We start from the raw sequence: 57671 nt of genomic DNA on the forward strand, positions 1-57671 counted from the left end.
GACTTACATGCTGCGCAAATCCAAGGTTTCTTCGAAGTGCCAGTAGACCACCTATACGGTGCGCCATTACTAGCAGAATACTTCTTAACCAATGACCGTTATACCGATTCAGACATCGTTGTTGTTTCACCTGACCATGGTGGGGTAACACGTGCACGTAAACTCGCTGAATTCTTAAAAGCACCGATTGCCATTATCGATAAACGTCGTCCAAAAGCAAACGTGGCAGAAGTCATGAATATTGTTGGGGACGTTGCCAACCGTCACGCCATCATCATCGATGACATGATTGACACAGCGGGTACCATTACCCTAGCTGCATCAGCAATCAAAGACGCGGGCGCATTATCTGTTGTGGCTTGCTGCACACATCCAGTATTATCTGGCCCAGCAATCCAACGTTTAGAAGACTCAGACTTAGACGAAGTGGTCGTTTCTGACTCAATCTACTTACCAGATGAAAAACGTATCGATAAAATTAAACAAGTAACTGTATCTGAATTAATCGCGGAAGCTATTGTACGTATCCACGAAAACCGTTCAGTATCACCGTTATTTAATGAAAAATTCGAAGGTATGCACCACGTAATTGAATAAGCTTGTTGATGAGTGAGTGATAGATAAATTGAAAAGGGCGGTCCTACCATTGCTGGCGGGACTGCTCTTTTATTGTCTTAGCAATTCCAACGTGTAAAAATCTTGGAGCGGTATGCTACAATGGGTTTATTGTAAATTATTCAGGTGCGGGAAAAGTGGCAGTCCCTTGGTAAGCACGCCGAGCGTTTGTCAAAAACATTTTATATTGGAGGAAATTTATGTTTGGTAACTTTATGATCGGGTTTAATGCAGTCATGCCGATGTTAATCTATATGCTTTTTGGACAATTTTTTGCTCAAGCGGGGATGATTAAACAAGAATCCTTTCAAGATTTTAACAACGCCTTATTTAAAATTTTGCTACCAATTAACTTATTCACCAATATTTATAAGTCTGATTTCAAGCAATCATTCAACGGCTATGCCTTGACCTATATCCTTGTCATCGCTTTGACCCTATACTTTATGCTAGCCTTTATTATTCCAAAGGTATCCGATGACCGGACCCGTTACGGGGTGATGCTACAGGGCTCAGTTAGAGCTAACGCCATCCTATTTGGTTTACCCTTGGGGACATCTCTATTAGGTGAAGAAAATATGGGGATGGTGACTATTACCTTAGCCATCATCGTGCCGTTCTGGAATATCATGTCGGTCGTCGGTTTTTCTTTATATTCAGAAGATAAGGTATCTTTTAAACAGATGGGTAGAAGTATTATCACGAACCCAATGGTGATTGCCACGTTCATTGGTTTGATTGTTGTCTTACTGGGTCTACAATTTCCAGAAGCCATCAATACTTCTTTAACCAACATTAACCGAATGGTATCGCCGCTTGCCTTGATGGTCATGGGTGGGACTTTCTCTTTTAAATTGGAAGATGTCGATTTTGCCTTAATCTTTACGGTAGCCAATAAATTGATTATTATTCCTTTAATCGGAATCACCCTCGGTGCTATTCTAGGTTTTAGAGGGGATGCAATCGTTTCTATCCTGATTGCATTCGCTGGGCCAACGGCTGTGTCGTCTTATGCTCAAGCCATTGCAGCGGACGGAGACGGGGACTTAGCCAACCAAACAGTGGTGTTTACGACCACCTTTTCTATGATTACCTTGGTATTCTTGATTACCTTGATGAAAACATTTGGTTTATTCTAATAAAACAGTAAGTAAAACCCCCCTAAGTCGCGGAACTTAGGGGGTTTTATGTATTAATGAGCGTCTTGTAGTAGGATGAGTTGGGCAATTAGAAGTCTAATTTTGCCCAAGCTGTTTCTAAGGTGTCGCGTAATTTAGTTGCTGACAATTCCATTTGTTGTTGCTCGTGGTCGTTTAAGTCAGCTTCGATGATACCACGAATACCTTCACGGTTGATGATAGCTGGAGCACCAATATAAACATCATTTTGGTTGTATTCGCCATCTAGGTAAACAGATACAGGTAAGATAGCATTTTCGTCATTTAAGATAGCTTTTAAGATACGGACTAAAGATACACCGATACCGTAGTAAGTTGCGCCTTTTTTCTCGATAATCTTATAAGCCTTATCACGTACGTGGTAGAACAAGTTTACTAAAGCTTCTTCGTCGATTGCTGAAGTTTGAGACACCCAGTCGTAAATTGATTGGCCACCAATGTTTGCGTGTGACCATACGGGGAACTCAGTGTCACCGTGTTCACCCATAATGTAGGCATGAACGTTACGCGCATCAACATCTAATGTAGTGGCTAATTCTTGACGGAATCGAGCTGAGTCTAGTGAAGTACCAGAACCGATTACACGGTTGGCAGGTAGGCCAGAGAATTTCCAAGTAGCATAAGTTAAGATGTCTACTGGGTTAGTAGCTACTAGAAAGATCCCATCGAAGCCTGAAGCCATTACTTGGTCTACCATGCTCTTGAAGATACGTAAGTTTTTATCTACTAAATCTAAACGTGTTTCACCAGGTTTTTGTGCAGCACCAGCAGTAATCACTACAACATCTGCGTCACCACAATCATCATATGTAGCTTTGTAGATTTTCTTAGGAGATGTATAAGCTAGGGCGTCGATAAGGTCTAATACATCACCTTCAACGCGGTCTTCATCTAAATCGATAATTCCTAATTCTCTACCAACACCTTGAATAACGGAAGCATACGCAAATGCAGATCCTACAGCACCATCACCAATTAAAATAACTTTTTGACCATTTTTTGACATAATAGACTCTCCTTAACTTTTTGTCTCTTATAGTATACAAAGCAAACCATATGGTAAATGTTCCATTAACCCGTGCAAAGCTAGTGAACAATCGGTTTAAAACTTAGCTTGTTGATTAGTTAGTGAAATATTTAACATAATCATACCATCCTGTTTTAAAAAATCAATAGGTTTTTATCATTATTTTTCAAGTATTTTAGTATAATTGGAACTTTGGACCTCTTGTAAACGGATACAAAAGCTTGCTATCAAGTGTTTTTAAAAAATATAAAAAACTGTTACATATGTAGTTTGAATCTGTACTAATAAAAATGAGAAACTTTGTGATAACTTTGTGAAAAGTTGCGTAAAGCGTTCGTAAATGAAACAATATTGTTTCGAACTTTAGTCAATTTCTTGTAAAAAGGGGACGGTGATGATGGTGGGTGACCACTTTTAAATGGGCCTCCACCCCTATTATGGCAAAAATGTATCCGCTTTCCAAGTAAGACCTCCTAAAGTCGCAAAAATTGGCCACTATAACACGTGAACAAAATGAACTAGCGTTCAATGTGCACAAGGACCAGGCTTTTATCTTTCAAGCCGAGGGGCTCATTGTGGTATAATAAACCTATCGAATATATAGGCGCTGTATGGGCTAACTCGCTAGGGGCGAGTGAATGCCTGTGCAGGTTTTTGTGTGTTAACAAGGATTTGTGCTACGGATTTAGAGTCTATTATCGAGATGACGATTGGCAAATAAAGGGCAATTCACTATTATAGATGAATTTGAGTTTGACTTACCGATAACTAGAAAATACCTATACAAAATGACAACAAGTATTTAAACGAATATTAGAAGCGAAAACAAGGAGCTATCAAGAATGAAATTAATCGTCGGATTGGGTAATCCAGGTAAAAAATATGAGGGCACACGACACAACATTGGCTTTATCGCTTTAGATGAATGGGCCTACCAACATAATGAGACTTTCAACAAAACAGGCTTTAAAGGGGAATACTTTGAAACTTTTGTTAACGGGGAGAAAGTGATTTTCCTAAAACCAACTACCTTTATGAACAATTCAGGAGAAGCGGTTGGCGCTATGGCCAACTATTATTCAATTCCAGTAGAAGATATTTTAGTGGTTTATGATGATTTAGATATGGATCCAGGCCGGATTCGTTTACGTCAAAAGGGGTCTGCTGGTGGACATAACGGGGTGAAATCACTGATTGCCCACCTTGGTACCGACAAAATTCGCCGCATTAAACTAGGAATCGGCCATCCGGGTAAAGAAGGGACCGTTGTCAACCACGTCCTATCAAGATTTCCAAAAGAAGACCATACCCCAATGCTTGCGGCTACGCGTGCAGCTGTTGAAGCCATTGACTACTGGTTAGCGGGTCATTCTTTTGAGGAAACCATGACCAACTACAACAACTAGCCAAGAAAAGGAGGGAGACCGCTTGGATTTACAAACGTTTTTCTTGCAAGAATCTCAAAATGAATCATTTAAACAACAAGCCAAATCAGGCCAATCAGTCCTATATCTAGGCCTTCAAGGGGCCAGTCGGGCTTATATGGCTAAAACCCTACTGAATTTGGCCAGCGAGCAAAAAGTAGTCATTGTAACCAACAATCTACTGCAAGCCGACCACTTTTATAATGACCTACAAAGTGACTTTTCTGATGAACAATTGCATCTCTTTAATGTGCCAGAATCTGTGGCTGCTGACTGGGCGATTGCCAGTCCAGAAGCCTTAGCCGACCGGTTGAATGTTTTAAATTGGGCGCGTGACCCTAAAGCGACTGGTGTCCTAATCACGCCTATGTTTGGTTTGAAACGCCTATTAACCCCAACTGAAATTTGGGACAACACTCGTTTGCTAGTCAAATTAGGGGACGAATTAGAACCAGCTACCCTAGTTCAACGTCTGTTAAATCAAGGTTACCAACGGGCTGAAATTGTCATGACCCCAGGTGAAATGAGTCAACGCGGGGACATCGTAGACTTTTATCCTATAAATGCCGAATATCCAGTCCGAGTATCTGTGGGCTTTGACGAGGTAGAACGGATTTCAACTTTTGATCCCAACACCCAAAAATCCCTGCAAGACCAACCAAGTATCAACATCCAACCGTCGCAAGAATTCATTGTCTTGCCGCAACAATTACAAGCCCAAGCTGATGCCTTCCAAAAACTGATGGCCAAGTCGTTGGCTAAGATAAAGGACGACGTGGTTAAAGATTTAGCGACTGCCGTTGTTAACGATGAAGTCCTTGCATGGAAAAACGGTGAAACCACGGAAAACTCTAAATATTTCCACCGGTATATGTACCCAGAAACCACGAACATCCTTGACTATATTGGCGACCAAGCTTTCTTGATTTTGGACGACTATGCGCGTCTAATCCAAGAAGAGGCTACTTGGACCAGCAATACCGAAATGTACTTACAAACCATGGTTGAAATGGGGCAATTACCGGCTCAAGTCCAAGTTTATGCTGACTTTAAGGAAGGTATTCAAGCTTTTAAAGGTCGTAAATTTTACTTTTCAGTATGGCAGCAAGGGCTAGGATCACTGAAATTCGATGGGCTGTACCAGTATCAAACGCGAATGATTACACGGTTTTATGACCAAATGGATGCCCTGAAAATTGAACTAGATGCTTGGATTCGTACAGGTCGAACAGTGGTTATCATGTTAAAAGACAAGGACAGGGTGAAAGAAGTCCAAGCCATTTTGCGAGAAATAGATGTAGCGGCTGAAGCGACGGACGAAGGGAATATCTTCGCCAACAAGGTTAACCTAATTGCGGGCGGCTTATCAGGATCGATTGAATTCGTCCAAGAACGTTTAGTCCTACTGGCTGAAGCGGATATCTTCCATACCCAGAAGAAACGACGCAAGGCTAAGAAACCGCTGATTTCAAATGCGGAACGGATCAAAAACTACCAACAATTAGAAGTTGGGGACTATGTGGTTCATGTTAACCACGGGATTGGGCGGTATACTGGTATTGAAACTATCGAGTTTGCCGGCACCCACCAAGACTACTTGACCATTGTCTTCGCCGACCAAGCAGCTATTCATGTGCCGATTGACCAAATCGATTTGGTTCAAAAATATGTGTCTGCTGAGGGGCGTGAGCCTAAATTAAATAAAATGGGCGGTAGCGAATGGGCGAAAACCAAACAGAAGGTGTCCAGCAAGATTGAAGATATTGCGGATGAACTGATTGAATTATACGCCTCTCGTGAAGCACAGAAAGGTTTCGCTTTTAGTCCAGATACTGCTGAACAGGCCGAATTTGAAAATGCCTTCCCGTATTCAGAAACCGATGACCAAGTCCGGTCGATAGCTGAAATTAAGAAGGATATGGAAGTAGAGAAACCGATGGATCGATTACTCGTTGGAGATGTCGGTTTTGGAAAAACGGAAGTCGCTATGCGAGCTGTCTTTAAAGCTTTAATGGAGGGTAAACAAGTAGCTTTCTTAGTGCCCACGACTGTTTTAGCCCAACAACATTACGAAACCTTCACTGAACGGTTTGCAGACTGGCCTTTTGAAATTGGCTTATTATCTAGATTTAGAAGCAAGGCCCAACAAAATGAAACCATTGCGGGCTTGAAAAAAGGGCAAGTGGATATTGTGATTGGTACTCACCGCGTCCTATCTAAAGATGTTGAATTCCTTGATTTAGGGCTATTAGTGGTTGATGAGGAACAACGGTTTGGGGTGAAGGCCAAGGAAAAATTGAAGGCCTTAAAAGCGAATGTAGATGTGTTGACCCTGACGGCGACACCGATTCCTCGTACCTTAAACATGTCTATGCTAGGGGTTCGGGACTTATCCGTTATTGAAACACCGCCAGCCAACCGGTATCCCGTCCAGACTTTTGTAATGGAGCAAAATTACGGGGCAGTCAAAGATGCCATTGAACGAGAAATTGCTCGAGATGGTCAAGTTTTCTATCTCTTTAATAATGTGGCCCAAATCGAAGAGAAGGCGGCCTTTATCAATGAGTTGGTCCCTGAAGCGAGGGTGGCCATTGCCCATGGTCAAATGACTGTTGCCCAACTGGAAAATGTCATGATGGACTTTGTACTTGGTGAGTTTGATGTTTTAGTGACGACAACCATTATTGAGACAGGGGTCGACATTCCTAATGCCAACACCTTACTGGTTGAAGGAGCCGACCGGATGGGGCTATCTACCCTCTACCAATTACGGGGCCGGGTTGGACGGTCAACTCGAATTGCCTATGCCTATTTCATGTACCGTCCGGACAAGATGTTGTCTGAGGTATCTGAAAAACGCTTGATGGCCTTACGTGATTTCACGGAACTAGGGTCTGGTTTTAAGATTGCCATGCGTGACTTGTCCATTCGTGGGGCAGGTAACTTGCTCGGGAAACAGCAACACGGCTTTGTTAACTCAGTCGGTTTCGACCTCTATTCACAAATGTTACGTGAAGCAGTCCAACGTAAACGGGGCATTTTACCGGCTAAGAAAACTGAGCCAGTGGAAATATCACTATCTATTGATGCTTATATTCCGCAGAGCTATATCCGGGATGAGCGACAAAAAGTGGAGATTTATAAACGGGTGCAGGCCATGACCAGCGTAGATGAAATGTGGGACTTGGATGATGAGTTGATGGATCGATACGGTGAACCGCCAATTGAAACGCAACTGTTACTGCAAGTGGGTGCTATTAAAGCGGCGGCCGATAAGATCGGTGTGACAAGCATTAAACGCATTACTGCTAGCAACACCATAGAAGTCCTTTTCCACGAAAATCTTGAACAAAAAATCATGACACCAGCTATCTTCAAGGCACTAGAGGACAATCCTTTACGCTTGGCGATTAAGCAAGTTGGGGCTGCCTTAATGATCAGCCTAGGTTTAAACAAGTTGTCTACTGAAGAATGGTTGGACTACTTACTGCAATTTACAACCAAGTTAGCTGATGACGAAAATGTAGTCCAAATGAAGGCGGACCAATTGGCTAAGGAAAAAGCTGACTACGAGAAAGCACAAGCCTTAAAAGCTGAACAAGAAGAGGTGGCGAGTAAAGCTGCTGTAGACGCACAAGTGAAGGCAGCTGAAAATGAAGCTAATCAAACTGGTTTAGATGCAGAAAATGATCAAGCAGGTGACTAGATGGTGAAAAATGACGATTCAAAGGCAAGGTCAACGGGCCAAGTGGCCATGCAAGGGGCTGCCGTTCTAACGCTCGCAGCCTTAGTGGCTAAAGTATTGTCTGCTATCTACCGGGTCCCTTTACAAAATATGGTCGGTAACGAAGGTTTTTATGTCTACCAACAGGTTTACCCAATATACGGAATAGGGATGACCTTCGCTTTAAATGGTTTGCCATCTTTTATTGGTAAACAGGTCGCCCTACAAAATAACAACAGGAAAAGTAAATCTTTGTTGAAGAGATACGCAGTCATTGTATCGGTCTTTGCACTCGCTTGTTTTGCCCTGGTTTATTTTGGGGCTGATTGGATTGCAACTATGATGGGGGATGGTTTACTGGCGCCTGTTATCAAAAGCGTGTCTTTTATGTTCCTCTTGATGCCAGGTTTACTCCTGTCCAGAGGTTTTATGCAGGGGCGTAATCTTATGACCCCAACCGCTATTTCGCAAGTTGCCGAGCAATTCGTTCGGGTGGCAGTCATTTTAACTGTCGCCTTCATCTTTAGCAGGATGCAGCTGAATGGCGCGAATCCAGATGTCTACCAGATGGGATTTTGGACCATGCAGTCAGCTTGGGTTGCCGCCACAGCCGCTTCAATCGTCATGGCTTATTACCTGTTAAATTACCGCGACAAGGCTATGTATCAAGACTTTTTAGCCGGCCATTACGGGTTAGGTCAAGCGAGTGAGACTGATGATGCTACAGGATTATCTTGGACTAAATTAACCAAAAACTTTGTCACAGAAGGCTTTGTTATTTGTTTCTTCTCAGCACTATTGGTCTTTTATCAGCTGATTGACGCCTTTACCGTTTACGACCAATTGGTAGATAATGGAATTGCGACGGCGGTAGCCAAGGATATGAAGGGGATTTACGACCGTGGCCAGCCCATCGTCCAACTAGGCATGGTTGTGGCCACATCACTTGCCACTTCATTCTTACCCGCCCTTGCTTTAATGAAAAAGGATGACCGCAAGCAAGCTGGCGAATTTGAAATTGTCAGCAGACAATACCTGCGGGTGACCCTCTTTCTCGCCACTATCATTACGGGCGGATTGATATCGATCATGCCTCAATTAAACCATTTCCTATTTGCTAGTTCTGCTGGCTCTGAGGTCTTAATGGTTTATGTGATGATGGTTATCTTCGCCAGTCTCGTATTAGGGCAAAATAATATTCTCCAAGCCCAAGGGCAGTGGTATAAAGCAGGTATTGCCTTTATGGTCGGCATGCTGGTTAAAGGGATATTTACAGCGAGTTTAGTTGATTTTCTAGATACGGCAGGCGCCGCCTGGGCGACCAATTTAGGTTTAGCAGCTATGATCATTTACCTAAATTGGACCTTGCCTAAGGAAGTACGTCTGGTTAAATGGGGGCGAGTAGCCTTTAAAGCAGGATTACTAGCTGTTTTAATGGTTGCGGTGAACTTTACTTTAGCTTACTTATGGCACCAAGTTTTAGGGATAGCGCCGGAACGGTTGATGGACACCTTGTTGATGGGGATTCAAATCTTTGTAGGCGTTATGTTGACGATGGTTTACTTACGGAAAGACCCGATATTAAGCCAAGTCGATTGGGAAACCTTGCCAAAAGGCGAGTTGATATGGCGGCTATTGCAGGGATAAAGCGTAGTGAATTAGTGCACGTTCCCGAAATGGGAAAGGCGTCCCCTATATGGAAATGTTGTTTCCAATAGGGGTATAGTCATTTTGCCTAGAGAATCATTAAAGCTTGTAATGGGATAAAACCCCGGAAAAGCTAGCAAATTCCTAGCTTATTGGTTAAGGACTAGGCGCAAACCGTGGTATACTAGATTTAAGATAAGTATGGAAATGGTTTTTGTGGATTAATTTAGAGAAGATTAAAAGAAACTAGCCGAATTTTCAAAAAATACGTATATAATAAAGGAGCAAGATTTTTGCGATTAGATAAATTTTTAAAAGTATCCAGAATTATTAAAAGACGAAGTGTTGCTAAAGAAGTTGCGGACAAGGGTCGGATTACCATTAATGGTCGTCCAGCTAAGTCAGGTACAGATGTTAAAATCGGTGACGAACTGGTGATTACATTTGGGAATAAAGACCTGACTGTTCGCGTTGAAAACCTGAAAGAAACAACACGAAAAGATGAAGCGGAAAATATGTTTACCATAGTTGGCGAAAGTTACCACGAGGATCAGGAAAAAGGTAGTCTTTAGTCTTGATTTATGATGGCGCTAACTTTGAATTATTGTTATACTATTTAAGTATATGATTGACGGATTCAAAGCAACCACAGAAAGGGGTTTTTGCTATGCGGCCAGAAGATCGTCCCGACCGTGAAAGCAAAAAAGTGACATCATTAGCAGAACACCGTAAAGCAAAAACCAAGAAGTGGTCACGAAAACCAAGGACCACAGCTGATTGGATTACAAGGCTTATCGTTGGTATCTTCGCTGTTGTGACCTTGGGTTGTGTGTCGACTGCTTATGCAGCGCACAAGGACCAACAAGGCGTTGAAGAACAAATTGCTTTAACTGAGGATGAAATTGCCGGTGAACAAAAGGCGATTGACACCTTAAGTCAACAAGCATCCTTACTCAAAGATGATGAATACGTGGCTAAATTAGCGCGGTCACGTTATTACTTAAGTAAAGATGGGGAAGTTATCTTCAGTGTACCTGAAGATAACGCTTCTAAACAAGCTGAAATCTTAAATAAGGCTTATTTACAAAATCAAGAAAATAATGATGAATAAATTGCGATAACAAGGTAAACTAGAAATAGCTTTACTCGTCCGGATAAAAATCCATTTACCGGATGCAAGAATTTCAAGGAGGATATTTGGGATACATGGCAATTGAAGTAGGAAATAAAGTTACTGGAAAAGTTACAGGGATTACAAAATTTGGTGCATTTGTTGATTTAGGAGAAGGCAAAAATGGTTTAGTCCACATCTCTGAAGTAGCTGAAGGCTACGTGAAAGATATCAACGATGTCTTATCGGTTGGAGATGAAGTAACTGTTTTAGTGACCAATGTAGCTGATGACGGTAAGATTGCATTGTCAATCCGTCGTTTAAACGCAGATGGCGCAAGCAAACCAGCGTCTTCTAATCGTGGAAACAACGATGGTGGCGGTCGCGACCGTGGCAACCAAAACTTCCGTAAAGATGACAACCGCGACAACCGTGGTGGTGGCTATCAAGGTAAACCAAAATCAAACAACCATTCAGGTGGTCGATCAAACTTTGGTGGCGGGAATTCATTCAAGTCTAACGCTGGTAATAAAGCGGGTACAAATGATTTCGATAGCTTGATGTCATCATTCTTAAAAGATTCTGATGACCGTTTAACTTCTTTAAAACGTAATACAGAAGGTAAACGCGGTGGTCGAGGCGGCCGTCGTTCTTAATAAGATATAGTGGGTTGTAACTAAGGTTACAGGCCCAAAACTAAGTGTAGACACTTATTGAGAGGGGTCTGTGGCAATTTGTCGCAGACCTCTTTGATGTTTAACCGTGTCTAGGATAGATAGGGATACCTAGAGAATATTCGGGAAAGAAAAAACTTAGGAAAGGAGCGGTATGTAATGGGTGAAAATGTACTAAAGATAGTGGAAGACTGGCTACTAGCTACGAAAGACCGGTTGAAGTCGCAACTACCGGCTAACTATGTGCCAATTGATGGGCAGATCCCCTTTCTATTGGCTGTATCTGGTGGCGTCGATTCTATGGTTTTGTTGGATTTGTTTCACCGCTTAAGTCAAAAATCATTAGTGACTTTTTCAGTAATCCATATTAACCACCAGCTCCGTCCTGAATCAACGGCTGAGCAAGATATGGTCATCAAGTTTTGCGAGGACCGAGACATTCCTATCCAAGTAGTGGCTTGGGACCACGATGACCCGCAGAATCCAAATCGGTCGGAATTGGCGGCACGCGAATTCCGATATGCGGTCTTTGAGCGGATGATGGTCTTGACCAAGTCCCCTTTCCTAGTGACTGCCCACCATCAAAATGACCAGGCGGAAACAGTCTTGATGCGGTTGGTTCATGGCGGCCGCTTGAAGAGTATTGCCGGCATTCATCCCTACCGGCCAATTCACTTGGACCAGGGCTTGCAGACGGGCTATGTGCTCCGCCCCTTGTTAAGTGTGGATAAGGCTGATTTATATGACTATGCAACGGCGTGGCAGGTCCCTTTTAGTGAGGACGCGTCTAATCTTGACCTGTCTTATACCAGAAACAGGTTTAGACAGCAGTATTTGCCGGAATTGGAGTCGGAAGATGGCGCTCTTATTGACCATCTGGGCGACTTCGCCTTGGCTGCTCAAGCGACTAGCCGGTTTGCGGAGGCTTATATGGACCAAGTTTTAAGAGATGTCTTGACGAAGAAAGATGACACTTGGCAAGTCGATTTGGTTGCCATAGCGGACTATGACTTGCCTGAACAGGTCTTGTTGTGGCAGCGATTGTTCGACCGAACGAGGGTTGCCGCCTTGGCTGCCTTTACGCAAGACGGCTTTAAGCGGATGGTGGCTTTTTTACAAAGCGAGAATGGGCAAGCTGAGTGGCAGTTGCCTGGAGGCTACCGCCTGGTCAAGGTGTATGATACGGCCTATATTCTGCCCGGAGGCCGGTCTGATTTCTTAGCAAGTGTTGGTGCCACCGGTAAAATGACTGAGCAAGTTTTAAGCTGGCAGGACTGGGTGGCAGTAAGCGACCAGGTCAAATTTGGTTGGTTTGACGAGGACCAAGCGGATGTTTATTTGCACCAGGGATCTGTTTTGTTGGCTGAGGTGGGTGCTGACGTTAGCTTGAGTGTGCGCAATCGCCGTCCCGGAGATTTTATCCGCCTCTCAAACGGTCATCGACAAAAGCTAAATCGCTTTTTAATCAACGAAAAAGTCCCATCTGGTATCCGAGATGATATTTTTGTGTTAGCGGATTGCCAGCAAGAGGTATGGGGCCTCTTTTTCAATGGGGAAGTCTTATATGTAAACCGGAGTGGTGCGGGGGCTAAAGTATTGGTAAATTTTTAGGTGTTTTTGACGTATTTGTTGGCGTTTAATGGTAAGATTGATATAATACTTTTCGCTTATTGAAAGTTTTTTAGGGTGGTTTTTCTGCGCTAAAGGGGCTAGATTTGGATGAGTAGTCTTAATTAATTGCTATTAAATTGGGTTGTTTGCTAAAATAACCTAGAATTATGTGAAATGAAATGTGGAGGATTATAGGCATGCATAAAGATGTAGAGGAAATTTTATTTTCTACTGAGGAAATTGCGGAACGTATTCAGGTGTTAGGTGAGGAATTATCGGCGAATTATCAAGATAAGAAGCCGATTGTAGTTGGTATTTTGAAGGGTTCTGTCCCATTCATGTCTGACTTGATTCGTGCAATGGATATTAAATTACAAATTGACTTTATGGATATTTCAAGTTACGGCGGTGGGGTTGAGTCATCAGGTCAGGTGAAAATTTTGAAGGACTTAGATGCAGACGTATCTGGTCGTCACGTGATTATTGTTGAGGATATCGTGGATACTGGTAATACGCTAGCGAAAATTCATGATTTGTTCCAACACCGTAATGCAGCAAGTGTGAAGGTGGTAACTTTACTTAATAAACCTGAACGCCGTACTGCAGATGTTTCAGTGGATTATATTGGTTTTGAAATCCCTGATAAGTTTGTAATTGGTTATGGTATGGATTTTGACGAAGAATATCGCCAGCTACCTTATATCGGTATTTTGAAGCCTAGTGTTTACGCACATTTATTCCATAATTAGTGAGTTTTTTATATTTATAACTATTCGATGGCTACTTTAAGAACAACAATTAGAATGGGGAAAATGAATGCAACAAAAGAGACCTAACAGACCAAATAGAAACACCTTCATCAGAAGTGGTTTGCTGTGGCTGATTATGTTCTTTGCTTTGATGGCATTAGTTAGATCATTAACGAGTGATTCTACTGGTGGTACCACTGAAGAGTTAACACAATCAGAATTCATTCAAACACTTTCTGATGGAGATGTAGAGAGTTTCTCTATCCAATCCAACGCCGGGGCTTACCAAATCCGCGGTGCTTACAAGGGTTCGGGTGAGGAATCAAGTGAATCATCATCAACTAGTGATGGGATTCCAATTTTCCAAGATTTACAACAAAGCTCAGCTTCTGAGTTTGTGGTAAACGTATTACCCAATGACAACACGATTGCAACGATTACGGACACAGCGAATGCGACCGGTACTGAAATGACGGCCTTAGAAGAAGACCAGTCTGGTATGTGGTTGAGCTTATTATTCACTGCTGTACCGATTATTTTCTTCGTTGTGATTATGTATATGATGTTCAGTCAAAGCCAAGGTGGCGGTCGAAACAACCCAATGTCTATGGGTAAATCGAAGGCTGTTGATCAATCGAAGAAAGAAGTAAAAGTACGATTCTCTGATGTCGCTGGTGCGGATGAAGAGAAACAAGAGTTGGTTGAAGTGGTGGACTTCTTGAAAGATCCACGTAAATTCCAAGCTTTAGGAGCCCGTATTCCAAAAGGTGTGCTTTTAGAGGGTCCTCCAGGTACTGGTAAGACATTGCTTGCTAAAGCAGTTGCCGGTGAAGCTGGCGTGCCATTCTACTCAATCTCAGGTTCTGAGTTTGTGGAAATGTTCGTTGGTGTCGGAGCTTCTCGTGTACGTGATTTATTCGAAAATGCTAAGAAGAGTGCCCCATCTATCATCTTTATTGATGAGATTGATGCTGTTGGTCGTCGTCGTGGTGCTGGTCCAGGATCAGGTCATGATGAACGTGAGCAAACATTAAACCAATTGTTGGTTGAGATGGATGGTTTCTCTGAAAAAGATAATGTTATCGTGATTGCAGCAACTAACCGTTCTGACGTATTGGACCCAGCTTTACTACGTCCAGGCCGTTTTGATAGACAGGTATTAGTTGGTCGTCCAGATGTTAAAGGACGTGAAGCAATCCTGAAAGTACATGCCCGTAACAAGCCGTTCGGCCCAGGTGTGGACTTGAAGGTATTAGCACAACAAACGCCTGGATTTACTGGTGCTGAACTTGAAAACTTATTAAATGAGGCGGCTTTAGTGGCAGCTCGTGTAGATAAGAAACAAATTGATATGATTGATATTGATGAAGCGCAAGACCGCGTGATTGCTGGTCCAGCTAAGAAAGACCGTGTTATTTCTAAGACAGAACGTCGTATGGTTGCTTACCACGAGGCTGGTCATACCATTGCTGGTTTAGTCCTAAGCGACGCCCGTGTAGTCCACAAGGTAACAATTGTACCGCGTGGTAAAGCTGGCGGTTATGCGATTATGCTTCCTCGTGAAGACCAAAACCTTTACACAACCAAAGACTTGCGTGAACAAGTTATTGGTTTACTAGGTGGACGTGCCGCTGAACAATTAATCTTCAATACCCAAACTTCTGGAGCTTCTAATGACTTTGAACAAGCGACAGGCATTGTTCGTGCCATGATTACTGAATACGGTATGAGTGAATTACTTGGACCAATTTCATACGAAGGTAACCACTCAATGCGTGGAGCCGCTACTGGTTATGCACAAAATAAATCTTATTCTGAACGTACTGCTGGTCAAATTGATGATGAAGTACGCAAGTTTATGGATGAGTGCTTGGAAGAAGCAGAAAGTATTTTAGCTGCTCACCGTGATCAATTAGATGTGATTGCTGAGAAATTACTAGAACTTGAAACGTTAGATGAACGTACAATTCGCACATTATTTGAAACAGGTGAAATGCCAGAACCATTAGATGGCGAACAACAACGTGAATCAGAAGCTAAATCTTTTGAAGAAGTGAAAAAAGACTTACAACGTGGCGCTGAGCACCGTCAATACCGTAATGGTGAGTGGTCTGAAGAAACGACTTCAGAAGACCAAACCGAAGCGGCTGATGATGTTAATGACTCTGATGACGACAGCGACGATCATCAAGGTCCACAAGGGCGAAACGCACATATAGATCAAGACTAAGTAAGGGTGCGAGCGAGCCCGCTAAGCTCAACAACACTGGAAGACTAGAGCCGTGCCACACGCAGTGTGGTGCAAACTAGTTTGAAGTAGACTTGAGCTGCCCTTACGAACCTGACTAGGGTGTAAGGGCCGACTTTTCTTGAATCAATAAAAAAACCTCCGATGACATTTTATCGGAGGTTTTTCAATGCAATTAAAGAAGCGACTTTCCTAGCAGCAATAAACGGGTTCATTAAACCAATAATTACTGCGTTTCACAAAATCTTTCAATATCTTTCAGATATTGTGCAGTTTTTGTTCCAAGGGTCATTATTTACCGGGTTGCTTTACACCTTGCTAACTATTATATTTTCACTGTTCGCCAAATTAGGTTAGAATGGTAGTTGAAGAGCGACAAGCGAATAATGGGTGCCTAGCACCTAATGATGGAGTGAAATAAATGACAGATAAATTAATTAAGGCAGTGGCCTTTGATGGTGAAGTTCGTATTACAGCTGTAGATGCTACAGGTATTGTCCAAGAGGCACAAAAGAATCATGATACATGGTCTGCTTCTACAGCAGCCCTAGGACGTACGTTAGTGGGTACTTTGATGATGGGGTCTGATATTAAAGATGATGCCAAAATCACTATCCAAATTCACGGGAATGGCCCAGCTGGTAAGTTAGTGGCTGTTGCGGACGGTCAAGGAAATGTGAAAGGCTACGTTCAAGAGCCACATATCAGCCTAGATCCAAACGACAAAGGCAAGATTGATGTACGTGGCGCGGTTGGAACGGAAGGACTTTTTACCGTAACGAAAGATTTAGGTTTGAAAGAACCCTTCTCAGGTCAAGTGCCAATCGTTTCAGGTGAAATCGCTGAAGACTTCACGTACTATCTTGCTTATTCTGAACAAACGCCTTCTGCAGTAGGATTAGGTGTCTTGGTGGATACGGATGAAACAGTAATTAACGCTGGTGGCTGGATGATCCAATTGATGCCAGGGGTGACTGAATCATCTATTGAAGCCGTTGAAAAGGCCGTTGCTGAAACACCGCAAGTAACCGAATTATTGTCAGATGGCGCGACAGCCAAAGACATGATCAACCGTTTGTTAGGGGAAGAAAATGTCAAATTCTTAGATGAACGTGATGTGCAATTCGCTTGTGACTGTAACAAAGACCGGTTTGCAGCTGGATTAGCGACTTTACCAAAAGAAGAAATCACAGCTATGATCGAAGAAGATAACGGGGCCGAAGTGGTATGTCAATTCTGTAATAAACGCTATCAATTCACAGCTGAAGATTTAAAAGCCATTGAAGACCAAGCTTAAGGTCAAGGTTTGCTATAATAGGCACAATCAACAAGGCTATGCAATCATTTTATAGAGAAAGGTTTGAGCTAGAACATGGAAGTTACAAATTATATGAGTCAATTAATCGGAGAAACACCATTACTGAAATTGCAACGAACAGTCCCATATAAAGCCGCCCAGGTATACGTCAAACTCGAAACAGCTAACCCAACCGGATCAATTTACGACCGAGTTGCCTTAAACATGATTGAAGTAGCGGAGAATGAGGGTCGCTTACAAGCGGACCAACAAATTGTGGTCGCAACCACAGCCAAAGTTGCTGCCTCTTTCGCCTTACTAGGAGCGAGCAAGGGTTATGATACAAAGGCCTTTGTCCCAGATACAGCCACTCACCATGACTTGACAGTCTTGCGTGCATACGGGGCTCAAGTGCAACTAATACCCGGCAAACAAGGTGTTGTAGATGCGATGACCCAAGCGCGGGCTTACGCTGAAGCGGGCAACCACCTATTTATTGATGTTTACGATGATGAGGGCAACGCTACCGTCCATGAAAAAACAACAGGACCAGAAATCATCGAAGCCTTAAACGGCGCGCCAGATGCCTTTGTATCAACTATCGCAACTGGTGGGACGATGACGGGCGTTGGAACAGCCCTTAGACAAGAGAATAAGGATATCCAACTCTACGCGGTAGAAGATAAGGATAGCAAATTCTTGTCAGGTGAAATGGCTAAGCCAAGTGTAGCTACTGGATTCAACCCAGGTTTATTGCCTTTGAATTTGGATACCACTTTATACGACAGTATTGTGGCTATTGATTTGGCCAAGGCCAAAGAAACTAGTCGTTTGTTAGCCATCAATGAAGGTTTATTGGTAGGACCAGCAGGTGGTGCGGCAGTTGCAGCAGCTATCGCAGTGGCTAAAACACTAGGCCAAAACAAAAAAGTAGTCGTTGTTATTCCAGATGATGGTAGACGATTTGTTGCTGAAGGTGCTTTCGACTTCAATACAATCAATTAACAGAAGTAATTGAGTGAATAAACATTATTAAAAGTGAAAGAAGGCTTTTATGAAGGAAGCAAAAGAACATCTTGAGGATCTACATGGTACGGTTGAACCGGAGCAAATTCAACATTTGAGTAAAATGTTTAAGGCTTTGGGGGATCCGACAAGATTACGCATACTATATTTATTGGGTGAAGGCGAAATGATGGCTACTAAGATTTCTGAAGAATTAGGTTTGGAACAATCAGCAGTGTCCCATCAATTAAAGAAATTGTTTGAATTGCGGCTAGTAAAGAAACGTAAGGAAAGAAATACGGTCATTTACAGCCAAGCAGACAGCCATGTCCTGCAAATTTTAACGGATGCCTTTACGCATATTAAAGAAGAGGATGACCAATAATTGAAAGCATAAGCAGTTCCTACCATAATAAGGTTTTCTTTAACCTGAAAATTTGGTACAATGCTTGTGTTTTCGTATTCTCATAGAGAGACGACAGTTTATCCGAAAAAACTGTTCTGATAGAAATTGTCGACAAGGGTCGCTTGCTTTTTTGGCAGAAAGTTGGCAATATAGATAAGTATCGAATTGACTAGAGGATAACGATAGATAAAGTAAGGAGTGTATATAGTGACTGAAGAAAATAATCAACATCAAGCTACTGATGCGACTGAAGGGTTGAACGACCAACTACTTGTCCGTCGTGAAAAAATGGCTGAGTTAGAAGAAAGCGGCTATAACCCATTTGCTTCAGGGTTTGAACGTAACGCAGTAGCAGCTGATTTACACAAAAAATATGAGGCTTATGACAAAGAGCAATTAGCTGAAATGGATGACGTCGTAGCCATTGCCGGTCGTTTAGTAACGAAACGTGGTAAGGGTAAAGCTGGTTTTGGGAACATCCAAGACATGTCAGGTAACATTCAAATCTACGTGCGTCGTGACCACATCGATGAAGAGGATTACGACCACTTATGGAAGAAAGCTGACTTAGGGGATATCGTTGGTGTTGAAGGTACTTTAATGCGTACAAACACTGGTGAATTATCTGTTAAAGCGACGAAATTCGTCCACCTAACAAAAGCTTTACGTCCATTACCGGATAAATACCATGGTTTAACAGACGTAGAACAAATCTACCGTCACCGTTACCTAGATCTAATTGCCAACCGTGAATCATTCGACCGCTTCACAAAACGTTCGCAAATCATCCGTGAAGTTCGTCACTACTTAGACAGTAACGACTATCTAGAAGTTGAAACACCCGTCTTACATAACATTGCTGGTGGTGCCTCAGCGCGTCCATTCATTACCCACCACAATGCCTTAGATATGGAATTATATCTACGTATCGCCCTAGAATTACACTTAAAACGTCTAGTTGTTGGTGGTATGGAACGTGTGTATGAAATCGGTCGTGTATTCCGTAACGAAGGGATCGATACAACGCACAACCCTGAATTCACTATGCTTGAAGTTTATACAGCTTATAGCAAAATGACTGACGTGATGGACCTAGTTGAAGGTTTATTCCAATCAGTCGCTGAAAAAGTATTAGGTACAACAAGTATCACTTACGACGGTCAAGCAATCGAATTAGGTGGCAAATGGCGTCGTGTACACATGGTAGATGCAGTTAAAGAAGCGAGTGGCGTTGATTTCTGGCAAGAAATGACAGATGAAGAAGCTCGCGCAATTGCCAAAGAGCACCATGTACAAGTTGAAAACAACTTTACAGTTGGACATGTCATTAACGAATTCTTTGAAGAATTTGTTGAAGACACTTTAATTCAACCAACATTCGTTTACGGTCACCCAACAGCGATTTCGCCATTGGCACGTAAAAACGAAGAAGACCCACGCTTTACTGATCGTTTTGAAGTATTCATTGTAGGTTCAGAATCTGGTAACGCCTTTACCGAGTTAACGGATCCAATTGACCAACGTGAACGTTTTGAAGCCCAAGTGAAAGAAAAAGCTGAGGGTAACGACGAAGCGCATCCACTAGATGAAGAATTCTTAGAAGCCTTAGAGACAGGTATGCCGCCTACAGGTGGTTTAGGAATTGGTATCGACCGTATGGTTATGCTATTAACAGACGCACAATCTATCCGTGACGTCTTACTATTCCCAACAATGAGAAACGTAGAACAGTAAGTATAAAAAAGGCCACACTTTCCCTGGCTAGCCGGGGTAAAAGTGGTCTTTATTTTTTTGAGATTAATTGTTGACGCGACCTTGCGAATGTGATAAATTATATAAGGTGCTTTTTGTATGCAGATTCCTGTATTTGTATCCAAATCGAACAGTCGTGCTGACTGGTACATTAGCACACAAACATTGAAAAGCTGAAATCGTAGCTGTAAAGCGATTTTTATTTTTTCAAAAAAATTATGACACGCTTGGATGTGTGAGCATAAAGTATATACAAAAAATCACCCATTAATGGGAAGGAGGAGCTTATAGTTATGCCAACTATTAACCAATTAGTACGCAAATCACGCCAAAGCTCAACTAAAAAATCTGGTTCTCCAGCTTTAGGCCGTGGTTACAACTCAATGAAACGTAAATCTACTTCTACAAACTCTCCTCAAAAACGTGGAGTTTGTACACGTGTAGGTACTATGACACCGAAAAAACCTAACTCAGCGTTACGTAAATACGCTCGTGTTCGTTTATCAAACATGATCGAGGTAACAGCTTACATCCCAGGTATCGGCCACAACTTACAAGAACATAGTGTTGTTCTTATCCGTGGTGGACGTGTGAAAGACTTACCAGGGGTTCGTTACCACGTTGTTCGTGGTGCATTAGATACTGCTGGAGTTAACGACCGTAAACAAAGCCGTTCTAAATACGGTACTAAAAAACCTAAATAATTAAAATTCGAAAGGAGGAGCACAAATGCCTCGTAAAGGACATATTGCAAAACGTGATGTATTACCAGATCCAATTTATAACTCAAAATTAGTTACTCGTTTAATCAACCGTATCATGGTTGATGGTAAACGTGGTAAAGCAGCTACTATTTTATATACTGCCTTCGACAACATTAAAGCTGAAACAGGTAACGATCCAATGGAGGTTTTCGAACAAGCAATCGAAAACATCGCACCAGTTTTAGAAGTTAAAGCTCGTCGTATTGGTGGTTCTAACTACCAAGTGCCAATCGAAGTTCGTCCAGAACGTCGTCAAACTTTGGCATTACGTTGGTTAGTAAACTACGCTCGCCTACGTGGTGAGAACACAATGGAACAACGCTTATCACACGAAATCATGGACGCTGCTAACAATACAGGTGCTTCAGTTCGTAAACGTGAAGAATCACACCGTATGGCAGAAGCTAACAAAGCCTTCGCACATTTCCGTTGGTAAGAGTTTTCTAAAAGTCGATAATTTATATTGTCGACTTTTCTCTAAAAACGTTATAATGATTGTGGAAACCAATTATTAAACGAATCAAAGAAAAAAGGAGTAAAGATAAGATGGCTAAAAGAGAATTTCCTCTTGAAAAGACTCGTAATATCGGTATCATGGCCCACATTGATGCTGGTAAAACGACGACTACTGAACGTATCTTGTTCTACACTGGTAAAATCCATAAAATCGGTGAAACTCACGATGGTGGGGCACAAATGGACTGGATGGAGCAAGAACAAGAACGTGGTATCACTATTACATCTGCTGCAACAACTGCACAATGGAAAGACTACCGTGTAAACATCATTGATACCCCAGGACACGTGGACTTCACTGTTGAAGTTGAGCGTTCATTGCGTGTATTAGATGGTTCAGTAGCTTTACTAGATGCCCAATCGGGTGTAGAGCCTCAAACAGAAACTGTTTGGCGTCAAGCGGATACTTATAAAGTACCTCGTATTGTATTCGTAAATAAAATGGATAAAATGGGTGCAGACTTCTTATACTCTGTAAACACTATCCACGAACGTTTACAAGCAAACGCTCAACCTATCCAATTACCAATTGGTTCTGAAGATGACTTCGAAGGTATCATTGACTTAGTGGAAATGAATGCTGAAGTTTACACTTCTGATGACGGTAGAGAATACGAAGAACGCGAAATTCCTGAAGAATACCGCGAATTAGCTGAAAAATGGCACACAAACCTAATTGAATCAATCGCTGACGTGAATGAAGATATTATGGAAAAATACCTTGAAGGTGAAGAGATTTCTAAAGAAGAGTTGAAAACGGCTATCCGTACAGCAACTACTAACGTTGACTTCTTCCCTGTAATGTGTGGTTCTGCCTTTAAAAATAAAGGTGTTCAATTAATGCTTGATGCAGTTATCGACTACTTACCTGCACCAACTGATGTACCACCAATCCAAGGTCATGCATTTGACAACCCAGAAGAAGTGATCGAAGTTCGTGCGAACGACGATGCACCATTCTCAGCATTAGCGTTTAAAGTTATGACTGACCCATTCGTAGGTCGTTTAACTTTCTTCCGTGTATACTCTGGTACTGTTCAATCAGGTTCATACATCCAAAATGCTACTAAAGACAAACGTGAACGTTTAGGTCGTATCTTAATGATGCACGCTAACTCTCGTTCTGAAGTAGATGAAGTATTCTCTGGTGATATCGCTGCTGCCGTAGGTCTTAAAGACACTACTACAGGTGATACATTATGTGACGTTGACAACAAACTTATCCTTGAGTCAATGGAATTCCCTGAGCCAGTTATCGAAGTTGCTATCGAGCCAGATACTAAAGCTGACCAAGACAAAATGTCTATCGCTTTAGGTAAATTAGCTGAAGAGGATCCAACTTTCCGTGCGTCAACTGACCACGAAACTGGTCAAACAATCATCGCTGGTATGGGTGAGCTTCATCTTGACATTATTGTTGACCGTTTGAAACGTGAATTCAATGTTTCTGCAACTGTAGGTGCGCCTCAAGTATCTTACCGTGAAACATTCACACAACAAACTCAAGTTCAAGGTAAATTCGTTCGTCAATCAGGTGGTAAAGGTCAATACGGTGACGTATGGATTGAATTCACACCTAACGAAGAAGCTGCTGGATTTGAATTTGAAAATGCAATCGTTGGTGGTGTGGTTCCTCGTGAATACATCCCTGCTGTTGAAGCTGGTCTTAAAGATGCAATGGAAAACGGTGTATTAGCTGGATTCCCATTAATCGATGTTAAAGCTAAACTTTACGATGGTTCTTACCATGATGTCGATTCATCTGAGACAGCCTTCAAGGTTGCTGCTTCATTAGCGTTACGTAACGCTATTAAATCTGCTAAACCTGCAATTCTTGAACCAATGATGCGTGTTGACATCCAAGTTCCTGAAGAATACTTAGGGGACGTTATGGGTCACGTATCAGCTCGTCGTGGACGTATTGAAGGTCAAACACCACGTGGTAACGCGTTGATGATCAACTCACAAGTTCCGTTATCAGAAATGTTTGGTTACGCAACTACTTTACGTTCTGCAACTCAAGGACGTGGTACTTTCACAATGACATTCGATCATTACGAAGCTGTACCAAAATCTATTCAAGAAGACATTATCAAACAATATGGTAAAGGTTCAGAAGATTAATTTTTAAATTAAGACTTTGACCATAGGCTTACTCGTGGAAATCAAGTACCTGCTAGGTTTTTCAAAGGTTAGATGCTTGATTTCTGAAGCGAGTTTGACTATAATGAACTTATTGAAAATCTATAAAATTTAGGTTTATATTTTCTATTCTTAGGAGGAATACATAAAATGGCAAAACAAACATATGAACGTACAAAACCCCATGTTAACGTTGGTACTTTAGGACACGTTGACCACGGTAAAACAACTTTATCAGCTGCAATCGCAACTGTATTATCTAAAAACGGTTTCGGTGAAGCTCAAGACTACGCTTCAATCGATAACGCTCCAGAAGAGCAAGAACGTGGTATTACAATCAATACTTCACACATCGAGTACGAAACAGCTAACCGTCACTACGCGCATATCGACGCCCCAGGACATGCTGACTACGTTAAAAACATGATCACTGGTGCTGCTCAAATGGACGGTGCGATCTTAGTAGTATCTGCTGCTGATGGTCCAATGCCACAAACTCGTGAGCATATCCTTTTAGCTGGCCAAATTGGTGTTCCAGCATTCGTAGTATTCTTAAACAAAGTTGACCAAGTTGACGATGAAGAATTACTAGAATTAGTTGAAATGGAAGTTCGTGACTTATTATCTGAGTACAACTACCCAGGTGACGATCTACCTGTAGTTGCTGGTTCTGCTTTATTAGCATTACAAGGCGACGAAGCTCAAGAAGCTAAAATCATGGAATTAATGGAAGCTGTAGATACTTACATTCCAGAACCAGAACGTGACAACGACAAACCATTCATGATGCCAGTTGAGGATGTATTCTCAATCACTGGTCGTGGTACTGTTGCTACAGGTCGTGTTGAACGTGGTGAAATTCGTACAGGTGACGAAGTTGACATCGTTGGTATTGCTGAACAAATCGGTAAATCAGTTGTAACTGGTGTTGAAATGTTCCGTAAAAACCTAGACTACGCTCAAGCGGGTGACAACATCGGTGCATTATTACGTGGTGTTCAACGTGAAGACATCCAACGTGGTCAAGTATTGGCTGCTCCTGGTTCAATCACTCCACATACTAAATTTAAAGCGCAAGTTTACGTTTTATCTAAAGAAGAAGGTGGACGTCATACACCATTCTTAACTAACTACCGTCCACAATTCTACTTCCGTACTACTGATATCACTGGTGTTATCACTTTACCAGAAGACGTAGCTATGGTTATGCCTGGTGACAACGTTGATATGGACGTTGAATTGATTCACCCAGTTGCAATCGAAGATGGTACTAAATTCTCTATCCGTGAAGGTGGACGTACTGTAGGTGCGGGTACAATCACTACAATCGAAGCTTAATTAACACAATTAAACTTTAAAAATTAAATTTGCAAATTGGAAAGGCGACCGGGTGACGACTCGGTCGTCTTTTTTTTGCGCGATTTTCATCGTAAACTTGGTCAAATATCAGTCGCCCACTCGACAAAGCTGTACGAAGTCCTCAAGAAAAGCCACGCAAACTTGGATTCAAGTCCAAACCTGCGTGGCTTTTGCTTTCAATACATTATTTAAATGGGTTATAAAACCGGCCTTGGTTAACTACAAACAACCATAATCCAAGTCCAACTAAAAATCCTGTCACAATCAAGGCGATGATATCTGCCTTCATAAAGGGGCGGGCCCGGTACCAAGTCCGTTTGTTACCTTTACCAAACCGTCGTAACTCCATGGCTTGGCTGATTACTTCAATCCGATCTAATGAAGAAAAAATGAGAGGCATAATCACTTGTGCCGACCGTTTCACTCTTACAGTCAAGCCAGCCTTGTTAGACATCTCAATCCCTCGTGCCTGTTGGCTTTGTCTTACTGCGAAGAATTGGTTCTGGATATCTGGTATATACCGTAAGGCTAATGAAACTGCATATGAAATTTGGTAGGACACGCCAATTCGGTTTAAGGAAGAAGCGAATTCACTTGGATTAGTGGTCAACATGAAGATTAAGGCTAATGGAATCGTCGAGAAATACTTGATCATCAAGTTGAATTCATAGAAGGCTTGCTCCCAAGTGAGAGAATAGCGGCCAATTCCTTCCCAGATGACAGTTCGCGACTGGTATAAATTGACCCCATATTCAGGTTCGAAAATATAAACAGTTACTAAGTTCAATATTGAGAAGACTAGAATGAAGTAGACCACTGTAGACACTTCAACCCATTTAATCTTAGAAATATAGAAGAGAACTAGTGATAAAACAGCTAAGCCAACTAAAAACCGGGTGTCATAAGACGTCATGGCGATGACAGACAGCAAGATGAAGGCGATTAATTTTGTCGCACCAGATAAGCGGTGCAAGGGTGAATCCTTCTTGATATACCCAAAACTTTGACCTTGTTTATTCGCCATCGCTCTCACCTCCAACCCATACACTAGCTTGTCCAACCCGCTTAGTCTGACGTTCAAACTGGATGAACCGGTCGATAAAGTCCATCGCATCAATATCAGCCACCACTTGCCCTAAATCATACAAGGAAGTAGGGGCTAAATGGGCTTGGGCCATCAAGTTTTCATTCGTTAATACCGCAGCTGGACGCATATCACCCATCACCTGACCGTCGTGGAAGACAATCGTCCGGTTGGTATACTCTTGAATCAAGTGCATATCATGAGTAATCATTAGAATGGTAATTCCTTGGTCACGGTTCAACCCCTCGATAAACTGCATCATATCAGTATAATGCTTATAATCTTGGCCTGCTGTCGGTTCATCTAAAATCAAGACTTTAGGATCTAACACTAAAATACTCGCAATTGTTGCCCGTCGTTTTTGCCCATAAGACAAGGCCGAAATTGGCCAATTCCTGTATGGATATAAGCCACAAATTCGCAAGGCATCAGCCACTTTTTCAGCTAAACCATCTGCATCATTCTCGTACAAGCCGCGGTTGACTAAACCAGAGGCCACCTCATCGAATAGAATGTTCTTTGAAATCATCAAATTGGGGTTCTGCATCACATAGCCGACCGAATCCGCAATTTCCTTAATCGATAATCCGTCTAAATTCTCCTGGAAAAGGGTTATCCGTCCTGAATCTGGTCGCTCAAAGCCACAAATCAGTTTCGCTAGGGTAGATTTACCCGCACCGTTTGTCCCGACAATAGAAACCATGTCGCCAGCATTAATGGTAAGATTTAAATCTGATATCAAAGGGGTACTGTCATAAGAAAAGTTGACATGGTCCATGACTAAAATAGGCTTATCCGCCCTAACTTGAGTGGTTACTGCATTGTCAGCCAACCATTTAGATAGACGGTCTTGAACACCAGCAGTGACCATATTTGGTTGAAACCGCCCTAAATGAGGAATGTCTCCAACATTCACACCAGCATAACTAAAGGCATCTAAGTATAGGGGCTGGCGGACACCGATTTGTCTCAATAAATCAGACCGCAACAAAGCATCAACGGATACGTCAGCGAGTAACTGCCCACTGTCAATTACAAGGACACGGTCAAAGTCGGCGATTAAGGCTTCTTCTAGACGGTGCTCGATGACTATCGTAGTTAATTCTTTTTCCTGGTTTAATTTGGCGATCAATTCCATGGTCGCTAAACCACTTGCAGGGTCTAGGTTGGCTAAAGGCTCATCAAATAAAACGATGGGTGACTCGTCAATTAAGACCCCGCCAATTGATACCCGCTGCTTTTGCCCGCCTGATAAAGATTGCGGGGCAAGGTCCAAGAGGTCAACAAGGTCAAGCGCCTTGGCCCAGGCCGCTACACTAGACAGCATGCTAGCTTGGTCCACTTGGTCATTTTCCAAGGCGAAAGCCAGGTCTTCAGCTACTGTTAGGCCGACAAATTGGGCGTCAGTATCTTGTAGGACGGTGCCGACGCTTAGTGATAAGTCAAAAATGGACTTGCTGGCGGAATCTGCGCCATTAATCAAGACCTGACCGGTTAAATCGCCCTCAAAAGTATTGGGAATTTGCCCGTTGATAATCTTACCAATGGTTGATTTACCAGACCCAGATGCACCAATGATGAGGACTTTCTCTCCTTGCTTGATTGAAAAGGAGATATCCATCAAGTTTAGGTCTGCTTGACTCGCATATTTAAAAGAGATGTTTTTAAATTCAATAGCCGGCGACAGATTGCTGTCCACCGGCTGATTGTGTCTTTCATGATTTATCATAGTAAAACTTCCTATTAATTTTCTTTACGTAAACTACCTGATTTCGTACGTGTACTTGCATACCCCTTTAATAATAAGGTACCGATGATACCAACCGCAAGTGAATTTAACACACCTGATACAATCCCTTGAACGAATACTTTAGATGCAGGTTCTGAATACATTAAAATATCTAAAGCAGGCGCTAGTAAGGCCCAAGCCAGTAAATTCACGATAACTTGCCCGACATTGAAAGTGATCATATCTTTCTTTGTAAAAATGCCTTGACTCACTTTAAGTTTGCGGCCGATAAAACCATAACCAAAACCAGTAAAACCAGAGGTTAACACCCAAGACCACCACAAACCATATGTCAGTAAGTCTTTAATGGCATGACCAATTAAACCAATCAATAAACCTGCGAAAGGACCAAAGACAGTTGCCATTAAGGCCAAGAACGGGTAAGTTGTTTCAATAGAGGTATTTGGTACACCAGTAGGGATTGATAGAAAGCGGCCTAGGATAAAGAAGACAGCTGCCCCGATACCAGTAGCCACTAAAGTTGTAATTGATGATTGATTATTTTTCATAATGATTCTCCTCATTTGTTTCTTCTATATAATAGCACTTGTGCATGCGTTCGAATATAAGCTTAGCAATTAAATTTTAGTGATTTCAATATTCCAATCCACACCAGTACCGACACCGTATGTTTCAGAGAAGTTTTGTTGGTTAATGGCTACACCCAAATTCAATAATGAATTGATATAACCCACTGGTTCACCAACAGGTACATCAGCGAATGAATGGCCAAATAAGATATGGTTTTGATAATGTTTAACGCCGTTATGGTAAATAGTAACCGAAATGGTGTCACCGTTTTGAATGCCCGCTTCTTTTAATATAGTTGACGGGATATTCGTCCACAGTGAACCAAAGCGGATGTCTAGTATATCGATAGTCCCGTAAATAGTGTTGTCAGCTAAACGCAAGTCGCCAAGTTTGAAGCTAGTCACCGCATCAACAGGGATATTATTTTTCAATTCATCATAGTAAGATGCGTCTTGTGCTAGTTTAGCACCGTTATAAACGTAAACGTCACGTCCATGGAAGGTATGTGATTCTTCAGAATGTGGTAAGCGGTTTTTAATTTCATCGATTTCCTTCACAGATTCAAGGCCGATGTGTTTAGCCACGTGAGTTAAGGTGCCGTTGTCTGGCGTTACAATATAATGACCTGAGTCAGTTTTCGCTACAACAGATTTACGTGCAGAACCAACACCAGGATCGACTACAGAAACGAAGACTGTATTTGCTGGCCAATATTTAATGGTTTGTAATAGGCGATAAGAAGCGGCGAAAATATCGTAAGCAGGAATTTCGTGGGTTAAGTTAGCAATTGTTAAAGCTGAGTCTACTGTGTAAGCCACTCCGTACATTGCTGCTACCGCACCATCACCTAAACCAAAGTCAGTTTGTAATACTAAGAAACTATTCGTCATATCTGTATCCTCCAATGATATAATATCCTTTTATAGGCTTATCATACGCAACTTGTGGGCATATAACAATCACTGTCAAATGAATTTCGCAGGATATAAGCTATCGCAAGTGATAGGTAAACTTGTTCGGTCCAAGTGGAGATATATGATTTTTGAACAGTCATTTGTTACAATAAACACCGAAAGCATAAATTCGCTATAATATAGAAGTAATCCTTATTTTAAAAAGCTGGTCCGGATTAGCTGACGACCATCTAAAGGAGAGAATGCTATTTTCCGAGAACTCAATAGCGAATAACAAATAAGAATGATTATACAGTTATTATATAGAAGAAAAATGAGAGGAAGGCAAGATTTAATGACGCAGCCATTCGGCAAGCAAAGTTTAATAGAAGTATTGACCGCATATAAGGCAGATCCCAATCCGTTAACAACGCTGGCTATGTTGACCACGATGGCGACCGCCCACTTATACGCTATCCAACTAGAGGGGGCATCACCCGACAAAAGTATCTGGTTAACTTACGACAAAGAAAAGGGACAACGAGAGCTTGTGACTTTCACGGACAAAGATCAAGCTAGCCAATACGCATCTAAAGCAGATAATGTTTCGATTCAGCAAATGACTTTTAAACAGATTGCCTTGATGGTTTTAGCCAAAGACAACCCTATTGATAGCTTTATCGTTAATCCTTGGACCACCAAAGCAAAATTTAATCAAAGTATCATCGAAAAGGTATGGCAGTACGCGATAAAACATGTATAATATACCTATTGAAAGATGACACAGTAGGGCGCGTTGCTAAGAAATGGCAACCGCCTTGTAAAATATTTCAAAATGATACACTAGGTAGCGTTGGCAATAATCGTCAAATAATGGCCTTTAATAAAGAAATAGCGATAAATAAGGATTTTTTTTAAAAAAAGACGAGAAAAAGCTTGCACTGCCTAGTTTAATTTTGTATACTAATTGGGTGCCGTTTTATACGGAGCAACAGTATTTACGTGCAAACGTTGATACACCAATAAGCAGTGATGTATGAGGTTGCGACACACCCGGTAGCATTGCCATAAGGGTGGCCGGTAATTCATACGGAGCAAGTCAAATTTAAAATATGACGAGGAGGAAAAAGTCATGGCAAAACAAAAAATTCGTATTCGTTTAAAAGCTTACGAACACCGTGCATTAGATCAATCAGCAGCTAAAATTGTTGATACTGCACAACGTACAGGAGCAGAAGTATCAGGTCCAATTCCATTGCCTACTGAACGCTCATTATTCACAGTAATCCGTGCAACACATAAATACAAGGATTCACGTGAACAATTCGAAATGCGTACGCACAAACGTTTAATCGATATCGTTAACCCAACACCAAAAACTGTTGATGCGTTAATGAAATTAGATTTACCATCAGGCGTAGACATCGAAATTAAATTATAATTCCAGAATCATCGCAATAAATTAGTTAACCCAATATTAAAAAATAAAAATTATACGGAGGTGTACTCATGACTAAAGGAATCTTAGGTAAAAAAGTAGGTATGACTCAATTCTTTACAGAGACTGGTGAATTAGTACCAGTAACAGTTATCGAAGCACAACCAAACGTTGTTTTACAAGCTAAAACAAACGAAACAGATGGCTACGAAGCTATCCAAGTTGGTTTTGATGACAAACGTGAAGTGTTGGCAAACAAACCTCACAAAGGTCATGTAGCAAAAGCAGAAACTACTCCTAAGCGCTTCATTAAAGAATTCAAAGATGTTGAGCTAGGAGAATATGAAGTAGGATCAGAAATCAAAGTTGATATCTTCCAAGCGGGAGACATCGTTGATGTTACGGGTACTTCAAAAGGTAAAGGATTCCAAGGTGCTATTAAGCGTCATGGTCATGCTCGTGGTCCTATGTCACATGGTTCTCATTTCCATCGTGCGCCAGGTTCAATGGGGCAAGCATCAGATGCTTCTAAAGTATTCAAAGGGAAAAAATTACCAGGACAAACTGGTGGTACACAAATTACCATCCAAAACTTAGAAATCGTTAAAGTAGATACTGAACGCAATGTCATCCTAATCAAGGGTAACGTTCCAGGCGCTAAAAAATCTATGGTAACAATCAAAGCTGCAGTTAAATCTGCTGAATAAATCCAGGAAGGAGGAATAGTTTCATGGCAAACATTACATTATTTAAACAAGACGGTTCACAAGCTGGCGAAATCACGTTAAACGATGAAGTCTTCGCAATTGAACCAAATGAAAATGCAATCTACGATGTAGTTATTATGCAACAAGCTTCATTACGTCAAGGTACTCACAAAGTTAAAGGACGTTCAGAAGTTAGCGGTGGTGGACGTAAACCATGGCGTCAAAAAGGTACAGGTCGTGCTCGTCAAGGTTCAATCCGCTCTCCACAATGGGTAGGCGGTGGCCGTGCATTCGGACCAACACCTCGTTCATATGCTTACAAATTACCTCGTAAAGTTCGTCGTTTAGCTTTACGCTCTGCATTATCTAATAAGGTAGCAGAAAACAACTTCATCGTTGTTGATGAATTAGCATTCGAAACACCAAAAACTAAATTATTCCAAGAAGTGTTGAATAACTTACAAGTTGAAAATAAAGTTTTAGTTGTAATCAATAAAGACAACGACAACGCACAATTATCAGCTCGTAACTTACCAAACGTAAAAGTAGTTGATGAAAACAACGTTAACGTGTACGACTTAGTTAACTCTGAAAAAGTCATCATTACAAAAGCAGCACTTTCTAACGTAGAGGAGGTACTAGCATAATGTTGGCACACGACGTAATCATTCGCCCAATCATCACTGAAGAATCAATGTTGAAAATGGACGAAAACAAATACACTTTTGAAGTTGCTGTTAAAGCAAACAAAACAGAAGTTAAACAAGCAATCGAAGAATTGTTCAACGTAGACGTGAAAAACGTAAACATCATGAACGTTCGCGGTAAATTAAAACGTATGGGACGTTTTGCTGGTTATACACGTAAACGCCGTAAAGCAATCGTAACCATCGCTGAAGGTCAATCAATCGAAATCTTCGGAAACGAAGCAGAATAATTAAGATAGGAGGAAATTCACGTGGCGATAAAAACATATAAAGCAACGACTAACGGTCGTCGTAACATGTCAGGTTCAGATTTCTCAGAAATCACTAAAACAACTCCTGAAAAAACATTGTTAGAATCACAAAGCAAACGTGCTGGTCGTAACAACAACGGTCGCATTACAGTTCGTCATCACGGTGGTGGACATAAACAAGCTTACCGTATCATTGACTTCAAACGTAATAAAGACAACGTTGAAGGTTTAGTGAAAGCTATTGAGTACGATCCAAACCGTTCAGCTAATATTGCGTTAATCCACTATACAGATGGTATTAAAACTTACATCATCGCACCTAAAGGTTTACAAGTTGGTGCTCGTATTTCTTCTGGTGAAGCAGCAGATATCAAAGTTGGTAATGCATTACCATTGAAAAACATCCCTGTTGGTACTTTAGTACATAACATTGAAACTAAACCTGGTAAAGGTGGACAATTAGTTCGCTCTGCTGGTGCTAGCGCTCAAGTGTTAGGTAAAGAAGACAAATACGTATTGGTTAAACTAGCTTCTGGTGAAGTTCGTATGATCTTAGGTACTTGTCGTGCAACAGTTGGTGTTGTAGGTAACGAACAACACAGCTTAATTAACGTAGGTAAAGCAGGACGCTCTCGTTGGGCAGGTAAACGACCAACAGTTCGTGGTTCTGTAATGAACCCTAACGATCACCCTCACGGTGGTGGTGAAGGTAAAGCTCCAGTCGGACGTCCAAGTCCAATGACACCATGGGGTAAACCTGCACGTGGTATTAAGACTCGTGATAAGAACGCACGTAGCAATAAATTAATTGTACGTCGTCGTAACTCTAAGTAATCACATTAAATAGGATAGCGAAGGGAGCCAAATACATATGAGCCGTAGCTTGAAAAAAGGACCTTTTTGTGATGACCATTTAATGAAAAAAGTGGTTGCACAACAAGACGCACAAAAGAAACAAGTAATTAAAACATGGTCACGTCGTTCAACAATTTTCCCTAACTTTGTTGGGTTAACAATTGCTGTATACGATGGCCGCAAACATGTACCAGTTTATATCCAAGAAGATATGGTAGGTCACAAATTAGGTGAATTCGTACCAACTCGTACATACAAAGGACATGGCGCTGACGACAAGACAACTCGTCGTTAATCTGAGAGGAGGAAATAAAGAATGGCAGAACAAATTACATCTGCAAAAGCAACTGCAAACACAGTTCGCGTTTCTGCTCGTAAAGCACGTTTAGTTGTTGATTTAATCCGCAACAAAACTGTCGGTGAAGCTATTGCAATCTTAAAAAACACTCCTCGTTCAGCATCTCCTGCTGTAGAGAAAGTGTTAATGTCTGCAATTGCAAACGCAGAACACAACTTTGGCTTAGAGCCAGCTAACTTAGTAGTAAGCGAAGCATTCGTAAATGAAGGACCAACGATGAAACGTTTCCGTCCACGTGCGAAAGGTTCAGCTTCTAGAATCAACAAACGTACAAGCCACATTACAGTGGTAGTAAAAACAGCAGAGGAGGCATAATTAATGGGACAAAAGATTAATCCTATCGGTATGCGTATCGGCGTCATCAAAGATTGGGACGCTCGTTGGTATGCAGAAAAAGACTTTGCAGATACTTTACACGAAGACTTACATATCCGCGAATACATCGCTGAAACATTAAAAGATGCTTCTGTATCTCAAGTTGAAATTGAACGTGCTGCAAACAAAGTTAACGTAAACATCCACACTGCTAAACCGGGTATGGTTATTGGTAAAGGTGGTTCTGAAGTTGACGCATTACGTAAAACTTTAAACAACCGTACAGGTAAAAAAGTACACATCAACATTGTAGAAATTAAAAAACCTGAATTAGACGCTAAATTAGTTGGTGAATCAATCGCTCAACAATTAGAAAACCGTGTAGCTTTCCGTCGTGCGCAAAAACAAGCAATCCAACGCACAATGAAATCAGGAGCTAAAGGTATCAAAGTTCAAATCTCAGGTCGTTTGAATGGTGCCGACATGGCGCGTTCAGAAACTCAAGTAGAAGGAACAGTTCCATTGCATACATTGCGTGCGGACATCGACTACTCATGGGAAGAAGCCGACACTACTTACGGTAAGATCGGTATCAAAACATGGGTATGCCGTGGTGAAATCCTTCCAACAAAAAATATTCAAGGGGAGGCTTAAAACATGTTAGTACCTAAACGTGTAAAACACAGACGTGAATTCCGTGGTAAAATGCGTGGCGAAGCTAAAGGCGGAAAAGAAATTGCATACGGTGAATTCGGTTTGCAAGCATTAGATTCAGCATGGATCACTAACCGTCAAATTGAAGCATCTCGTATTGCCATGACACGTTACATGAAACGTGGTGGGAAAGTATGGATTAAAATCTTCCCACATAAATCTTATACAGCTAAAGCAATTGGTGTTCGTATGGGTTCTGGTAAAGGTGCTCCAGAAGGTTGGGTATCTCCAGTTAAACGCGGTAAAATCTTATTTGAAGTTGCCGGCGTTCCAAAAGAAGTAGCTAAAGAAGCATTGCGTTTAGCATCTCACAAATTACCTATTCGTACTAAAATCGTAAAACGTGAAATTGGTGGTGAATCTAATGACTAAATTTACAGATATTAAAGATCTTTCCACTGCTGAACTTACTGCTAAAGAACAAGAATATCGTCAAGAATTATTCAACTTACGATTCCAATTGGCAACTGGTCAATTAGAAAACATAGCTCGTATTAAAGCTGTTCGTAAAGATATCGCACGTGTTAAAACTGCGTTACGTAATCAAGAAGCGTAAGAAAATTCAGTAAAGGAGGAAACCTGTCCATGGAAGAACGTAATAACCGTAAAGTGTTACAAGGCCGTGTTGTTTCTGACAAAATGGAAAAAACAATCACAGTCCAAGTTGATACTTTCAAATTCCATCCAACATATGGTAAACGTATCAAATATTCTAAGAAATACAAAGCACATGATGAAAACAATTCAGCAAAAATGGGTGACATCGTCCGCATCGCGGAAACTCGTCCATTGTCAAAAGACAAATACTTCCGTCTTGTTGAAATCGTTGAAGAATCAATCATTATCTAATAACAACTGGAAGGAGGTACTCTATAAATGATTCAATCAGAAACTCGTTTAAAAGTAGCAGATAACTCAGGCGCGCGTGAAGTCCTAACAATTAAAGTATTAGGCGGATCTGGCCGTAAAACTGCAAACATTGGTGATGTTATCGTGGCAACTGTTAAAAATGCAACACCAGGTGGAGTTGTCAAAAAAGGTGATGTAGTTAAAGCAGTTATCGTTCGTACTAAGAGCGGCGTTCGTCGTCCAGATGGTTCATACATCAAATTCGACGAAAATGCATGTGTAATTATTCGTGACGATAAATCTCCTCGTGGAACACGTATCTTTGGTCCAGTTGCACGTGAATTACGTGACAACAACTATATGCGTATTATTTCATTAGCTCCAGAAGTAATCTAAAATCTGAAGAAAATAAGGAGGTGCCCGTTTAAATGAAAGTAAAAGCAAATGACACAGTTATCGTTATTGCCGGTAAAGACAAAGGCAAACAAGGTCGTGTAAAACAAGCTTTGCCAAAAGCTGACAAAGTTGTTGTTGAAGGTGTTAACATCGTTAAAAAACATCAACGTCCAACTCAAATGAACCCTCAAGGCGGTATCATTGAAGTTGAAGCACCTATTCATGTATCTAACGTACAAATAGTAGACCCTAAAACAGGCGAAGCAACACGTGTAGGTTACCAAGAACAAGATGGTAAACGTGTTCGCGTAGCAAAAAAATCAGGCGAAGTAATCGCTGAAGCAGTATCAGGAGAGGAGGACGCTGAATAATGGCTAATCGTTTACAAGAAAAATATAAAAATGAAGTAGTTCCGTCAATGATTGAAAAATTTAACTATAGCTCAATCATGCAAGCACCTAAATTAGATAAAATCGTTATCAACATGGGTGTTGGTGATGCAGTATCTAACGCGAAAAACTTAGAAAACGCTGTTGAAGAATTAACATTAATCGCTGGTCAAAAACCAGTTATTACAACTGCTAAGAAATCAATCGCTGGTTTCCGTTTACGTGAAGGTATGCCAATCGGTACCAAAGTTACTTTACGTGGCGAACGTATGTATGAATTCTTCGACAAATTAGTATCAGTATCACTACCTCGTGTACGTGACTTCCGTGGTATCAGCAACCGCTCATTCGATGGTCGTGGTAACTACACATTAGGTATCCGTGAACAATTGATCTTCCCAGAAATCGACTTTGATAAAGTATCTAAAGTACGTGGTATGGACATCGTAATTGTTACAACTGCTGATTCAGACGAAGAATCATTAGAATTATTAACTCAACTAGGAATGCCATTCCAAAAAAAATAAAGTCTTGAAGGAGGCGTGAGTAATTTGGCAAAAAAATCAATGATCGAAAAGAACAAGAAACCAGCTAAATATTCTACTCAAGAATATACTCGTTGTGAACGTTGTGGACGCCCACATTCAGTTTACCGTAAATTTAAATTATGCCGTATTTGCCTTCGTGAACTTGCCTATAAAGGGGAAATTCCTGGAGTCAAAAAAGCAAGCTGGTAAATTTCTGGTAATTAAGTAAAGGAGGGTGTACTCGTAATGGTCATGACTGATCCAATTGCGGACTTTTTAACTCGTATTCGTAACGCCAACATGGTGCGCCACGAATCATTCGAAAGTCCATCATCAAAAATCAAAGAAAATATTGCTGCTATCCTTAAAGAAGAAGGATATATCAAAGATTACGAAATCATCGAAGATGATAAACAAAACGTTATCCGTGTATTCATGAAATATACTAGCGATAACCAACGAGTAATCACAAACTTAAAACGTATCTCTAAACCAGGTTTACGTGTATACGCGAAAAGTGATCAAATTCCTAAAGTTTTAAACGGTTTAGGTACTGCATTAGTTTCAACATCGGAAGGTGTTATCACTGATAAAGCAGCTCGTGCTAAAAACATCGGTGGCGAAGTTTTAGCTTACGTTTGGTAATAAATAACAAAAATAAAAAAACAAAATTGAAAGGCAGGTGCAGTCTAGAATGAGTCGTATTGGTAACAAAATTATCGAGATTCCTAGTAACGTAACCGTAGAAAAAGCTGGTTCAACTATCACTGTTAAAGGCCCTAAAGGCGAATTATCACGTGAGTTCAACCCTGTAATTGATATTCAAATCGGAGAGAAAGAAATCACTTTCACTCGTCCGAATGACCATAAAGAAGTACGTTCTATCCACGGAACTACTCGTGCATTAGTAAACAACATGGTTGTTGGTGTTTCTGAAGGATTCGAAAAGAAACTTGAAATGACTGGTGTTGGTTACCGTGCACAATTAGCAGGTAACAAATTAACTGTCAATGTTGGTTTATCTCACCCTGTTGAATTCGTAGCACCAGAAGGCATCGAAATCGAAGTGCCAACTAACACTACAATCAACATCAAAGGTATCAACAAAGAAGTTGTTGGTGAATTAGCAGCGAATATCCGTTCAACTCGTTTACCAGAACCATACAAAGGTAAAGGTATTCACTATGTTGGCGAATACATTCGTCGTAAAGAAGGTAAAACTGGTAAATAATTGTAATTCTTTACAATTATTTCCTTTTACTTGTATCCAAATTATCTATAAAATAAGGGTGACGAGGTCATCCTTACAAATCTAACAAAGAGGTGACTATTTTGATCAGCAAACCAGATAAAAATAAATTACGTCAAAAACGCCACGCGCGTGTTCGTCGCAACATTTCTGGAACAGCAGAGTGCCCACGCTTGAACGTATTCCGTTCTAACAAACACATCTACGCTCAATTAATTGATGACGTAGCGGGTGTTACTGTAGCGAGTGCCTCTACAAACGAAGAAACATTATCTGCCGCAACTAAAACCGAAAGTGCAGCATTAGTTGGTAAAGCTATCGCTGAACGCGGTGTAGCAGCAGGCGTTAAAGTTGTAAAATTTGACCGTGGTGGCTACCAATATCACGGACGTGTACAAGCTTTAGCAGATGCAGCTCGTGAAAACGGCTTAGAATTTTAGGAAAAGGAGGAAGCCAAGAACATGACAAACACATTTCAAGAATTAAACATTAACGAAAACGACCTTGAAGAACGCGTTGTTTCCATTAATCGTGTTGCTAAAACCGTTAAAGGTGGACGTCGTATGAACTTCGGTGCCGTTGTTGTTGTCGGTGATAGAAATGGCCATGTTGGTCTAGGTACTGGTAAAGCTGCCGAAGTACCAGAAGCAATCCGTAAAGCGGTTGAAGATGGTAAGAAAAACTTAATTACTATACCTCGTGCAGGATCAACTGTTCCTCATGAAGTTATCGGTAAATTTAACGGTGGTAACGTATTACTTAAACCAGCTCAAGCCGGTTCAGGTATCGCTGCTGGTGGTCCAGTTCGTGCCGTAGTCGAATTAGGTGGTATCGCAGATATTACTTCAAAATCACTAGGTTCTAATTCACCAATCAACATCGTACGTGCTACTCTAGAAGCAATTAAATCATTAAAATCTCCAGAAGATGTAGCTGCATTACGCGGTAAATCTGTGGAAGAATTATTAGGTTAAGGAGGAAATTCGAATGACTGAAGTAAAAATTACTTTAAAACGCAGTTTAATTGGACGTCCTCAAGACCAAATTAAAACAGCTCAAGCACTAGGTTTAACAAAAGTTGGTAAAACAGTTGTTAAAACTCGTAACGAAGCAATCAACGGTATGATTACTAAAATTGCTCACTTAGTAGTTGTTGAAGAAGCATAATCTAGAATAGGAGGTGCCTAACAGGATGAAATTACATGAATTACAACCTTCAGAAGGATCTCGTCACACACGTCACCGTGTAGGTCGTGGTGCAAGTTCTGGTTGGGGTAAACTATCAAAACGTGGACAAAAAGGTCAAAAAGCTCGTTCAGGTGGTGGTGTACGTTTAGGTTTCGAAGGTGGACAAACACCATTGTTCCGTCGTATTCCAAAACGTGGTTTTACAAACATCAACCGTAAAGAATATGCGATCATCAATCTTGATGACTTAAACGTATTTGAAGACGGTGCTGTTGTAACCGCTGCTGACTTAATCGAAGCAGGCTTAGTTAAAAAAGAAAAATCTGGTATCAAAGTTTTAGGTAATGGTGAATTAGAACGCAAACTAACCGTTAAAGCAGCTAAATTCTCAGCATCAGCTAAAGAAGCTATTGAGACCGCTGGGGGTTCTATTGAGGTGATCTAATGTTTCAAATACTGAAAAATGGATTTCAGGATAAGGATATTAGAAGCCGCTTGGCATTCACAGCAATCATGTTGATTGTATTCCGTATCGGGGCTAGCATAACTGTCCCGGGCGTGAATGCTGCAGGAATTCAAGGGTTAGCTGAATCTGGTTTATTCAGCCTACTAAACACTCTTGGTGGGGGAGCACTTTCGAGCTACTCCATCTTTTCATTGGGTGTTTCACCGTATATAACCGCATCAATTATTATTCAACTATTGCAGATGGAGATTATACCTTCATTTACAGAGTGGTCTAAACAGGGTGAAGTTGGTCGTCGTAAGTTAAATCGATGGACTAGATACTTTGCAGTAGCAATTGGCTTTTTCCAAGCTTTAGCTATTTCAATAGGATTTAATTCATTGTCATCACTAGGATTAATTGATAATCCAGGTTTTGTAACTTACTTATTGATTGCTTTATTCATGACTGCCGGATCTATGTTTGTTGTCTGGATTGGTGAGCAAATCACTGAATATGGAATTGGTAATGGTACTTCAATCATTATCTTCGCTGGTATTCTAGCGCAAATCCCTTCAGAGTTAACGTCTTACTATCAAAATAACATTGTAGATGCTACTAGCAGTGAATTAAATCAACAAATGATTTATGCAGGAGTATTTGTTCTTGTATTTATCCTATTAATTATGTTCGTCATTTTCATGAGTCAAGCGGAACGTCAAATTCCCGTACGTTATTCCAAACGTGCGAATTCGGCATCGCAAAAGTCTCATTTACCATTAAAGATTAACTCAGCAGGTGTTATTCCCGTTATCTTCGCGTCATCATTAATCATGGTGCCACAAACGGTACTCGGATTATTTGCCGCTGATTATAGTGATGTTTCTTGGTATCAAGTATTGTCAACAATCTTTAATTTGGAGCAACCAGCGGGTATTGCTATTTACGCAATTGTCATTATTTTGTTCACATTCTTCTATGCACATATTCAGATTAACCCTGAACGTGCTGCAGAAAACTTGCAAAAAGCTGGTGGTTATATTCCAAGTATCCGTCCAGGTTTAGCAACTAAAGAATATTTACAGAAAATGTTAAATCGTTTAAGTGCAGTTGGCTCACTATTCTTGATGGGTGTAGCAGTTCTACCTTTACTAGGGGCATACTTCTTTGATATGCCACAATCAATTGCTTTAGGTGGTACAAGCTTACTAATCGTTGTCGGTGTTGCTTTAGACACTGCAAAACAAATTGAAGGACGTACAATTAAACGTCAATACGTTGGCTTTATTCATGATAAATAAGACTAATGCGTAACGTGCTTGGGGAGGACAATTATGAATATTATTTTAATGGGCTTGCCTGGTGCCGGTAAAGGTACTCAAGCAGCTAAAATCGTTGAAGATTACAAATATCCACATATTTCTACTGGAGATATGTTTAGATCAGCAATCGCTGAAGGAACTGAATTAGGAAAAAAAGCCAAATCATTCATGGATGAAGGTGCATTAGTTCCTGATGAAGTAACGAATGGTATTGTTGAAGAAAGACTTCAAAAAGAAGATACACAAGCTGGCTTTATGCTAGACGGTTTTCCAAGAACTGAAGCGCAAGCTAAAGAACTTGGCGGTATCATGACTCGCTTAGATCGCGACATTGATGCAGTTATCTACTTAGACGTGCCAGCTGAAACGTTGAAAGAACGTTTATCAGGACGAATCATTTGTCGTAACTGTGGCGCAACATACCACAAAGTTTTGAACAAACCAAAAGTAGACGGCGTATGCGATGTTTGCGGAAGCCATGATTTCTACCAACGTGAAGACGATAAACCTGAAGTTGTTGAAAACAGATTAAATGTTAATCAAGAACAACAACAACCAATCTTAGACTTCTATGAAGGTCAAGGTAAGCTTTATCGCATTCCTGGTGATATCGGTATTGACAATGTTTACGCTGAGATCCAAAAGATTTTAGATAAATAATTTTTGTTGCTTTAAGTCGCTAATTATGGTAAGATATTCGGGTTGACTGAACATTTCGTATTTCTATCCTATAATCAATTAGTGATTAAACGAAACAACCACCATTAGGAGGAAAAACTTTGTCAAAAGAAGATATGATCGAAATTGAAGGTACTGTTACTGAAACATTACCTAATGCTATGTTTAAGGTCCAGTTGGAAAATGGTTATGAAGTTTTAGCGCATATTTCAGGAAAAATGCGTGTAAACTACATTCGCATTTTGCCAGGTGACCGTGTAAAAGTTGAGATGTCTCCATATGACTTGACGAAAGGTCGTATCACCTACCGATTCAAGTAATGTAGAGATATATAATCGAGGAGGTATAACTGTGAAAGTAAGAGCATCTGTTAAACCAATGTGCGAACATTGTAAAGTTATTCGCCGTAACGGTAAAGTTATGGTTATTTGTTCTAATCCAAAACATAAACAACGCCAAGGCTAATTAAAGATAAATAAAAAGGAGGGTTTTCGTATATGGCTCGTATAGCAGGAGTAGATATTCCACGTGAGAAACGTATCGTTATTGCCTTAACATACATCTATGGTATCGGTAAAACGACTTCTCAAAAAATCTTAGCGCAAGCTGAAATTTCAGAAGATACTCGTGTACGTGACTTAACTAACGATGAGTTAGATCGTTTACGTGCAGCAGTAGATACAATCAAAGTTGAAGGTGACTTACGTCGTGAACGTGCTTTAGACATCAAACGTCTACAAGAGATCGGTTCATACCGTGGTATCCGTCACCGTCGTGGTTTACCAGTTCGTGGTCAAAACACTAAGAACAACGCACGTACGCGTAAAGGTAAAGCTGTCGCAATTCAAGGTAAGAAAAAATAATCTAAAAGGAGGTTAATTACACTATGGCTAAACGTCCAGTTTCACGCAAACGTCGTGTGAAGAAAAATGTCGAAACAGGTGTGGCGCACATCCACTCTACATTTAACAATACTATCGTTATGATTACTGATGAGCATGGTAATGCAATTTCTTGGTCATCTGCAGGTGCTTTAGGATTTAAAGGTTCTCGTAAATCTACTCCTTATGCTGCACAAATGGCTTCAGAAACAGCTACAAAAGCTGCTATGGATCACGGTATGAAATCTGTTGAAGTTTCAGTAAAAGGTCCTGGTTCAGGTCGTGAATCAGCTATCCGTGCTTTACAAGCAGCAGGTTTAGAAGTTACTGCTATTCGCGATGTAACACCTATTCCTCATAATGGTTGCCGTCCTCCAAAACGTCGTCGTGTTTAATCGATTGATGAACTTGGATATGCGATGATACATTTTCTCACGTTTTGAAAGGGGTAATTTGTCGATATGATCGAAATTGAAAAGCCAAATATTGAGACAATTGAAATTAACGACGATAGTAAATTTGGTAAATTCGTTGTAGAACCATTAGAACGCGGCTATGGAACAACCCTAGGTAATTCATTACGTCGTATCTTGTTGTCCTCACTACCAGGTACAGCAGTTACATCAATCCAAATTGACGATGTTTTGCATGAATACTCAACAGTCCCAGGTGTACGTGAAGACGTTACTGAGATTGTGTTGAACGTAAAACAATTATCATTGAAATTGTATGACGTAGAAGAAAAACAAGTAGAAATTGACATCACAGGTCCAGCTGACGTCACAGCTGCTGATATTATTGCCGATGCTGATTTCGATGTTATGAATCCAGACTTACATATCTGTACGCTTGCAGAAGGCGCTCGTTTCCACATGATTATGAATGTTAAAAACGGTCGTGGTTTTGTACGCTCAGAAAATAATAAAGTGGATTCAATGCCAATTGGCGAAATTCCAGTGGATTCTATCTACACACCAATTTCCAAAGTAAACTATCAAGTTGAAAATACTCGTATCGGAGAAATCAACGAATACGATAAATTGACTATGGATATTTGGACTGATGGTACAATTTCACCCGAAGAAGCATTAAGCTTAGCGGCAAAAATCATGACAGAACACTTGGAAGTATTCGTTAACTTAACAGACGAAGCTCGTCAAGTTGAAGTTATGGTCGAAAAAGAAGAAACACAAAAAGAAAAAATGCTTGAAATGACTATTGAAGAACTAGACCTATCAGTTCGTTCATACAACTGTCTAAAACGTGCAGGCATCAATACTGTTGAAGAATTGACTAACAAGTCTGAACCAGAAATGATGAAAGTACGTAACTTAGGTCGTAAGTCTCTTGAAGAGGTTAAAAACAAGCTAGCTGCTCTTGACTTATCTTTACGTCAAGAAGATTAATAAATCATAAAGGAGGATACTGACAATGGGTTACCGTAAATTAGGTCGTACTAGCTCTCAACGTAAAGCTATGTTACGTGACTTAACTACTGATTTAATTATCAATGAACGTATTACTACAACAGAAACTCGTGCGAAAGAGATCCGTCGTACAGCTGAAAAAATGATTACTTTAGGTAAACGTGGAGATTTAGCTGCTCGTCGTCAAGCGAACCAATTCGTTCGTAACGAAATCGCCGATGTTCGCGCTGAAGGTGAAGACATCGTTATCGAGTCTGCTTTACAAAAATTATTCAACGATCTTGGTCCTCGTTACGCTGAACGTCAAGGTGGATACACTCGTATCTTAAAAACTGAACCTCGTCGTGGCGATGCTGCACCAATGGTTATTCTTGAATTAGTTTAATAAAAACTTTTAGTGATGTATAAAACGGAGTGTCATGATGGTGGTTATACCCTGTATAACCGAGTCTAGCTCTATCTACTCCTAGCGTGATGAAGTTCGCTAGGAGTGGAATATATCCATAAGTCTTGTGAATAAATCAAGGCCAATTCATTTAGGTGAAAAATTGGTTCGGCATATGTGTTGTTTAACCAGCAGGTGTTTGGTAGCATATATGCTTTTTTATTTTCTAAAGTGGTTGGGGCTAGGGCTCAACCACTTTTTTGCTCTTTAGTGCGTCGTTTGTTGGCAGGGCTTTGGGAAATCTCAAAAATTGATGTTCTCATTTTCCTATACTATCGATATAATAAATGTATTATAATTGCGTAAATTGTCTCGAGCATTGACAATTGCGTGCTTGGCAATTTAGAGAGGCGAGGGTAATGAAGAAAAACTACTTTACACAGTTTGATACAATTCGATTCTTAGCGATGTTGGGTATTATTTTATACCACTATCTAACCCACCGTGTTTCTGGTGGTTTTTTAGGGGTAGATCTTTTTCTCGTACTTTCGGGATATTTAGTGACTAGTCAAATGGAGAGTAAATATGAAGCAGATATCCAGGAATCTTATTTTAAGAAAACCTGGGGTCGCATACGTAAAATTTGGTGGCCTATGGTCATTATTACAATGGTGGGGCTGACTTATTTACTACTATTTAGGCAACAGTTATTGGTCAATATCGGCATTAATCTAACCACATCCTTGTTATTTGTCAATAATTGGCAGCAAATACTATCTGGATCGTCCTATTTCGCCAATATGTTACACCCGTCTTTGACCACTCATTATTGGTATATAGCCGTTTACATGCAGTTTATGGTCATTTGGCCACTATTCTTCAAGGTTAGTCGACGTTTCACCAAGACCAAATGGCAATCCGGTTTGGTCATGCTCGCTGCCGCACTTTTGTCAGGCATCTTGATGGCGATCGTCTTCACACCCGGTGAAGATCCTTCAAGAGTTTACTATGGTACAGATACTAGATTCTTCTCTATTGCTCTTGGTGGGGCTGCTGCTCAATTGTTGGATATGGACCAACTGGCTACTTGGTTGAAGGACCGAGTTGGGCGCTTTCACCACTTTATTGTTGATGTGGTGTTGTTAGGCCTATTGGCTATACTCACTTATGGGATGCTCCACATGCTTGATGCAGCGACGTTCACTTACTATGGTGGAATGTTTGGCTTTGATTTATTAGCTGCTGTAATGATTGCCTTGTTGACTTATAAAGGCTCTTGGGTTGGTTTCCTACTGAAATTCAAACCCTTGCGGTGGTTAGGTGAACGTACATTCCATATGTATTTATGGTATTACCCAATCAATGTGCTATTTCATATGGTACCAACCAGCCAGAATTGGTTTACCAATAGTATTTGGCCACAAGTCATTTTGATTATTATCCTGTCTTGTTTATCTTATGCCTTACTAGAGGAAAAAAGATGGCCGGTGCCGGTTTTCAATGAAGTGCGTAACAACCAACCCGTCCATCTTTTTACTAAGGTTCGCAACTTGTTTAAAGAGCCGGCACCCTGGTTGACCCGCATTTTATTCATTGCATTTGCCCTCGTTTTCCTAGGAGGCGTGAGTGCGGTGGCGGTGTCTAAACCGGCTGACAATGTGACGGTAGAGGAGCAGCAAGCTGCTCAACAAGCCAAGAAGATTGAAGAACTGAATAAACAAAGGGCTGAGCAAGAAAAACAAGCTGACGCTAGTCTTTCAACTTATAAAAAGAACTTAAGTGAGGCATCATTAGGATTTTACCAAGGTATTCCTGATGAGCAAGCTCGGTTTGCGTATCAGCTATCTGTGACTTTCATCGGTGATTCCTTAATGGTGGGCGAATCAGAAGGTTTGTATACTTTGTATCCTAATGCAATTGTGGACGCTGCGGTTGGCCGCCAGTTATATACCTTAATTGGCTATCCAGCTAGCTTGGACGCGCAGGGTATGCTACAAGATGTCGTTTTGGTTGACCTAGGTGCGAATGGTGGCTTTACATCAGCACAACTAAGTGATTTCTTAGATGAGATTGGTCGAGAGAAAACGATTTTTCTAGTGAATACGCATGTTGATCGCCCTTGGGCAGATGATGTAAATAAAACTTTGGCTCAGGCAGCTAGTGACGAACGTGATTCAGTCTACTTACTGGACTGGCATGATTACTATACCAACCATGCTGAAGCGCCTACTTGGCTGAGTCAGGATGGGGTACACTTTAATTCTGATGGTGGGCAAGTTTGGTTACAATTTCTGACAAATGGCATGTATCAAGTCTTGAAAAAATAATACTGAATTGAAAGGCAATCGCATGATTTAAATGCGATTGCTTTTTTGCTAGGAGTATTAGGGGTATAATGACCCATATTAGAGCATAACCAAGAAGATGGAGGAAATGCGCATATGGCTGAGGATAAATTGTTATATTCAACACGAGTGCATAATGATCAAGGACTTAAAGGAACTGCTTGGGTTGAAGGGGAAAATGAGCTGCGGGTTCAAACATCAAGTCCATTGAAAGCAGATGAGCCGGGGACTAACCCTGAGCAATTGATTGCCTTATCATGGGCAACTTGCTTGAATGCGACGATTGAAATTGCTTTAGACCGACACGGGATCAAGGATGTAACCAGCGAGGTAGCTATCCAGGTAGACTATAAATTAAATCAGGAAACTTCTATTACATATTTCGTGTTTAAGGTGGATATATATATAGACTTAGCTCGAAATGAAGCGGATGCAATTGTTTATGAAGCAGAAAGCCGGTGTCCGGTATCGCAAATTATTGGCGATTATCAGCATGTTGAAATAGTTGTTCATGCTAAGGATGAGTGATTTATTAGTAGATATGTAAATGGGGTGCAAGAGGTGTCTTGACATCTAATGATTGCTTTTAATGGTGGATTTTAGTAGACTAAACTAAGTAAAAAACAAATGAAATGTCTTCAGGGCAGGGTGCGAGTCCCGATCGGCGGTAAAGTCCGCGAATTACCAGCTAGTGTGTGGGTGATTGAACTAGTGAGATTCTAGTACCGACTGTTACAGTCAGGATGGAAGAAGCGTATAGCAGGAGAGACAAGCTGGCGGTGTAGGGCTAGCCTGACTTGTTCTTCTTTAACAAACTCTTCCAAGTAACGTTGGAGGAGTTTTTTTAAAATATATAAAGTGAGCGAGGGAACAAGATGGGGAAACCGATTATTCAAGTTCAAGATTTGTCTTTTCAATATAGTCAATCAGACGAGAGATTAGCTATAGATGGGTTATCTACGACAATTTACGAAGGTGAGTGGCTAGCAATTATCGGCCATAATGGGTCAGGAAAATCAACATTTTCAAAACTATTAGTAGGCCTATTAGAAGCTAAATCAGGCATAATTGAAGTGGATGGAAAAGTCCTATCTATGGAAACCTTATGGGATATTCGTAGCCAAGTTGGACTCGTCTTTCAAAATCCAGACAACCAATTTGTGGGCGCTACTGTAGAAGATGATGTGGCTTTTGCCTTGGAAAATATGGGCATGCCGGTTGATGAGATGCATGAGAGGGTGGAGTCTGCCCTAAAACGGGTTAAAATGTGGGACTACCGCGACAAGGAACCAGCAGCCTTATCTGGTGGTCAAAAGCAACGGGTTGCGATTGCGGGCGTGATTGCTATGGCACCAAAAATCATTATTTTAGATGAATCGACTTCAATGTTAGATCCTGAAGGTCGGGACGAATTGATGGCAATTGTGGCGGATATCAAACAAGATAAGGCCCTAACTGTGATTTCGATTACCCATGATTTAAATGAGGCGGCGGAAGCAGACCGTATGCTTGTTTTTAAAGAGGGACAAATTATTAAAGAAGGACGGCCAGCTGATATCTTTACTTATGGTCATGAGTTGACTGAAGTTGGGTTGGACGTGCCTTTTTCCGAGCAACTAAAAAGTGCCCTAGCAAAACGTGGGGTTGCTGTGCCGGATGCGTATTTTGATGAAGAAGGGTTGGGTGAATGGTTATGCAAATCGTATTTGAACAAGTAGGCTTTACCTATGGCGCGGGCACACCATTCGCTAGTGAAGCTCTCCATGATATTAACGTGACGATTCCTGACGGGTCATATACGGCGATTATCGGCCATACTGGGTCAGGGAAGTCGACCATTACCCAACACCTTAACGCCTTGGTGCAACCCACTGTGGGCCAAGTTCGGATTGGTGAGGCGGTGGTGTCAGCTGACTCTAAACCAAAAGACTTGAAGAAGATCCGCCAACGAGTAGGGATGGTCTTCCAATTTCCTGAAGGGCAACTATTTGAAGAAACTGTCCTTAAAGATGTGATGTTTGGGCCCATGAATTTTGGTGACGATGAAGCAACGGCCCGCGAGAAAGCTGAAGCGGCTTTAGCTGCAGTTGGGATTGCCTCGACTTTATTTGAGCGGTCACCCTTTGAGTTATCTGGTGGGCAAATGCGTCGGGTGGCGATTGCCGGGGTAATTGCCATGAATCCTGAAGTATTGGTTTTAGATGAACCAACAGCTGGATTAGATCCTAAAGGACGCATTGCGATGATGAATATGTTTGACCGTTTATACCATGACCAAGGCCTAACAATCGTTTTAGTGACCCATCAAATGGAAGATGTGGCCGCTTATGCTAATCATGTGATTGTGATGGATGCGGGGACTTGTGTGAAAGAAGGGGCACCGGCTGAAGTATTTGCAGACCCTGATTGGTTAGCCAGCCACCAATTGGCTTTGCCGGATGCAGCTGACTTTGCTTTCGACTTACAAAATAAATTACAACGTTCACTTTGGGACAATGAGATAGAAGTCCCCTTAACTGTCGATGCTTTGGCTGATTTGATTGTAGACCAATTAGATTTACCAACAAGCGTCAATTCGGCTGCCAACACTAAGGAAGGAGACCAATAATAAATGAAAGATAAATTGATTATTGGCCGGTATATTCCCGGTAATTCCTTAATGCACAAGTTAGATCCTCGTGTAAAACTAGTTGGTTTAATTGTCATGATGTTATTAGTCTTTGCAGCAACCAATTTAACAACGAACTTAATCATGATTGCAGTGGTTACGAGTTTGGTCTTTTTAACAGGTATTTCGCTAAGGGTATTTTTACGTGGTTTAAAACCCATGATTGCTATTATCATTTTTACGGTAGCCCTACAAATCCTCTTTACGCATACTGGGGACGTCCTGTGGTCTTTCGGTCCACTAGCCTTAACAACTGGTGGTTTATCCAATGCGGCCTATATTTTTGTCCGCTTCCTATTGATTATTTTCCTATCGACGATTTTGACTTTGACTACTCAACCCTTGGCTATTACCGATGCCATGGAAGCCTTGCTGAAGCCTGTTCGTAACATTTTGCCAGTCCATGAGATTGCCTTAATGTTATCGATTGCCTTGCGATTTGTCCCGACCCTACTAGAAGAGGCAGATAAGATCATGAATGCACAGCGGGCACGTGGTGTAGACTTTTCAGAAGGGAATATCCTTGAGCGGGTAAAAGCCTTTATTCCAGTTCTAATTCCCTTGTTTATTTCTGCCTTTAACCGAGCTTACGACCTAGCCACTGCCATGGAAGCGCGTGGTTACAAGGGTGGTGAAGGCCGGACCAAGTACCGTCAATTGCATTGGGGCAAACTAGATACCCTTGCTAGTATCTGTCTTGCGGTTTTGACCGTTGTCATGATTATCTTATAGCCACTAGTAGAAGGAGGGCGCATTTTGCCTAGATTTAAAGTAACCTTGCAATACGACGGAACACCCTTTGTCGGCTTCCAAGTGCAACCAAATGGCCACACGGTACAAGAAGCCCTTGAAAAAGCCTTAAAGCTCATGTCAAAAGGACAGACGATTCCTGTTGTTGGGTCAGGCCGGACCGATTCAGGTGTTCATGCCCTTGGCCAAGTCATTCATTTTGACTATCCAGCGGAAATTGGTGAGGAAGCGGTCTTAAGGGCAATGAATTCAATCCTTGATGATGCTATTCGAATCACTAAGGTTGAACGGGTGGAAGATGATTTCCATGCCCGTTTTCATACTAACGGTAAGAAGTATATTTACAAGGTAGATACGTCCAAGTTTCCGTCACCATTTACTAGACAGTATATGTACCACCATCCCTACCGAACGGATATTAAGCGTATGCAGGAGGCCTTAAAGGACATTATCGGCGTTCATGATTTTAAGTCCTTCTGTTCGACTAAAACAGATAAAACCAACTTTGTCCGAGAAATTTACCGGGCCGAAGTGACGGCTGACCCGGATGCAGAAACCTTGACCTTTGTCTTTGAAGGGTCAGGGTTCTTGTACAATATGGTCCGGATTTTGGTGGGCACAACGCTTCAAATTGGGGACGGGTTAAGACCAGTTGACGAGATGAAACGGTTGATCGCAGCCGAAGACCGGAATGAAGCAGGACCCACAGCAGCCGCACATGGCTTATATTTAGCGGAGGTTTATTACCTAGGGCTAGAAGGTCGCCGGCAGGCTTCCAAGGCTTATAGCGACTATAAAGCTGGTTTAGGGACTCCTGTGGATGCAAGTGTGGACTTAGATGCAAATTCAGATGAAGACTTTTAGAGACGGTCGACAAATTTGATGATGATATTAATAAGAATAAGTTCTTGAATCTTTGGTCACAAATTTTATATAGCTTAAAAGGCAAAAACTCGATACAATATACATATCAAATGGTATCGAGTTTTTTATTTTGCCTTGATGTCAGAAGGAGTCCAACATGAAGAGTGTAAAAATTGCTTCCTTGAAGTTCGGGGAGGATAGACCAAAAATTATTATTCCCTTAGCCGAGGATAATGCTGTAGATATTATCAACTGTGCCAATTTCTACCGACGTCAACCAGGCGATATGGTGGAATGGCGGATTGATTACTTTGACGATTTCGACGAGCTGGAAGAGTTGGCTGAATTGAGTAAACGGGTGAAAACCTCTATTCAAAAGCCCTTACTTGCCACCTTTAGAACCTTGGGCGAAGGCGGGGAGTCAGCTATTGGCAAGAGCCAGTATGTTGAAATGTACCGGTATTTAATCCAAGCCAAGGCTGTCGACGCTATTGATATCGAGTTTGAGCGAGGCCAGGACATCTTAGACAACCTGATTCCTTTCGCTCACAAACACCAAGTCAAAGTCATTGTTTCCTACCATGATTTTGTGAAAACCCCTTTGGAAAATGATATAGTCAAGCGCCTACAAAAGATGGGTCAGTCAGAGGCGGATATTGTGAAAATGGCCGTCATGCCCCACGATGAAGCGGATGTATTGGCTTTGATGAATGCGACCCACCAAGCGTCCACATTAATCGACCAACCCTTGATTACCATGTCGATGGGCCGTTTAGGCAAGATTACCCGAATTGCCGGGGAAATCTTCAAATCAACGGCTAGCTTTGCCACTATAGAAGGTATGTCGTCTGCTCCTGGGCAAATGGACGTTGAAGATGTGGAAGAATGCATGAACTTGTTGAATTTACGTGTAGATGACCTGGATGATGACGATTTCTAGGAAATAATTTGTTTCTAGGGTTGAAAAACGGCCATTAAGTAAGGGAAATACGCATATGACAAGAGAGGATTGCGGGGTAAAACCGCAGTCCTTTTTGCTTTCAAAAATTTTTTCATTAAAGCTTTGATTTTTGATATAATCATGTAAAACTTTACTACTAGTTTTCTTAACTATATAATTAAAAAGTGAATCATCAAAAAAATTGAGAAATTAGTAAATATTAGGAGACTTATATGACTTTAGAATTTAAGGCAAAAATGCGTGGAAATGTCCTTGTTGGTGTGAATCCGATGGGGTTGAAGCAAGAAGTAAACAATCAAATTCAATATGTTAAAAGCCAAGGGACCTATGAAGGGCCGAAGAAAGTTTTGGTGTTAGGGGGCTCATCTTCTTATGGATTGGCTAGTCGGATTAACCTAGCTTTTGGTGCGGGGGCAGATACGATTTCAGTTTCCCACGGTGGGGGACCACGATCTGAGAAAAACCTTGGTAAGCCAGGCTGGTATAACAATATCTTTTTCCGGCAAGCAGCGGAAGCTGAAGGGTTAATCGCCAAAAACATCATGGCGGATGCCTTCTCTAACGAAGCGAAGGACCAAGTGATTGACTTCATCAAGAATGAATTCGGCGGAAAAGTAGATTTTGTGGTTTATTCATTAGCTTCAGGCCGTCGTACAGACCCAAATACAGGGGAAACCTACAACTCTGTTATTAAATCAATTGAGCAAGAAGTTGTTGGGCCAAATGTGAATTTACAAAAGGAAACCTTCTATGAACAAGTGCTTGAACCGGCCTCAGAAGCCGAAATTGAGGATACCGTAAAGGTTATGGGTGGTGAAGACTGGCGGATGTGGATGAATGCCTTACAGGAAGCAGATGTGCTAGCTGAAGGCGTTGAGACCGTTGTTTATTCTTATTTAGGGGCTGAATTAAACGAGTCATACTACAATAAGGGAACCTTGGGACGGGCTAAAGCGGACTGTGACAAGGCTGCCGCTTTAATCAATGAAGACTTAAAAGATATCAACGGAAAAGCGACTGTCGTTGTAGCAACAGCAGTGACGACGAAAGCTTCATCTGTGATCCCATTCTTCCCAGTTTATTGTCTGGGATTGTATAAGGTAATGGAAGCGCGCGGCCAACATGAAACACCAATTATGCATATCGACCGGATTTTCCGTGACATGTTGTTTGGTGATAAGCCAGAGTTTGATGAAGAGGGCCGTCTGCGTCCGGATTCATGGGAATTAGATCCAGAAGTACAAGCTGAAGCCAAAGCCTTGATTGAACAAATCAACCAGGACAATTTTAATACTGACTTTACTGCATGGGATACCTTCATGAAAGAATTCTTGAATTTAAATGGCTTTGAAGTGGATGGTTATGAAGAGAAACCAGTGACTTATGAAGAGTTAGTGAATTTAAAACCCTAAATAGCGACCATCATCAAGCACGGTAAGGAAGACGCGTTCGACTTATCGTGTTTTTTGCTATAAAAAAGCTCAGAGGACTAAAACCCCCTGAGCATGATGTATATTAAAATCGTTTATCTCTTGTTAACGGATGCGTCGTAAATGGTATCAATAGCACTGGCTAGTAAGTCATTGAATTCGTCATCTGCTTGGCTTGCTCGTAGATCGGACGCGAGGGCACGTGAGAACGACGCAATCATGTCGTGGTTTTCCGCCAATAGTTCATTGGCTTCTTCACGGGTATAACCACCTGATAAGGCCACTACACGAACAACGTTAGGGTGACTAGCTAATTCACGGTAAGTATCTGGTACAGTAGGGATAGTCAACTTCAACATGACTAAGTCGTTTTCCCCTAATTGATCTAAGTGTAATCGGATTTCTTCAGCTAATAATTCTTCGATGGCTGCTTTGTCTTCAGCCTTGATATTCACTTCAGGTTCGATAATCGGTACTAAACCTGCATCAATAACTTGTTTAGCGACTTCAAACTGTTGGTCGACAACTTCTTTGATGCCTACAGGGTTAAATGCGAGAATATTAGACCGTTCCTTAGTACCGAAAATACCGCGGTCATTTGCACGTGCTAATAGGTCGTCAAGTTCTGGCATATCTTTCATTAATTGTACGCCATTGGCTTCTTCGGCAAGTCCTTTATCAATTTTAAGGAAGGGTACGATCCCTTTGTCTGCTAAGTATTCTGCGGTGTATTTACCGTCTACTTGGCGGTCCATGGTATTTTCAAATAGGATAGCAGCTAGAATTTTTTCGCTAGTAAAAGCTGGACTGGTCATGATTCGCGTCCGCATTTCATGAACTTTCGCAAACATTTCGTCTTCATTGCTGTAGGTGTCTTCGGCTACACCATAGGCTAATAGGGCTTTTGGTGTTGAACCGCCTGATTGGTCTAGGGCAGCGATAAATCCAGGGGCATTTGACATGCGTTCTAATTGTGCTTGATTAATTGACATATTGAAAATTCCTCCTTAAAAATTAGCGGTGGTATCATTTCGTCACTTATTATTATGAACCTAATATTTTAAAAATTCAAAGAAAGACACTTATGAAGGAGGATAGCCAACCTATTTCTGGTAAGTTTTGGGGTTTTAGTGGTAAACTTATTTAAGAAAATTACCATTAAACTAGGAAAGAAGGATATGCCGGATGACAACAGAGAATACATTCCCAACCCGCGACCAAGTAGATGTAGCAACCACTTGGGATCTCAGCCAAATTTTTGAAAATGAAGCAACTTTTGAAGCGAAGTTAGCTGAATTTAAAGATCTAGGACAAGCTTTCAAGGAAAATTATGAAGGCAAATTAAGTGACGCGAGCGATATTGCTAATGCAGTTTTAGCGGCTTCTGACGTGCAAGTTTTAGGGTCACAATTGATGCACTATACCTTTTTAGCGGTTGAAGCCGACCGTACAAATTCACAAGCAGCATTGAAATTACATAAGGTATCGGCAGCGAGCAAAAATGTTCAAGAAGCGATGCTATTTTTCCAAAATGCATTACTAGAAAAATCAGCAACTGAACTGGAAAAAGTAAAGGCCATTGCTCCAGAAACAGCAGATTATATTGCTGAAGTTGAACGTCAACAAGCGATATATCTGGGTGCTAAAGTGGAAGATGTACTATTTCAATTCGAACAAGCACATGATCAAAATTATGAAGTGTATAACAACGCTAAATTAGCCGATTTAACTTTTCCTGATTTTGAAGTAGATGGTACTACTTACCCTTTAAGCTTTGTTTTATATGAAGATAAATATATGTTTGAAGAGGATACAGCCGTTCGTCGGGCCGCCTTTGATGCTTTCTCAAAAGAATTGGCAAAATACCAAAATACCTTTGCAACAACTTATTATGGCCACGTCTTGCAGGAAAAAGCTCAAGCTAACATTAGGGGGTACGAGTCGGTAATTGATTATCTACTCTTCAGCCAAGATGTTAATCGTGACCTATATGACCGTCAAATCGATGTCATCATGGAGAAATTGGCACCCGTTATGCGTAAATATATCAACCACGTTAAAGAAGTACGCGGCTTAGATAAAATGACTTATGCAGACTTAAAGATTGGTTTGGATCCGACTTTTTCAAAATCTGTTTCATTTGAAGAATCAGAAGCCTACGTTAAAGAAGCCACAGCTATCATGGGCGAGGACTACTTTAACGAAATCGCACCAGCCTTCACTGACCGCTGGGTAGATTACGCCCAAAATGTGGGTAAATCAACTGGTGGATTTGCAACAATTGCAGCAAACATTCATCCATATATTTTGATGAGCTGGACTGAACAATTATCTGATGTCTATACCTTGATTCATGAATTGGGTCATGCTGGTCAAATGAGCCGGGCAGAAGCCAACAACTTGTTTATTTCAAGTGAACCCAGCTTGTATGTGATTGAAGCGCCGTCAACTTTCAATGAGTTACTATTAACTGGCTATTTACAAGCCAATGGTGAAGACGACCGTACCCAACGCTTTGCCTTAGCCAATATGCTAACCAACACATATTTCCATAACTTCATTACACACTTGTTAGAAGCGGCCTACCAACGTGAAGTTTACCGACTAATTGACAAGGGTGAAGCCTTCACAGCCGAAACCCTTTCTGACTTGAAAAAAGGGGTATTAGAAGCTTTCTGGGGTGATGCTGTAGAGATTAATCCAGGTGCTGAATTAACTTGGATGCGTCAACCACATTACTACATGGGCTTATATTCATATACTTATTCAGCAGGCTTAACGATTGCTACACAAGCCTACTTGAATATCCGTTCAGGCGAAGATGATCAAGCCATTGAAAAATGGATCAACTTCTTGAAGTTGGGTCGAATTAACCCGGTTGAAGCTGCAAAAGTAGCAGGAGTAGATATTACAAGTGGTGAACCATTAGAAAATACCATTGCCTTCTTAAACGACACGGTTGATGCTATTATTGACTATTCAGCGAAACTGGCTTAAAGAAGACAGGGAATTGCCACAAATAAATAGAGAGAAAGTTTGGTGAATAGATGATTTGGGTATTTTTCGTAGCAGCTCTTTTGCTACTGATTACCAGTAATTATATGTACAAAAAAGAGCAGAAGCGGATTTACCTGATCTTCGGGGTACTGGCAGTAGTCCTGTTAATCTTCTTCATGGCTTTCTTTGTACTATACAATATGCAAGGGGCTTAAATATTGAATTGCTATCTAAGTAGAATCCTATTTTTTGGATTCTACTTTTTTATTTATTACAAAAATCCGTAGGCTTCCGCTTTCTCTACCATTGCCTTAAAATCCTTGGGACCGATCTCATCCAAGGTGTGAGAACTGGGCTGATCATTCAGACTTTAACGGGGTTCCCCCGAACATTCTGATATGCGTCAGCATGTGAATATTTAGGCCCTTAATAGGCGAGGGCTGCAACAAAAGTAAAGCTCAAAGGCTTAACTTTAACTTCTCGGATTGATTGAAGTGATTGCTGATACAAGAATAAAGATATTGAAAAAGAGGTTGGCGTGGGGAGCCAACCTCTTTTGAAGGATGATAGTTTTTTGATTAGGGATTATTCACCAAAGTATTTGAATGCGATTGCTTGTCCTTGCTTGATTTTGTCCCATTGGTTTTCGTGGGTTAATTCGTTACCACCGTCACATGAGGCAAAGCCACATTGGTGGGATAGGTATAATCGATCTTTTGATACATATTTGCTAGCTTCTTCTAAGCCGTTTAGGGCGCGTTCTTCATCGTCTAAGTCGGCTGATTTTGAAGATAGTAAACCTAATACAACTTCTACTTGGTCGTTGTCTTTAAAAGCTTCTAATGCGTCGATTGAACCAGCACGCTCGTCGTCCCACTCTAAGTAGAAACGGTCGTAACGTTGGTTTTTCAAGAAATAATGAGCAATTTTCTCATACGAACCGTTGGACGCATGACGAGATGCGTAGTTACCACGACAGTTGTGGGTATATACTTTTAAGCCTAATTCATGACCATAGTCAATTACTGC

At 41.2% G+C, this 57671-nt stretch carries 66 protein-coding genes and 1 riboswitch (2 of these 67 cut by a window edge); of the genes, 59 read left to right on the top strand and 7 right to left on the bottom strand.

All coding sequences use genetic code 11. From position 1 onward, the window contains the following. Both AWM74_RS05695 and AWM74_RS05700 read left to right on the top strand, forming a co-directional pair. On the top strand, window positions 1-597 hold the 3' portion of the coding sequence (locus AWM74_RS05695) for a ribose-phosphate diphosphokinase (protein ID WP_026465821.1). It extends 399 nt beyond the left edge of the window; the window shows 597 of its 996 coding nt (coding positions 400-996); its start codon lies beyond the left edge, outside the window; its stop codon occupies window positions 595-597. A 218-nt stretch (window positions 598-815) separates the two neighbouring features. Then, window positions 816-1754: an AEC family transporter gene (locus tag AWM74_RS05700; RefSeq protein WP_026465820.1), complete on the top strand. Its 939-nt coding sequence runs from the start codon at window positions 816-818 to the stop codon at window positions 1752-1754. An 88-nt stretch (window positions 1755-1842) separates the two neighbouring features. Here the strand turns inward: AWM74_RS05700 and AWM74_RS05705 are convergent, their stop codons facing one another. Beyond that, window positions 1843-2799 carry an L-lactate dehydrogenase gene (locus tag AWM74_RS05705; protein WP_026465819.1) on the bottom strand — a complete coding sequence of 319 codons (957 nt, stop codon included), beginning with the start codon at window positions 2797-2799 and terminating at the stop codon, window positions 1843-1845. Window positions 2800-3662: 863 nt separating this feature from the next. On the opposite strand from AWM74_RS05705, the gene pth reads away from it, so the two are divergent. The 17 genes from pth (at window position 3663) to tuf (ending at window position 25228) form a co-directional block, all read left to right on the top strand. After that, window positions 3663-4226 carry an aminoacyl-tRNA hydrolase gene (pth, locus tag AWM74_RS05710; RefSeq protein ID WP_026465818.1) on the top strand — a complete coding sequence of 188 codons (564 nt, stop codon included), beginning with the start codon at window positions 3663-3665 and terminating at the stop codon, window positions 4224-4226. Between the two features lie 22 nt (window positions 4227-4248). Continuing rightward, entirely contained in the window at window positions 4249-7950 is a 3702-nt protein-coding gene (gene mfd, locus AWM74_RS05715; protein WP_026465817.1) for a transcription-repair coupling factor, read from the top strand. After that, window positions 7951-9615: a putative polysaccharide biosynthesis protein gene (locus AWM74_RS05720; protein ID WP_026465816.1), complete on the top strand. Its 1665-nt coding sequence runs from the start codon at window positions 7951-7953 to the stop codon at window positions 9613-9615. A 293-nt stretch (window positions 9616-9908) separates the two neighbouring features. Next, window positions 9909-10187, top strand: coding sequence for an RNA-binding S4 domain-containing protein (locus AWM74_RS05725; protein ID WP_026465815.1), 279 nt, complete (start codon window positions 9909-9911; stop codon window positions 10185-10187). A 95-nt stretch (window positions 10188-10282) separates the two neighbouring features. Further along, the gene (locus tag AWM74_RS05730; protein ID WP_034258092.1) at window positions 10283-10726 is read left to right on the top strand and encodes an FtsB family cell division protein; all 444 of its coding nucleotides are present in this window, start codon (window positions 10283-10285) and stop codon (window positions 10724-10726) included. Between the two features lie 95 nt (window positions 10727-10821). Then, window positions 10822-11382: a S1 domain-containing RNA-binding protein gene (locus AWM74_RS05735; protein ID WP_026465813.1), complete on the top strand. Its 561-nt coding sequence runs from the start codon at window positions 10822-10824 to the stop codon at window positions 11380-11382. 177 nt (window positions 11383-11559) lie between these two features. Continuing rightward, window positions 11560-13011, top strand: a complete 1452-nt coding sequence (gene tilS, locus AWM74_RS05740; RefSeq protein WP_026465812.1) for a tRNA lysidine(34) synthetase TilS — start codon at window positions 11560-11562, stop codon at window positions 13009-13011. A gap of 197 nt (window positions 13012-13208) precedes the next feature. After that, window positions 13209-13760, top strand: coding sequence for a hypoxanthine phosphoribosyltransferase (gene hpt, locus AWM74_RS05745; RefSeq protein ID WP_026465811.1), 552 nt, complete (start codon window positions 13209-13211; stop codon window positions 13758-13760). 67 nt (window positions 13761-13827) lie between these two features. Then, window positions 13828-15990 (top strand): ATP-dependent zinc metalloprotease FtsH, encoded by a 2163-nt coding sequence (ftsH, locus tag AWM74_RS05750; protein WP_026465810.1) that lies wholly within the window; start codon window positions 13828-13830, stop codon window positions 15988-15990. Window positions 15991-16429: 439 nt separating this feature from the next. Continuing rightward, window positions 16430-17305, top strand: a complete 876-nt coding sequence (gene hslO, locus AWM74_RS05755; RefSeq protein WP_026465809.1) for an Hsp33 family molecular chaperone HslO — start codon at window positions 16430-16432, stop codon at window positions 17303-17305. A 75-nt stretch (window positions 17306-17380) separates the two neighbouring features. Further along, entirely contained in the window at window positions 17381-18310 is a 930-nt protein-coding gene (locus AWM74_RS05760; RefSeq protein ID WP_026465808.1) for a PLP-dependent cysteine synthase family protein, read from the top strand. 49 nt (window positions 18311-18359) lie between these two features. Then, the gene (locus tag AWM74_RS05765) at window positions 18360-18695 is read left to right on the top strand and encodes an ArsR/SmtB family transcription factor (RefSeq protein WP_034258090.1); all 336 of its coding nucleotides are present in this window, start codon (window positions 18360-18362) and stop codon (window positions 18693-18695) included. A gap of 228 nt (window positions 18696-18923) precedes the next feature. Beyond that, window positions 18924-20450 carry a lysine--tRNA ligase gene (gene lysS / locus AWM74_RS05770; RefSeq protein ID WP_048727766.1) on the top strand — a complete coding sequence of 509 codons (1527 nt, stop codon included), beginning with the start codon at window positions 18924-18926 and terminating at the stop codon, window positions 20448-20450. 311 nt (window positions 20451-20761) lie between these two features. Beyond that, the gene (gene rpsL / locus AWM74_RS05775) at window positions 20762-21172 is read left to right on the top strand and encodes a 30S ribosomal protein S12 (protein ID WP_026465805.1); all 411 of its coding nucleotides are present in this window, start codon (window positions 20762-20764) and stop codon (window positions 21170-21172) included. A gap of 25 nt (window positions 21173-21197) precedes the next feature. Further along, window positions 21198-21668 (top strand): 30S ribosomal protein S7, encoded by a 471-nt coding sequence (rpsG, locus tag AWM74_RS05780; RefSeq protein WP_016896550.1) that lies wholly within the window; start codon window positions 21198-21200, stop codon window positions 21666-21668. Between the two features lie 110 nt (window positions 21669-21778). Next, complete coding sequence (fusA, locus tag AWM74_RS05785) at window positions 21779-23872, top strand: elongation factor G (RefSeq protein WP_026465804.1); 2094 nt, start codon at window positions 21779-21781, stop codon at window positions 23870-23872. Window positions 23873-24040: 168 nt separating this feature from the next. Then, entirely contained in the window at window positions 24041-25228 is a 1188-nt protein-coding gene (gene tuf, locus AWM74_RS05790) for an elongation factor Tu (RefSeq protein ID WP_026465803.1), read from the top strand. Window positions 25229-25433: 205 nt separating this feature from the next. On the opposite strand, the gene AWM74_RS05795 is transcribed toward tuf, so the two are convergent. The 4 genes from AWM74_RS05795 to AWM74_RS05810 form a co-directional block, all read right to left on the bottom strand. Continuing rightward, window positions 25434-26273 (bottom strand): energy-coupling factor transporter transmembrane component T family protein, encoded by an 840-nt coding sequence (locus AWM74_RS05795; RefSeq protein WP_034258088.1) that lies wholly within the window; start codon window positions 26271-26273, stop codon window positions 25434-25436. Then, window positions 26263-28062 carry an ABC transporter ATP-binding protein gene (locus tag AWM74_RS05800; RefSeq protein ID WP_051218208.1) on the bottom strand — a complete coding sequence of 600 codons (1800 nt, stop codon included), beginning with the start codon at window positions 28060-28062 and terminating at the stop codon, window positions 26263-26265. Before AWM74_RS05800 ends, AWM74_RS05795 begins: the two co-directional genes overlap by 11 nt. Window positions 28063-28076: 14 nt before the next feature. Continuing rightward, complete coding sequence (locus AWM74_RS05805) at window positions 28077-28631, bottom strand: ECF-type riboflavin transporter substrate-binding protein (RefSeq protein WP_016896558.1); 555 nt, start codon at window positions 28629-28631, stop codon at window positions 28077-28079. 69 nt (window positions 28632-28700) lie between these two features. Beyond that, on the bottom strand, window positions 28701-29543 hold the full coding sequence (locus AWM74_RS05810) for an SAM hydrolase/SAM-dependent halogenase family protein (RefSeq protein WP_026465801.1): 843 nt from the start codon (window positions 29541-29543) through the stop codon (window positions 28701-28703). Window positions 29544-29901: 358 nt separating this feature from the next. On the opposite strand from AWM74_RS05810, the gene AWM74_RS05815 reads away from it, so the two are divergent. The 38 genes from AWM74_RS05815 to fabV all read left to right on the top strand — a co-directional run bounded on the left by AWM74_RS05815 (window position 29902) and on the right by fabV (window position 53627). After that, window positions 29902-30309: an SseB family protein gene (locus tag AWM74_RS05815; RefSeq protein WP_236702823.1), complete on the top strand. Its 408-nt coding sequence runs from the start codon at window positions 29902-29904 to the stop codon at window positions 30307-30309. Between the two features lie 369 nt (window positions 30310-30678). Beyond that, window positions 30679-30987 (top strand): 30S ribosomal protein S10, encoded by a 309-nt coding sequence (gene rpsJ, locus AWM74_RS05820; RefSeq protein ID WP_016896561.1) that lies wholly within the window; start codon window positions 30679-30681, stop codon window positions 30985-30987. A 68-nt stretch (window positions 30988-31055) separates the two neighbouring features. Then, on the top strand, window positions 31056-31691 hold the full coding sequence (rplC, locus tag AWM74_RS05825; RefSeq protein WP_026465799.1) for a 50S ribosomal protein L3: 636 nt from the start codon (window positions 31056-31058) through the stop codon (window positions 31689-31691). Window positions 31692-31714: 23 nt separating this feature from the next. Continuing rightward, window positions 31715-32338, top strand: coding sequence for a 50S ribosomal protein L4 (gene rplD / locus AWM74_RS05830; protein ID WP_026465798.1), 624 nt, complete (start codon window positions 31715-31717; stop codon window positions 32336-32338). Continuing rightward, complete coding sequence (gene rplW, locus AWM74_RS05835; protein ID WP_004262545.1) at window positions 32338-32628, top strand: 50S ribosomal protein L23; 291 nt, start codon at window positions 32338-32340, stop codon at window positions 32626-32628. Before rplD ends, rplW begins: the two co-directional genes overlap by 1 nt. A 21-nt stretch (window positions 32629-32649) precedes the next feature. Next, the gene (rplB, locus tag AWM74_RS05840; RefSeq protein ID WP_026465797.1) at window positions 32650-33483 is read left to right on the top strand and encodes a 50S ribosomal protein L2; all 834 of its coding nucleotides are present in this window, start codon (window positions 32650-32652) and stop codon (window positions 33481-33483) included. Between the two features lie 37 nt (window positions 33484-33520). After that, window positions 33521-33799: a 30S ribosomal protein S19 gene (gene rpsS / locus AWM74_RS05845; protein WP_004262557.1), complete on the top strand. Its 279-nt coding sequence runs from the start codon at window positions 33521-33523 to the stop codon at window positions 33797-33799. Window positions 33800-33820: 21 nt separating this feature from the next. After that, window positions 33821-34177, top strand: a complete 357-nt coding sequence (rplV, locus tag AWM74_RS05850) for a 50S ribosomal protein L22 (protein WP_004262560.1) — start codon at window positions 33821-33823, stop codon at window positions 34175-34177. Window positions 34178-34180: 3 nt separating this feature from the next. Next, window positions 34181-34831, top strand: a complete 651-nt coding sequence (gene rpsC / locus AWM74_RS05855) for a 30S ribosomal protein S3 (RefSeq protein ID WP_004262563.1) — start codon at window positions 34181-34183, stop codon at window positions 34829-34831. A gap of 3 nt (window positions 34832-34834) precedes the next feature. Next, the gene (gene rplP, locus AWM74_RS05860) at window positions 34835-35263 is read left to right on the top strand and encodes a 50S ribosomal protein L16 (protein WP_026465796.1); all 429 of its coding nucleotides are present in this window, start codon (window positions 34835-34837) and stop codon (window positions 35261-35263) included. Then, window positions 35256-35447 carry a 50S ribosomal protein L29 gene (rpmC, locus tag AWM74_RS05865; RefSeq protein WP_026465795.1) on the top strand — a complete coding sequence of 64 codons (192 nt, stop codon included), beginning with the start codon at window positions 35256-35258 and terminating at the stop codon, window positions 35445-35447. Before rplP ends, rpmC begins: the two co-directional genes overlap by 8 nt. A 29-nt stretch (window positions 35448-35476) precedes the next feature. After that, window positions 35477-35740 carry a 30S ribosomal protein S17 gene (gene rpsQ, locus AWM74_RS05870; protein ID WP_004262572.1) on the top strand — a complete coding sequence of 88 codons (264 nt, stop codon included), beginning with the start codon at window positions 35477-35479 and terminating at the stop codon, window positions 35738-35740. A 27-nt stretch (window positions 35741-35767) separates the two neighbouring features. After that, complete coding sequence (gene rplN, locus AWM74_RS05875; RefSeq protein WP_004262575.1) at window positions 35768-36136, top strand: 50S ribosomal protein L14; 369 nt, start codon at window positions 35768-35770, stop codon at window positions 36134-36136. Window positions 36137-36168: 32 nt separating this feature from the next. Beyond that, entirely contained in the window at window positions 36169-36507 is a 339-nt protein-coding gene (rplX, locus tag AWM74_RS05880; RefSeq protein WP_026465794.1) for a 50S ribosomal protein L24, read from the top strand. After that, window positions 36507-37052 (top strand): 50S ribosomal protein L5, encoded by a 546-nt coding sequence (gene rplE, locus AWM74_RS05885; protein ID WP_026465793.1) that lies wholly within the window; start codon window positions 36507-36509, stop codon window positions 37050-37052. The genes rplX and rplE overlap by 1 nt, the downstream gene beginning before the upstream one ends. A gap of 24 nt (window positions 37053-37076) precedes the next feature. Beyond that, window positions 37077-37262 (top strand): type Z 30S ribosomal protein S14, encoded by a 186-nt coding sequence (locus tag AWM74_RS05890; protein WP_004262592.1) that lies wholly within the window; start codon window positions 37077-37079, stop codon window positions 37260-37262. A gap of 36 nt (window positions 37263-37298) precedes the next feature. Further along, entirely contained in the window at window positions 37299-37697 is a 399-nt protein-coding gene (gene rpsH, locus AWM74_RS05895; RefSeq protein ID WP_026465792.1) for a 30S ribosomal protein S8, read from the top strand. A gap of 49 nt (window positions 37698-37746) precedes the next feature. After that, window positions 37747-38283 carry a 50S ribosomal protein L6 gene (gene rplF, locus AWM74_RS05900; protein ID WP_016896567.1) on the top strand — a complete coding sequence of 179 codons (537 nt, stop codon included), beginning with the start codon at window positions 37747-37749 and terminating at the stop codon, window positions 38281-38283. 92 nt (window positions 38284-38375) lie between these two features. Then, entirely contained in the window at window positions 38376-38741 is a 366-nt protein-coding gene (gene rplR / locus AWM74_RS05905) for a 50S ribosomal protein L18 (RefSeq protein WP_016896568.1), read from the top strand. Window positions 38742-38762: 21 nt separating this feature from the next. Then, the gene (rpsE, locus tag AWM74_RS05910; protein ID WP_051218206.1) at window positions 38763-39275 is read left to right on the top strand and encodes a 30S ribosomal protein S5; all 513 of its coding nucleotides are present in this window, start codon (window positions 38763-38765) and stop codon (window positions 39273-39275) included. Between the two features lie 13 nt (window positions 39276-39288). Continuing rightward, window positions 39289-39468, top strand: coding sequence for a 50S ribosomal protein L30 (gene rpmD / locus AWM74_RS05915; RefSeq protein ID WP_004262600.1), 180 nt, complete (start codon window positions 39289-39291; stop codon window positions 39466-39468). A 25-nt stretch (window positions 39469-39493) separates the two neighbouring features. After that, window positions 39494-39934, top strand: coding sequence for a 50S ribosomal protein L15 (rplO, locus tag AWM74_RS05920; protein ID WP_016896570.1), 441 nt, complete (start codon window positions 39494-39496; stop codon window positions 39932-39934). Continuing rightward, the gene (gene secY, locus AWM74_RS05925) at window positions 39934-41235 is read left to right on the top strand and encodes a preprotein translocase subunit SecY (protein WP_026465789.1); all 1302 of its coding nucleotides are present in this window, start codon (window positions 39934-39936) and stop codon (window positions 41233-41235) included. The genes rplO and secY overlap by 1 nt, the downstream gene beginning before the upstream one ends. 33 nt (window positions 41236-41268) lie before the next feature. Further along, window positions 41269-41916 (top strand): adenylate kinase, encoded by a 648-nt coding sequence (locus AWM74_RS05930; RefSeq protein ID WP_026465788.1) that lies wholly within the window; start codon window positions 41269-41271, stop codon window positions 41914-41916. Window positions 41917-42035: 119 nt separating this feature from the next. Then, window positions 42036-42254: a translation initiation factor IF-1 gene (gene infA / locus AWM74_RS05935; protein ID WP_004262604.1), complete on the top strand. Its 219-nt coding sequence runs from the start codon at window positions 42036-42038 to the stop codon at window positions 42252-42254. A 31-nt stretch (window positions 42255-42285) separates the two neighbouring features. Beyond that, complete coding sequence (gene rpmJ, locus AWM74_RS09355; RefSeq protein WP_004262605.1) at window positions 42286-42399, top strand: 50S ribosomal protein L36; 114 nt, start codon at window positions 42286-42288, stop codon at window positions 42397-42399. A gap of 32 nt (window positions 42400-42431) precedes the next feature. Continuing rightward, window positions 42432-42797, top strand: coding sequence for a 30S ribosomal protein S13 (gene rpsM / locus AWM74_RS05940; RefSeq protein ID WP_004262607.1), 366 nt, complete (start codon window positions 42432-42434; stop codon window positions 42795-42797). A 23-nt stretch (window positions 42798-42820) separates the two neighbouring features. Continuing rightward, window positions 42821-43210, top strand: coding sequence for a 30S ribosomal protein S11 (gene rpsK, locus AWM74_RS05945; RefSeq protein WP_004262610.1), 390 nt, complete (start codon window positions 42821-42823; stop codon window positions 43208-43210). Window positions 43211-43276: 66 nt separating this feature from the next. Next, complete coding sequence (locus AWM74_RS05950) at window positions 43277-44221, top strand: DNA-directed RNA polymerase subunit alpha (protein ID WP_004262612.1); 945 nt, start codon at window positions 43277-43279, stop codon at window positions 44219-44221. 25 nt (window positions 44222-44246) lie between these two features. Next, on the top strand, window positions 44247-44627 hold the full coding sequence (rplQ, locus tag AWM74_RS05955) for a 50S ribosomal protein L17 (RefSeq protein WP_004262615.1): 381 nt from the start codon (window positions 44247-44249) through the stop codon (window positions 44625-44627). A 419-nt stretch (window positions 44628-45046) separates the two neighbouring features. Beyond that, window positions 45047-46954, top strand: a complete 1908-nt coding sequence (locus tag AWM74_RS05960; RefSeq protein ID WP_026465787.1) for an acyltransferase family protein — start codon at window positions 45047-45049, stop codon at window positions 46952-46954. 114 nt (window positions 46955-47068) lie between these two features. Continuing rightward, window positions 47069-47500 (top strand): OsmC family protein, encoded by a 432-nt coding sequence (locus tag AWM74_RS05965; protein WP_026465786.1) that lies wholly within the window; start codon window positions 47069-47071, stop codon window positions 47498-47500. A 102-nt stretch (window positions 47501-47602) separates the two neighbouring features. Next, a riboswitch (FMN riboswitch) is annotated at window positions 47603-47730 on the top strand. Window positions 47731-47847: 117 nt separating this feature from the next. Then, window positions 47848-48690 (top strand): energy-coupling factor ABC transporter ATP-binding protein, encoded by an 843-nt coding sequence (locus AWM74_RS05970; RefSeq protein ID WP_026465785.1) that lies wholly within the window; start codon window positions 47848-47850, stop codon window positions 48688-48690. Then, the gene (locus tag AWM74_RS05975) at window positions 48666-49580 is read left to right on the top strand and encodes an energy-coupling factor ABC transporter ATP-binding protein (RefSeq protein WP_026465784.1); all 915 of its coding nucleotides are present in this window, start codon (window positions 48666-48668) and stop codon (window positions 49578-49580) included. Before AWM74_RS05970 ends, AWM74_RS05975 begins: the two co-directional genes overlap by 25 nt. Window positions 49581-49583: 3 nt before the next feature. Further along, window positions 49584-50372 (top strand): energy-coupling factor transporter transmembrane component T family protein, encoded by a 789-nt coding sequence (locus tag AWM74_RS05980; RefSeq protein WP_026465783.1) that lies wholly within the window; start codon window positions 49584-49586, stop codon window positions 50370-50372. Between the two features lie 24 nt (window positions 50373-50396). Then, complete coding sequence (truA, locus tag AWM74_RS05985) at window positions 50397-51254, top strand: tRNA pseudouridine(38-40) synthase TruA (RefSeq protein WP_026465782.1); 858 nt, start codon at window positions 50397-50399, stop codon at window positions 51252-51254. 157 nt (window positions 51255-51411) lie between these two features. Next, a complete protein-coding gene (gene aroD / locus AWM74_RS05990) occupies window positions 51412-52194 on the top strand; it encodes a type I 3-dehydroquinate dehydratase (protein WP_026465781.1) in 783 nt (260 codons plus the stop codon). A gap of 233 nt (window positions 52195-52427) precedes the next feature. After that, a complete protein-coding gene (gene fabV / locus AWM74_RS05995) occupies window positions 52428-53627 on the top strand; it encodes an enoyl-ACP reductase FabV (protein ID WP_026465780.1) in 1200 nt (399 codons plus the stop codon). A gap of 113 nt (window positions 53628-53740) precedes the next feature. Here fabV and AWM74_RS06000 read toward each other — a convergent pair whose 3' ends face one another. Continuing rightward, window positions 53741-54637, bottom strand: a complete 897-nt coding sequence (locus tag AWM74_RS06000) for a fructose bisphosphate aldolase (protein ID WP_106620571.1) — start codon at window positions 54635-54637, stop codon at window positions 53741-53743. Between the two features lie 193 nt (window positions 54638-54830). Between AWM74_RS06000 and pepF the strand changes: the two genes are divergently transcribed. Together pepF and AWM74_RS06010 are read left to right on the top strand one after the other, a co-directional pair. Next, a complete protein-coding gene (pepF, locus tag AWM74_RS06005) occupies window positions 54831-56642 on the top strand; it encodes an oligoendopeptidase F (protein ID WP_026465778.1) in 1812 nt (603 codons plus the stop codon). Between the two features lie 50 nt (window positions 56643-56692). Continuing rightward, a complete protein-coding gene (locus tag AWM74_RS06010; protein WP_026465777.1) occupies window positions 56693-56857 on the top strand; it encodes a hypothetical protein in 165 nt (54 codons plus the stop codon). Between the two features lie 370 nt (window positions 56858-57227). Here AWM74_RS06010 and AWM74_RS06015 read toward each other — a convergent pair whose 3' ends face one another. Beyond that, window positions 57228-57671, bottom strand: the 3' portion of a protein-coding gene (locus AWM74_RS06015) for a uroporphyrinogen decarboxylase/cobalamine-independent methonine synthase family protein (protein ID WP_026465776.1). The gene runs 735 nt beyond the window's last position; the window shows 444 of its 1179 coding nt (coding positions 736-1179); its start codon lies beyond the right edge, outside the window; it ends in the stop codon at window positions 57228-57230.

Source organism: Aerococcus urinaeequi (assembly GCF_001543205.1).
Classification (GTDB): domain Bacteria; phylum Bacillota; class Bacilli; order Lactobacillales; family Aerococcaceae; genus Aerococcus; species Aerococcus urinaeequi.

What these genes read in the sequence shown, in the direction of transcription:
- AWM74_RS05965 (WP_026465786.1), top strand. Translation starts at nt 47,069, where the DNA reads ATGGCTGAGGATAAATTGTTATATTCAACACGAGTGCATAATGATCAA.
- rpsS (WP_004262557.1), top strand. Translation starts at nt 33,521, where the DNA reads ATGAGCCGTAGCTTGAAAAAAGGACCTTTTTGTGATGACCATTTAATG.
- AWM74_RS05720 (WP_026465816.1), top strand. Translation starts at nt 7,951, where the DNA reads ATGGTGAAAAATGACGATTCAAAGGCAAGGTCAACGGGCCAAGTGGCC.
- AWM74_RS05700 (WP_026465820.1), top strand. Translation starts at nt 816, where the DNA reads ATGTTTGGTAACTTTATGATCGGGTTTAATGCAGTCATGCCGATGTTA.
- AWM74_RS05765 (WP_034258090.1), top strand. Translation starts at nt 18,360, where the DNA reads ATGAAGGAAGCAAAAGAACATCTTGAGGATCTACATGGTACGGTTGAA.
- rplC (WP_026465799.1), top strand. Translation starts at nt 31,056, where the DNA reads ATGACTAAAGGAATCTTAGGTAAAAAAGTAGGTATGACTCAATTCTTT.
- AWM74_RS05960 (WP_026465787.1), top strand. Translation starts at nt 45,047, where the DNA reads ATGAAGAAAAACTACTTTACACAGTTTGATACAATTCGATTCTTAGCG.
- rpsQ (WP_004262572.1), top strand. Translation starts at nt 35,477, where the DNA reads ATGGAAGAACGTAATAACCGTAAAGTGTTACAAGGCCGTGTTGTTTCT.
- rplX (WP_026465794.1), top strand. Translation starts at nt 36,169, where the DNA reads ATGAAAGTAAAAGCAAATGACACAGTTATCGTTATTGCCGGTAAAGAC.
- rplD (WP_026465798.1), top strand. Translation starts at nt 31,715, where the DNA reads ATGGCAAACATTACATTATTTAAACAAGACGGTTCACAAGCTGGCGAA.
- AWM74_RS05970 (WP_026465785.1), top strand. Translation starts at nt 47,848, where the DNA reads ATGGGGAAACCGATTATTCAAGTTCAAGATTTGTCTTTTCAATATAGT.
- AWM74_RS05730 (WP_034258092.1), top strand. Translation starts at nt 10,283, where the DNA reads ATGCGGCCAGAAGATCGTCCCGACCGTGAAAGCAAAAAAGTGACATCA.
- AWM74_RS05810 (WP_026465801.1), bottom strand. Translation starts at nt 29,543, where the DNA reads ATGACGAATAGTTTCTTAGTATTACAAACTGACTTTGGTTTAGGTGAT.
- fusA (WP_026465804.1), top strand. Translation starts at nt 21,779, where the DNA reads ATGGCTAAAAGAGAATTTCCTCTTGAAAAGACTCGTAATATCGGTATC.
- rpsC (WP_004262563.1), top strand. Translation starts at nt 34,181, where the DNA reads ATGGGACAAAAGATTAATCCTATCGGTATGCGTATCGGCGTCATCAAA.
- AWM74_RS05805 (WP_016896558.1), bottom strand. Translation starts at nt 28,631, where the DNA reads ATGAAAAATAATCAATCATCAATTACAACTTTAGTGGCTACTGGTATC.
- rpsK (WP_004262610.1), top strand. Translation starts at nt 42,821, where the DNA reads ATGGCTAAACGTCCAGTTTCACGCAAACGTCGTGTGAAGAAAAATGTC.
- AWM74_RS05930 (WP_026465788.1), top strand. Translation starts at nt 41,269, where the DNA reads ATGAATATTATTTTAATGGGCTTGCCTGGTGCCGGTAAAGGTACTCAA.
- AWM74_RS06000 (WP_106620571.1), bottom strand. Translation starts at nt 54,637, where the DNA reads ATGTCAATTAATCAAGCACAATTAGAACGCATGTCAAATGCCCCTGGA.
- rpsH (WP_026465792.1), top strand. Translation starts at nt 37,299, where the DNA reads ATGGTCATGACTGATCCAATTGCGGACTTTTTAACTCGTATTCGTAAC.
- ftsH (WP_026465810.1), top strand. Translation starts at nt 13,828, where the DNA reads ATGCAACAAAAGAGACCTAACAGACCAAATAGAAACACCTTCATCAGA.
- rpmC (WP_026465795.1), top strand. Translation starts at nt 35,256, where the DNA reads ATGACTAAATTTACAGATATTAAAGATCTTTCCACTGCTGAACTTACT.
- AWM74_RS05950 (WP_004262612.1), top strand. Translation starts at nt 43,277, where the DNA reads ATGATCGAAATTGAAAAGCCAAATATTGAGACAATTGAAATTAACGAC.
- fabV (WP_026465780.1), top strand. Translation starts at nt 52,428, where the DNA reads ATGACTTTAGAATTTAAGGCAAAAATGCGTGGAAATGTCCTTGTTGGT.
- rplV (WP_004262560.1), top strand. Translation starts at nt 33,821, where the DNA reads ATGGCAGAACAAATTACATCTGCAAAAGCAACTGCAAACACAGTTCGC.
- tuf (WP_026465803.1), top strand. Translation starts at nt 24,041, where the DNA reads ATGGCAAAACAAACATATGAACGTACAAAACCCCATGTTAACGTTGGT.
- tilS (WP_026465812.1), top strand. Translation starts at nt 11,560, where the DNA reads ATGGGTGAAAATGTACTAAAGATAGTGGAAGACTGGCTACTAGCTACG.
- AWM74_RS05800 (WP_051218208.1), bottom strand. Translation starts at nt 28,062, where the DNA reads ATGATAAATCATGAAAGACACAATCAGCCGGTGGACAGCAATCTGTCG.
- AWM74_RS05980 (WP_026465783.1), top strand. Translation starts at nt 49,584, where the DNA reads ATGAAAGATAAATTGATTATTGGCCGGTATATTCCCGGTAATTCCTTA.
- AWM74_RS05975 (WP_026465784.1), top strand. Translation starts at nt 48,666, where the DNA reads ATGCAAATCGTATTTGAACAAGTAGGCTTTACCTATGGCGCGGGCACA.
- AWM74_RS05735 (WP_026465813.1), top strand. Translation starts at nt 10,822, where the DNA reads ATGGCAATTGAAGTAGGAAATAAAGTTACTGGAAAAGTTACAGGGATT.
- pth (WP_026465818.1), top strand. Translation starts at nt 3,663, where the DNA reads ATGAAATTAATCGTCGGATTGGGTAATCCAGGTAAAAAATATGAGGGC.
- rpsJ (WP_016896561.1), top strand. Translation starts at nt 30,679, where the DNA reads ATGGCAAAACAAAAAATTCGTATTCGTTTAAAAGCTTACGAACACCGT.
- rplE (WP_026465793.1), top strand. Translation starts at nt 36,507, where the DNA reads ATGGCTAATCGTTTACAAGAAAAATATAAAAATGAAGTAGTTCCGTCA.
- rplF (WP_016896567.1), top strand. Translation starts at nt 37,747, where the DNA reads ATGAGTCGTATTGGTAACAAAATTATCGAGATTCCTAGTAACGTAACC.
- AWM74_RS05815 (WP_236702823.1), top strand. Translation starts at nt 29,902, where the DNA reads ATGACGCAGCCATTCGGCAAGCAAAGTTTAATAGAAGTATTGACCGCA.
- rpsG (WP_016896550.1), top strand. Translation starts at nt 21,198, where the DNA reads ATGCCTCGTAAAGGACATATTGCAAAACGTGATGTATTACCAGATCCA.
- secY (WP_026465789.1), top strand. Translation starts at nt 39,934, where the DNA reads ATGTTTCAAATACTGAAAAATGGATTTCAGGATAAGGATATTAGAAGC.
- rplN (WP_004262575.1), top strand. Translation starts at nt 35,768, where the DNA reads ATGATTCAATCAGAAACTCGTTTAAAAGTAGCAGATAACTCAGGCGCG.
- rplO (WP_016896570.1), top strand. Translation starts at nt 39,494, where the DNA reads ATGAAATTACATGAATTACAACCTTCAGAAGGATCTCGTCACACACGT.
- rpsE (WP_051218206.1), top strand. Translation starts at nt 38,763, where the DNA reads ATGACAAACACATTTCAAGAATTAAACATTAACGAAAACGACCTTGAA.
- AWM74_RS05795 (WP_034258088.1), bottom strand. Translation starts at nt 26,273, where the DNA reads ATGGCGAATAAACAAGGTCAAAGTTTTGGGTATATCAAGAAGGATTCA.
- rpsM (WP_004262607.1), top strand. Translation starts at nt 42,432, where the DNA reads ATGGCTCGTATAGCAGGAGTAGATATTCCACGTGAGAAACGTATCGTT.
- rpmD (WP_004262600.1), top strand. Translation starts at nt 39,289, where the DNA reads ATGACTGAAGTAAAAATTACTTTAAAACGCAGTTTAATTGGACGTCCT.
- rplW (WP_004262545.1), top strand. Translation starts at nt 32,338, where the DNA reads ATGTTGGCACACGACGTAATCATTCGCCCAATCATCACTGAAGAATCA.
- AWM74_RS05760 (WP_026465808.1), top strand. Translation starts at nt 17,381, where the DNA reads ATGGAAGTTACAAATTATATGAGTCAATTAATCGGAGAAACACCATTA.
- rplQ (WP_004262615.1), top strand. Translation starts at nt 44,247, where the DNA reads ATGGGTTACCGTAAATTAGGTCGTACTAGCTCTCAACGTAAAGCTATG.
- pepF (WP_026465778.1), top strand. Translation starts at nt 54,831, where the DNA reads ATGACAACAGAGAATACATTCCCAACCCGCGACCAAGTAGATGTAGCA.
- rpsL (WP_026465805.1), top strand. Translation starts at nt 20,762, where the DNA reads ATGCCAACTATTAACCAATTAGTACGCAAATCACGCCAAAGCTCAACT.
- hpt (WP_026465811.1), top strand. Translation starts at nt 13,209, where the DNA reads ATGCATAAAGATGTAGAGGAAATTTTATTTTCTACTGAGGAAATTGCG.
- AWM74_RS05705 (WP_026465819.1), bottom strand. Translation starts at nt 2,799, where the DNA reads ATGTCAAAAAATGGTCAAAAAGTTATTTTAATTGGTGATGGTGCTGTA.
- hslO (WP_026465809.1), top strand. Translation starts at nt 16,430, where the DNA reads ATGACAGATAAATTAATTAAGGCAGTGGCCTTTGATGGTGAAGTTCGT.
- aroD (WP_026465781.1), top strand. Translation starts at nt 51,412, where the DNA reads ATGAAGAGTGTAAAAATTGCTTCCTTGAAGTTCGGGGAGGATAGACCA.
- rplP (WP_026465796.1), top strand. Translation starts at nt 34,835, where the DNA reads ATGTTAGTACCTAAACGTGTAAAACACAGACGTGAATTCCGTGGTAAA.
- AWM74_RS06010 (WP_026465777.1), top strand. Translation starts at nt 56,693, where the DNA reads ATGATTTGGGTATTTTTCGTAGCAGCTCTTTTGCTACTGATTACCAGT.